This is a genomic window from Halomonas sp. AOP7-E1-9 (assembly GCF_052376035.1).
Lineage (GTDB): Bacteria > Pseudomonadota > Gammaproteobacteria > Pseudomonadales > Halomonadaceae > Vreelandella > Vreelandella citrativorans.
On sequence record NZ_JBQSVC010000031.1, the window covers coordinates 1 to 45,087 of the forward strand.

The 45,087-nt window shown below is 53.4% G+C and carries 39 protein-coding genes and 2 pseudogenes; 21 read left to right on the top strand and 20 right to left on the bottom strand.

All coding sequences use genetic code 11. The annotated features are described in order from the left end of the window. Window positions 1-20 precede the first annotated feature (20 nt). The 4 genes from ACT3R4_RS14775 to ACT3R4_RS14790 form a co-directional block, all read right to left on the bottom strand. Entirely contained in the window at window positions 21-530 is a 510-nt protein-coding gene (locus ACT3R4_RS14775; protein WP_441679485.1) for a CinA family protein, read from the bottom strand. A gap of 258 nt (window positions 531-788) precedes the next feature. Next, window positions 789-1,778, bottom strand: coding sequence for a lipid A deacylase LpxR family protein (locus ACT3R4_RS14780; protein ID WP_441679486.1), 990 nt, complete (start codon window positions 1,776-1,778; stop codon window positions 789-791). Window positions 1,779-2,040: 262 nt separating this feature from the next. Beyond that, window positions 2,041-2,580 carry a YaeQ family protein gene (locus ACT3R4_RS14785; protein WP_441679488.1) on the bottom strand — a complete coding sequence of 180 codons (540 nt, stop codon included), beginning with the start codon at window positions 2,578-2,580 and terminating at the stop codon, window positions 2,041-2,043. Window positions 2,581-2,636: 56 nt separating this feature from the next. Beyond that, window positions 2,637-3,326, bottom strand: coding sequence for a glutathione S-transferase family protein (locus tag ACT3R4_RS14790; RefSeq protein WP_172117290.1), 690 nt, complete (start codon window positions 3,324-3,326; stop codon window positions 2,637-2,639). 211 nt (window positions 3,327-3,537) lie between these two features. On the opposite strand from ACT3R4_RS14790, the gene ACT3R4_RS14795 reads away from it, so the two are divergent. Genes ACT3R4_RS14795 through ACT3R4_RS14805 form a run of 3 tightly spaced genes read left to right on the top strand, consistent with a single transcriptional unit; the run spans window position 3,538 to window position 6,740 of the window. Beyond that, entirely contained in the window at window positions 3,538-4,917 is a 1,380-nt protein-coding gene (locus ACT3R4_RS14795) for a GntP family permease (RefSeq protein ID WP_496203799.1), read from the top strand. Window positions 4,918-4,926: 9 nt separating this feature from the next. After that, window positions 4,927-5,697 carry a glucose 1-dehydrogenase gene (locus ACT3R4_RS14800; protein WP_193054512.1) on the top strand — a complete coding sequence of 257 codons (771 nt, stop codon included), beginning with the start codon at window positions 4,927-4,929 and terminating at the stop codon, window positions 5,695-5,697. Window positions 5,698-5,729: 32 nt separating this feature from the next. Beyond that, window positions 5,730-6,740: an L-idonate 5-dehydrogenase gene (locus ACT3R4_RS14805; RefSeq protein WP_441679490.1), complete on the top strand. Its 1,011-nt coding sequence runs from the start codon at window positions 5,730-5,732 to the stop codon at window positions 6,738-6,740. A gap of 102 nt (window positions 6,741-6,842) precedes the next feature. Here the strand turns inward: ACT3R4_RS14805 and ACT3R4_RS14810 are convergent, their stop codons facing one another. The 4 genes from ACT3R4_RS14810 to ACT3R4_RS14825 form a co-directional block, all read right to left on the bottom strand. Next, a complete protein-coding gene (locus tag ACT3R4_RS14810) occupies window positions 6,843-7,616 on the bottom strand; it encodes an enoyl-CoA hydratase-related protein (RefSeq protein ID WP_441679491.1) in 774 nt (257 codons plus the stop codon). A gap of 144 nt (window positions 7,617-7,760) precedes the next feature. Next, window positions 7,761-9,548 carry an acyl-CoA dehydrogenase gene (locus ACT3R4_RS14815; protein ID WP_441679492.1) on the bottom strand — a complete coding sequence of 596 codons (1,788 nt, stop codon included), beginning with the start codon at window positions 9,546-9,548 and terminating at the stop codon, window positions 7,761-7,763. A 129-nt stretch (window positions 9,549-9,677) separates the two neighbouring features. Continuing rightward, window positions 9,678-11,051, bottom strand: a complete 1,374-nt coding sequence (locus ACT3R4_RS14820; protein ID WP_441679493.1) for an MFS transporter — start codon at window positions 11,049-11,051, stop codon at window positions 9,678-9,680. A 170-nt stretch (window positions 11,052-11,221) separates the two neighbouring features. Then, entirely contained in the window at window positions 11,222-11,857 is a 636-nt protein-coding gene (locus ACT3R4_RS14825; protein WP_441679494.1) for a class I SAM-dependent methyltransferase, read from the bottom strand. Window positions 11,858-11,901: 44 nt separating this feature from the next. On the opposite strand from ACT3R4_RS14825, the gene ACT3R4_RS14830 reads away from it, so the two are divergent. From ACT3R4_RS14830 to ACT3R4_RS14840, 3 genes are all read left to right on the top strand, one after another. Beyond that, window positions 11,902-12,282 carry a VOC family protein gene (locus ACT3R4_RS14830; protein ID WP_087109765.1) on the top strand — a complete coding sequence of 127 codons (381 nt, stop codon included), beginning with the start codon at window positions 11,902-11,904 and terminating at the stop codon, window positions 12,280-12,282. 116 nt (window positions 12,283-12,398) lie between these two features. Next, the gene (locus ACT3R4_RS14835) at window positions 12,399-12,800 is read left to right on the top strand and encodes a DUF4870 family protein (protein WP_172117296.1); all 402 of its coding nucleotides are present in this window, start codon (window positions 12,399-12,401) and stop codon (window positions 12,798-12,800) included. Window positions 12,801-12,803: 3 nt separating this feature from the next. Next, a complete protein-coding gene (locus tag ACT3R4_RS14840; protein WP_193056785.1) occupies window positions 12,804-13,739 on the top strand; it encodes a lysophospholipid acyltransferase family protein in 936 nt (311 codons plus the stop codon). Window positions 13,740-13,771: 32 nt separating this feature from the next. Here the strand turns inward: ACT3R4_RS14840 and ACT3R4_RS14845 are convergent, their stop codons facing one another. Beyond that, window positions 13,772-15,181: a mannose-1-phosphate guanylyltransferase/mannose-6-phosphate isomerase gene (locus ACT3R4_RS14845; RefSeq protein ID WP_441679495.1), complete on the bottom strand. Its 1,410-nt coding sequence runs from the start codon at window positions 15,179-15,181 to the stop codon at window positions 13,772-13,774. 538 nt (window positions 15,182-15,719) lie between these two features. Between ACT3R4_RS14845 and ACT3R4_RS14850 the strand changes: the two genes are divergently transcribed. From ACT3R4_RS14850 to ACT3R4_RS14860, 3 genes are all read left to right on the top strand, one after another. Further along, on the top strand, window positions 15,720-17,261 hold the full coding sequence (locus tag ACT3R4_RS14850) for an OpgD/OpgG family glucan biosynthesis protein (RefSeq protein WP_441679497.1): 1,542 nt from the start codon (window positions 15,720-15,722) through the stop codon (window positions 17,259-17,261). Next, window positions 17,254-19,236: a glucans biosynthesis glucosyltransferase MdoH gene (gene mdoH / locus ACT3R4_RS14855; RefSeq protein ID WP_441679498.1), complete on the top strand. Its 1,983-nt coding sequence runs from the start codon at window positions 17,254-17,256 to the stop codon at window positions 19,234-19,236. Before ACT3R4_RS14850 ends, mdoH begins: the two co-directional genes overlap by 8 nt. A gap of 327 nt (window positions 19,237-19,563) precedes the next feature. After that, on the top strand, window positions 19,564-20,331 hold the full coding sequence (locus ACT3R4_RS14860) for a creatininase family protein (protein WP_441679499.1): 768 nt from the start codon (window positions 19,564-19,566) through the stop codon (window positions 20,329-20,331). Window positions 20,332-20,369: 38 nt separating this feature from the next. Here ACT3R4_RS14860 and ribA read toward each other — a convergent pair whose 3' ends face one another. Further along, window positions 20,370-21,476 carry a GTP cyclohydrolase II RibA gene (gene ribA, locus ACT3R4_RS14865; protein ID WP_441679500.1) on the bottom strand — a complete coding sequence of 369 codons (1,107 nt, stop codon included), beginning with the start codon at window positions 21,474-21,476 and terminating at the stop codon, window positions 20,370-20,372. Window positions 21,477-21,573: 97 nt separating this feature from the next. Between ribA and ACT3R4_RS14870 the strand changes: the two genes are divergently transcribed. Further along, window positions 21,574-22,446, top strand: coding sequence for a RibD family protein (locus ACT3R4_RS14870; protein WP_441679502.1), 873 nt, complete (start codon window positions 21,574-21,576; stop codon window positions 22,444-22,446). Between the two features lie 111 nt (window positions 22,447-22,557). On the opposite strand, the pseudogene ACT3R4_RS14875 reads toward ACT3R4_RS14870, so the two are convergent. From ACT3R4_RS14875 to ACT3R4_RS14890, 4 genes and pseudogenes are all read right to left on the bottom strand, one after another. Continuing rightward, window positions 22,558-23,373: pseudogene (locus ACT3R4_RS14875) on the bottom strand (lysylphosphatidylglycerol synthase transmembrane domain-containing protein); the annotation flags it as partial. A gap of 4 nt (window positions 23,374-23,377) precedes the next feature. Then, window positions 23,378-25,303, bottom strand: coding sequence for a glycosyltransferase (locus tag ACT3R4_RS14880; protein WP_441679504.1), 1,926 nt, complete (start codon window positions 25,301-25,303; stop codon window positions 23,378-23,380). Beyond that, entirely contained in the window at window positions 25,300-25,698 is a 399-nt protein-coding gene (locus ACT3R4_RS14885) for a 6-pyruvoyl trahydropterin synthase family protein (protein ID WP_441679505.1), read from the bottom strand. The genes ACT3R4_RS14880 and ACT3R4_RS14885 overlap by 4 nt, the downstream gene beginning before the upstream one ends. A 28-nt stretch (window positions 25,699-25,726) precedes the next feature. Next, window positions 25,727-26,716: a zinc-dependent alcohol dehydrogenase gene (locus ACT3R4_RS14890; protein ID WP_441679507.1), complete on the bottom strand. Its 990-nt coding sequence runs from the start codon at window positions 26,714-26,716 to the stop codon at window positions 25,727-25,729. Between the two features lie 306 nt (window positions 26,717-27,022). On the opposite strand from ACT3R4_RS14890, the gene ACT3R4_RS14895 reads away from it, so the two are divergent. Further along, window positions 27,023-27,760: a CDP-alcohol phosphatidyltransferase family protein gene (locus ACT3R4_RS14895; protein ID WP_441679508.1), complete on the top strand. Its 738-nt coding sequence runs from the start codon at window positions 27,023-27,025 to the stop codon at window positions 27,758-27,760. A gap of 62 nt (window positions 27,761-27,822) precedes the next feature. On the opposite strand, the gene ACT3R4_RS14900 is transcribed toward ACT3R4_RS14895, so the two are convergent. After that, window positions 27,823-28,233 carry a DUF1090 domain-containing protein gene (locus tag ACT3R4_RS14900; protein WP_441679509.1) on the bottom strand — a complete coding sequence of 137 codons (411 nt, stop codon included), beginning with the start codon at window positions 28,231-28,233 and terminating at the stop codon, window positions 27,823-27,825. A 226-nt stretch (window positions 28,234-28,459) separates the two neighbouring features. On the opposite strand from ACT3R4_RS14900, the gene modA reads away from it, so the two are divergent. The 3 genes from modA to modC are packed head-to-tail and all read left to right on the top strand — an operon-like array spanning window position 28,460 to window position 31,045. Beyond that, window positions 28,460-29,245: a molybdate ABC transporter substrate-binding protein gene (modA, locus tag ACT3R4_RS14905; protein WP_441679510.1), complete on the top strand. Its 786-nt coding sequence runs from the start codon at window positions 28,460-28,462 to the stop codon at window positions 29,243-29,245. Next, complete coding sequence (gene modB / locus ACT3R4_RS14910) at window positions 29,242-29,940, top strand: molybdate ABC transporter permease subunit (protein ID WP_441679512.1); 699 nt, start codon at window positions 29,242-29,244, stop codon at window positions 29,938-29,940. Before modA ends, modB begins: the two co-directional genes overlap by 4 nt. Next, window positions 29,933-31,045 carry a molybdenum ABC transporter ATP-binding protein gene (gene modC, locus ACT3R4_RS14915; protein WP_441679514.1) on the top strand — a complete coding sequence of 371 codons (1,113 nt, stop codon included), beginning with the start codon at window positions 29,933-29,935 and terminating at the stop codon, window positions 31,043-31,045. The genes modB and modC overlap by 8 nt, the downstream gene beginning before the upstream one ends. A 105-nt stretch (window positions 31,046-31,150) precedes the next feature. On the opposite strand, the gene ACT3R4_RS14920 is transcribed toward modC, so the two are convergent. Together ACT3R4_RS14920 and ACT3R4_RS14925 are read right to left on the bottom strand one after the other, a co-directional pair. Beyond that, window positions 31,151-33,052, bottom strand: coding sequence for an FUSC family protein (locus tag ACT3R4_RS14920; RefSeq protein ID WP_441679516.1), 1,902 nt, complete (start codon window positions 33,050-33,052; stop codon window positions 31,151-31,153). A gap of 582 nt (window positions 33,053-33,634) precedes the next feature. Then, the gene (locus tag ACT3R4_RS14925; RefSeq protein ID WP_172118991.1) at window positions 33,635-35,287 is read right to left on the bottom strand and encodes an SLC13 family permease; all 1,653 of its coding nucleotides are present in this window, start codon (window positions 35,285-35,287) and stop codon (window positions 33,635-33,637) included. 868 nt (window positions 35,288-36,155) lie between these two features. Between ACT3R4_RS14925 and ACT3R4_RS14930 the strand changes: the two genes are divergently transcribed. From ACT3R4_RS14930 to ACT3R4_RS14950, 5 genes and pseudogenes are all read left to right on the top strand, one after another. Beyond that, window positions 36,156-36,470 (top strand): hypothetical protein, encoded by a 315-nt coding sequence (locus ACT3R4_RS14930; protein WP_441679518.1) that lies wholly within the window; start codon window positions 36,156-36,158, stop codon window positions 36,468-36,470. A 340-nt stretch (window positions 36,471-36,810) separates the two neighbouring features. After that, a pseudogene (gene sstT / locus ACT3R4_RS14935) lies at window positions 36,811-38,037 on the top strand (serine/threonine transporter SstT). A 230-nt stretch (window positions 38,038-38,267) separates the two neighbouring features. Continuing rightward, window positions 38,268-38,798 (top strand): helix-turn-helix domain-containing protein, encoded by a 531-nt coding sequence (locus ACT3R4_RS14940; protein ID WP_441679520.1) that lies wholly within the window; start codon window positions 38,268-38,270, stop codon window positions 38,796-38,798. Beyond that, complete coding sequence (locus ACT3R4_RS14945) at window positions 38,795-39,505, top strand: AzlC family ABC transporter permease (RefSeq protein WP_441679522.1); 711 nt, start codon at window positions 38,795-38,797, stop codon at window positions 39,503-39,505. The genes ACT3R4_RS14940 and ACT3R4_RS14945 overlap by 4 nt, the downstream gene beginning before the upstream one ends. Beyond that, complete coding sequence (locus ACT3R4_RS14950) at window positions 39,502-39,837, top strand: AzlD domain-containing protein (RefSeq protein ID WP_087109813.1); 336 nt, start codon at window positions 39,502-39,504, stop codon at window positions 39,835-39,837. The genes ACT3R4_RS14945 and ACT3R4_RS14950 overlap by 4 nt, the downstream gene beginning before the upstream one ends. A gap of 67 nt (window positions 39,838-39,904) precedes the next feature. On the opposite strand, the gene ACT3R4_RS14955 is transcribed toward ACT3R4_RS14950, so the two are convergent. Beyond that, window positions 39,905-42,037 carry a TonB-dependent siderophore receptor gene (locus tag ACT3R4_RS14955; protein ID WP_441679524.1) on the bottom strand — a complete coding sequence of 711 codons (2,133 nt, stop codon included), beginning with the start codon at window positions 42,035-42,037 and terminating at the stop codon, window positions 39,905-39,907. An 893-nt stretch (window positions 42,038-42,930) separates the two neighbouring features. On the opposite strand from ACT3R4_RS14955, the gene ACT3R4_RS14960 reads away from it, so the two are divergent. Beyond that, window positions 42,931-43,149: a DUF4124 domain-containing protein gene (locus tag ACT3R4_RS14960; protein WP_441679530.1), complete on the top strand. Its 219-nt coding sequence runs from the start codon at window positions 42,931-42,933 to the stop codon at window positions 43,147-43,149. A gap of 240 nt (window positions 43,150-43,389) precedes the next feature. Here the strand turns inward: ACT3R4_RS14960 and ACT3R4_RS14965 are convergent, their stop codons facing one another. Then, a complete protein-coding gene (locus ACT3R4_RS14965; RefSeq protein ID WP_441679526.1) occupies window positions 43,390-44,301 on the bottom strand; it encodes an FRG domain-containing protein in 912 nt (303 codons plus the stop codon). 42 nt (window positions 44,302-44,343) lie between these two features. Beyond that, the gene (locus ACT3R4_RS14970) at window positions 44,344-44,628 is read right to left on the bottom strand and encodes a hypothetical protein (protein WP_441679528.1); all 285 of its coding nucleotides are present in this window, start codon (window positions 44,626-44,628) and stop codon (window positions 44,344-44,346) included. 129 nt (window positions 44,629-44,757) lie between these two features. Between ACT3R4_RS14970 and ACT3R4_RS14975 the strand changes: the two genes are divergently transcribed. Next, window positions 44,758-44,967, top strand: coding sequence for a MerR family transcriptional regulator (locus ACT3R4_RS14975; RefSeq protein ID WP_026285835.1), 210 nt, complete (start codon window positions 44,758-44,760; stop codon window positions 44,965-44,967). Window positions 44,968-45,087 lie beyond the last annotated feature (120 nt).

The following is a 45,087-nucleotide window of genomic DNA, read 5'->3' on the forward strand; positions in this document are numbered from 1 at the left end:
GAGCAGAAATGTGTTTGGTTCTACTCATCTAATGGCGCGCTACCGTTCAATACATCACGGTGATATTGAGGAATGCACTCCAATGCATAGTGCGCGGCGGCCAGGCGAACGTCGTTACGATCACCGGAAAAGCGGCGTGTCTCGGTAATCATGTAAATCTTTTGCTCATGGCGAAATGCCCAAGCAAAGCATACCGTACCGACGGGAATATCATCGTGCGGCTCAGGGCCTGCAATCCCGGTATTGGCGACGGTTATAGTGGCATCGTTATTATTAAGTGCCCCTAGCGCCATTTCTCGAGAGGTTTCTTCACTGGTAAGCCCATACGTATCAATCGTATCGAAGCTGACTGACAGGTAGCGATTTTTTGCCTCCGGGGAATAAACCGCCAGCCCACAGTCAATGCACTGCCCGCTACCGGGCACACGGGCCAGCTCAGAGACAATCAGCCCTGCGGTGCATGATTCGGCAGTGGCCAATTTGAGTTTTTGCTGCTGTAGATAATCAGTAATTTGCTTAAGCAATTCCATTGCGTATCTCCTGACAAATCACAATCCCTGTCGTTTTATTCTTCCTCTTAAAAGGTAGCTGTTCTCAAAGAGGGCTGAAAAATCAGCCAACAAGTTCATCATTTGTTAAAAAGCCCTTATCCATTGATAAGGGCTTAGCGCTGTTTCTTCCCCCCACCCGCATAGGAGCTGTTCTGTAAGCGGTAGTCATGGCGCACCTCTACAATGACCAGGGCGTTTGCCCTGATCATGTGCTGAACTAGCCGGAAGGCTTTTTAACTAGAAGCTTTTTGAAAGCGTAATCGCGCCGTACTTGTCCTGCTTTTCCTGGCCATCAAATTCACGTGTGCGCTGAACACCGGAAAAAACGGCTTGCCACTCATCCCAGGCAATGGCAAAACCAGCGGCCCCTTCTCCTACCCACTCTTTACGGTCAACCGAGTGACTGCTGGAAAACACGTTGCCATCCAGAGTGAGGTTATGCGCGACGTAGTAGCCTTCGACATTAGCGAACACATACCACTGCCAGCCCGTTGTACTCGTCATGCGGCCACGGTTACTGGGGTTGGGGGTAAGCGTCGGGATACCGCTGGCATCATCACCCCAGCGAACGCCATAACCCGCACTGGCGTAGGTATTGAGATTGCCCAAGGCAACGCTGACACCGGGACCGTGAGCCAAGCGCTTACCGGCCAGAGGCACGTTATGCCACCACTGACGACGCATGGTTAGGTTAAGCAACGGCTCATCCTTTAACTGGTTATGCCAGCCGCTTGGACGTTCGCTATTGGTAATACGGTGCACCTCACGCTGAATGCTGTCAGCAAGCGATGATGGGCCTACCAAGCCGGCCTCTATATGAAGATCAGTGGCTTGCTGCCAGCGTCCTACCGGAACATCTTCATAAAGCGACATACCCGCATAGACCAGGCCTGCATAGGGGCGGTCGTCCTCAATTAGCTCAGAGCGCTCGATATCATCCGGCGTATAAATCTGGTGCACCAATCGGAAAGCAACTGAATCTGCCTGGCCTATCAAACTATCCGGCAGCGCCGTGGCTAAACGCTGGGTCCAGTTTTCCGGGCTGGGCTTAAATGCCCAATTAAGCTCGAAGCCGCTGGTAAAGTGCCCATCGTCACTGCTCATTAGACCGTCATTTTCATGTGTCACAGAAATGACGTTGTTATCTGCATTCGCCAAGGCAGGGAGTAGACTCATTGCTGCTACAAAGGGAAGCAGGCGCCAAGCAGGCAGGCAGACGTTGTACATTGCTCATCCCTTGAGTGGGGGTTAAAACCAAAGTAGCGCCCTCGAAGAGCGCTAGCAAACATTTCTGATTGTATGTAAACATGCAAAAAGATAGCAAGGAAATATTATTCGCCAAACATCAATAACAACCCAATACCCGTGGCGCAAGGCGCTGCCTCTCTTCTGTTCCAAAGGTGGGTAACAGTAAGCATAGCCAGTTCATACGCCCTCGCTGCGCGCACCAAGTTGGCAGTACCTTGCTGTATGTCTTCAAAGAAATAGCCTAACGGTCCCTTAACAGCCACTGCGGAGTAATTTCATGCTGGCCGTTTTCATCAGTGATAAACAGCGAGCCCTCACTCACCATAACCGCCCAGTTAATAGCGCGCGGGAGGTTCTGAGCAATCACTGCCAAGGCTTCTTGAGGCAAGGTCGCTACGTGAAGGTTTTTAAGCGTTGCCACGCCTGGAAGTACTTTGTTTTCCCATATATCGGTGCGCCCGTAGGCAAGCAGCGATACGCGCTCGGCGCGCCGTGAGCACCAGGTTAGGCGTTCGGCATCCGGCAAGCCTACTTCAACCCAATGCAGCACCCGCCCATCCAAGCTCTTTTCCCATAGTGCGGGTTCGTCCACATCGGAAAGCCCGCGCCCAAATGCAATCGCCTCGCTGTACCACAGTATATAAGCAATCAGCCGCGCACTCATCCGCTCTTCTGTTTCAGAGGGGTGGCGTGCCACGGTAAAACGTAGCGTTTCATACACCCCACGATCCAGGTCGGTAAGGTTAATATCAACTTTGTAAGGCGTCGCACTAAGGGCCATCAGAATATCCAGCGATAAATTTTGGCTAGTTTACCTGATGCGCGGCCCGATAGGCGCTAGGCATTCCGATAATCAGCCGTTAGGGTGCTGTGTTTTAACGTATCGGCTTCGTGATGAGGCTCACGCCATTTTTCGTCGAGCGCTGCTTGATACCACGCCTGCATCGCTGGCAGCGTCAACAGGTGCTTTGCATAAGCGTTCGAAGCCTCGCTTAAAGGCAAGCCAAACGTTTGTACACGGAAGACGACAGGTGCGTAGAAGGCATCTACCGCCGTAAATTCGTCACCTGCCAGGTAAGGGCCACCAAAGCGTGAAAGGCCTTCCTGCCAGAGCCTATCCAATCGAGCGAGATCAGCTCTGAGCCCAGCAGAAACATCCTGAAGCGTGACGCGCACGCCGCAGTTCATGGGGCATTCGTTACGTAACGTGGAAAAGCCGCTATGCATTTCGGCGCTGGCCGAACGTGCCCAGGCACGTATTGTCGCCTCTTTTGGCCATACCCGAGCATGCTGCTCGGCAATGTATTCAACAATGGCCAGCGAATCCCAGACGGCCGTCTCGCCATCCACCAGGCAAGGCACAAGCCCAGAAGGCGAAAAGCGAATAAACGTATCTCGACTCGCCCCATTGCCACCCTCAAAGGCCATAACGTGTTCCTTAAAAGGGATATTAAGCGCTTTCATAAGCACCCAAGGCCGCAATGACCATGAAGAGTAATTCTTGTTGGCAATGTAGAGATCAAACATGGTTACCCCTTTTTTACGTCAAATAAGCAAGGATGGCTACGCTAGTCGCATTATGTCGCCTTTCTTTATCCCATAAATTGCCTGTTTCATCGCCTAACAGATTCTTTTTTTACTTTATTTAAACCAAGGTCGTGTATGCAAGAAAATATCAAGCTGTACGATGTTACCGATAACATAGCCAGCAATTAGCACTATCATTGGGAGTACTCGCATGGATGAATGGACGCAAACGTTGTCCACAGGACCGTTGCTAGGCATTGCCGCCGTAGCGGTCTTGTCCCTTTTACTATTGATCATCAGATTCAAGATGCATGCGTTTGTGGCGCTGATGTTGGTGAGCTTACTGACGGCGCTCGCCACACAGATTCCAGTCAATGCGATTGTTCCCACGATGGTGGATAGCTTTGGGGGAACACTGGGCGCTGTTGCTCTACTGGTAGGGTTAGGGGCAATGCTTGGCAAGCTTGTTGAGCATTCAGGCGGTGCCAAAGCGCTTGCCGATAAAATGATTGATCTCTTCGGCGAAAAGCGAGCGCCTTTTGCCCTCGGCATCACGTCGCTGCTAATGGGCTTTCCGATATTTTTTTATGCCGGTTTGATCGTCATGCTACCGATCATTTTTGCCGTTTCGCGTCGTTTGGGTGGCCCTATCCTTCTTTATGCCATGCCTGCTGCCGCTGCGTTTTCGGTTATGCATGTTTTCCTGCCCCCTCACCCAGGCCCGGTTACCGCATCGGAGCTTTATGAGGCAAATTTAGGGTTATTGCTGCTTGCTGGCGTGGTGATTGCGTTCCCCCTTTGGTGGATATCAGGCTATATGTGGGGGAAAATTGTCGCAAAGCGCTACCCCTTCCCTCTCGCAGACTCCCTGTTCGGCGATGTCAGCGATGACCACGTTATCAACCCGCCTTCTGTCAGCGTTGTTATCAGTATGCTGTTGCTGCCGATTGTGCTGATCTTCATGAACACCGGCTTAAACTTTCTGCGCTCAATGGGCGTTGTGGATAGTGACGCGCTATGGTTCCAACTGCTATCAGCCGTCGGCAATACGCCGGTAGCGCTGCTTATTTCAACGTTGGTGGCAATGTTAGTGCTAGGCCGTCGCCAAGGTATCGGAGGCAGTGCATTAGAAAAAATACTGGATTCTTCTCTGGGGCCGATTTGCTCGGTAGTACTGATCACAGGCGCCGGCGGTATGTTCGGTGGCGTACTCAGGGCATCCGGCATTGGCGATGCGCTATCAAGTTCGCTCAGCGATATTGGTTTACCGATCATCCTGGCGGCTTATGTCATTGCGGTGATTATGCGCTTAGCCCAAGGCTCAGCAACTGTCGCCCTGGTAACCGCCGCCGGGCTCATGGCCCCCGCCGTGATTGGCGGTGACTTTACATCCATGCAGGTAGTGGCGATTACCCTAGCAACAGCAGCGGGCTCTGTCTTTGCAGGGCATGTCAACGACTCTGGGTTCTGGCTGGTTGGTCGCCTGTTAGGAATGGACGTCAAGACAACGCTCAAGACCTGGACCGTTCAGCAGGCGCTCGAATCCGTTGTCGGCTTTATATTCGCGGTTATTATTTTCATGCTGTTTTAGGTGAGCACGATGACAAAAGCACTTTTCGATATTAACGGCCGCTTGGCACTGGTAACCGGATCCTCAAGGGGGCTGGGCAATGCGCTTGCCAGGGGGCTTGCTTCCCAAGGAGCTCATGTCATTGTGCATGGGCGGGACCTGGAAAGCGTCAAGGAGGAAGCCCACAACATCGCCCAAGAGACAGGCGCCAACGTTGAAGCCATCAGCTTTGATGTCACTGATGCCAGGGCGACTCAGCAAGCCGTAGAAGCACTTATCGATCAGTTTGGCGTTCCGGATATCCTGGTCAACAATGCAGGGCTTCAACGCCGAGCGCCATTCAATGAGTACTCTACGTCAGATTGGGATGCGCTCATCGCCACCAATCTTTCGAGTCTGTTTTACGTGTCTCGTGCGTTGACTCCAGCCATGAGTGAACGTGGCTCGGGTAAGGTCATCAACATCGGCTCGGTACAGTCCAAACTTGCCAGAGAAACCATCGCCCCCTATTCGGCAACCAAAGGTGGGGTTGTTCTACTCACTCAGGGTATGGCTGCTGACCTTGCTCGCTTCAACATTCAGGTCAACTGCATTTCTCCCGGCTACTTTAAAACTGAAATGAATACCGCGCTATGGCAAGACACAAGCTTTAACCAGTGGGTGGAAAAACGCACTCCGGCACAGCGCTGGGGACATTTCGACGAACTGGTGGGCACGCTGGTCTATCTCTGTTCGGATGCTTCAAGTTTCGTTTCTGGACAAAATATTTTCGTTGATGGCGGAATGACCTCGGTGGTTTAACACCTGGAAATTGCCTTTGGGGATGAAGCACCATGCAAGCATTAGTTATTCACGGTAAGCAGGATCTACGCGAAGAAAATATTGATCTTCCAGCGCTCGCTCCCGGAAAAGTGCGCTTACGTATGTCTTTCGGTGGAATATGTGGCTCGGATCTTCATTATTATCATGAAGGTGCCAATGGTGCTTTTGTTGTTCGTGAGCCATTGATTCCAGGTCACGAAATGTCAGGAGTAGTCGATGAAGACCCAAGCGGGCAATGGCCGCTTGGCACACCGGTAACACTGCACCCCGCCACATTCGGGCAAAGCCAAACCGGTATCGAAGATAAGCCCCACTTGTGGCCCAACGGAGCCTATTTGGGCTCCGCGTCAACCTGGCCACATACGCAAGGGGGCATGAGTCAATTCCTTGATGTCGATGCCAGCATGTTGCGTGCATTACCCGATACTCTGCCACTCAAACGTGCAGCCTTAGCAGAGCCACTTGCTGTGGGTCTGCATGGGATCGAAGTAGCCGGAGGTGTTGACCAAAAGCGCGTATTGGTATGTGGAGCTGGACCTATAGGTCTACTCGCTGCCGCTGCTGCACTTGCCAGGGGCGCAAAAGAGGTATGCATTACCGATATTCTTGAGGGACCGCTGTCACGTGTAAAAATACTCGGGGTTCATCGCACCATTCAGGTGGATAGGGAAGAGCTCCCCGTGGAGGCCTTTGACGTGGTGCTTGAGTGCACCGGCGTTCCCGCCTCTATCAATAATGCTATTCTCGCCGTGCGCCGCGCTGGCGTTATTGCTCAAATAGGCATGATGCCTGCCGCTCCGCAGCCCATTGCGCTTGCATCGCTGATTGCGAAAGAAGTTCAGCTTAGAGGCTGTTTCCGGTTCAATAATGAGATTGATGAAGCTATCGCGCTACTGGCAGCCAATTCAAACTTTGATCACGTTATTACGCATGTATTGCCCGCCGCCGATGCTCAACAAGCCTTTGCTATAGCCAAAGATGCGGAGGTGTCCGGCAAGGTATTGATCGAGTTATGGAAGTAACAGATCAACGATTAAGATAATTGATCCCAAAGGGGGGGGCGTTACCGCCACCCCCTCAATAATTAACGGAAACCAACCGACGTACCTATCACGCCAACCTGACTAAAAGCTGGCCTTACGCTTCTCTATAAATGCGCTCATGCCCTCTTTTTGTTCCTCACCGGCAAAGCAGAGTGCAAATAGGCTAGTCTCCAGGGCCAGTGCACTATCAAGGTCCTGGTCCATCCCGTCATGAACGGCCTGCTTGGCACCGCGTACCGACTGAGGGCCGTTGCCTTTTAACTGTTGGGTAAGCTCTGCTACATAGCTTTCAAGCTCTGCCTGAGGCATTACGCGATTCACCAGACCGATGCGTAGCGCTTCTTTCGCGTCTATCTTGCGCCCTGTCGTCACAAGATCAATCGCCATGGCTGGGCCTACGCGGCGTGGTAAGCGTTGCGTACCACCAAAGCCTGGGATGACACCCAACAAAACTTCAGGCTGGCCGAATACCGCGTTGTCGCTGGCTACTGCCCAGTCGCAGGCCAGTGCCAATTCGCAGCCGCCGCCAAGGCAAAACCCGTTCACAAGGGCGACCACCGGCACCGGAAGTGTTTCAAGTCGTTTAATGGTTCGTAACGCCTGGCTTGCAAAGGCGCGCGCTTCTTCCGGCGTTTTATCACGCATTTCGGTGATATCCGCTCCGGCAACAAACGACTTTTCACCGGCGCCAGTCAGTAATACGGCGCGCAGGTTTGGCTGATTCTCAAGCTCAGTCAGGTGGGTCTCTAGCGCGGAAAGTACATCGCTATTTAACGCATTCAACGCCTTGGGGCGGTTGATGGTCAGGCGGACGATACCCTCGTTATCGACCTTTTCAATAACTGATTCGCTCATATTGGCTCCTTCATTGTTATGGTGGCTTAACTGGCCTGCCTTGCAACCCTAGCGAACGCTTGGTTGGGGGGCAATCACTTCTTTTCTCGCCCGCCAGAAATACAATCGCCGCCTCCAGGGGCGGCGATTGTCACAATAGGGCGATTAGCCAACCTCAAAATCACTCAGGCATTGAATGCCTGCCTCAATTACCGCCCGCTGGGCACGCCCAACAGGGAGCCACTGGGTGATCACAAACTGTGCGCTTAGAAGTTTTGCCTTATAGAAGGGGTCTGTTGTGCCCTGCCCAATGGCCGCCTGCGCACTGAGTGCCGCCTGCCCCATTTGCCAGGCGCATAACACATGGCCTGCCAGGTTTAGCAACGGAGTCGCATAACCTTGTACGGCATCAGGCCCGTTTTCCGGGTCTTTGCCTTGCTCAAGTACCTGCTGCTTGGCAGCACGTAAATCCTCAAGCCCGGCATCCAGCGCCTGCCCCAAATGAGCCAACGCAGGTTCAGCCTTGAGACGTTCAACCGTGTCGGCTACTTCGTTTAGCAGGCTGGAAAATGCTTCGCCATTATCACGCTGTAACTTGCGTCCTGCTAAATCCAGCGCCTGAATGCCGTTAGTGCCTTCATAAATGGGTGCGATACGAGCATCACGCAGCAGCTGTGCCGCGCCGGTTTCTTCGATATATCCCATCCCGCCGTGCACCTGAATACCTAACGAGGCGATCTCTACCGCTTGATCCGTTGAGAAGCTTTTTACCACAGGAATCAGGATATCAACGCGAGCCTGAGCCGCCAGGCGTTCACTCTCGTTTTCAGCATGGCGGGCGGTGTCCAGCTGTGCTGCACAGTACAGTGCTAACGCACGCAGCGCATCGGTGCGTGCGCGCATGGAAAGCAGCATGCGCCGCACGTCGAGATGCTCACTAATGGGGCACTCTTTACCGCCTCGCGCTGCCGACAAACGACCCTGATGGCGCTCTTGTGCGTAGGCAAACGCGTGCTGGCAGGCGCGTTCGGCCACGCCGATCCCTTGGATACCCACTTTATGACGCGCCTCGTTCATCATGGTGAACATGTGATTCAGGCCGCGCCCTTCTTCACCCACCAGATAACCGATTGCCCCACCCTGCTCGCCAAAACTTAACGAACAAGTTGGTGAGCCGTGGATACCCAGCTTGTGCTCAATGGCGGTGCATAAAACGTCATTACGCTCGCCCAGGGTGCCGTCATCATTGACGAGAAATTGAGGCACCAGAAAAAGCGAGATGCCTTTATTACCCTCTGGCGCATCAGGTTTACGCGCCAGCACAAAATGGATGATATTTTCAGCGGCGTCGTGCTCACCCCAGGTAATATAGATTTTCTGGCCACTTATCCGGTAATGATCGCCTTCAGGTACTGCCTTGGTACGCACTTTAGAAAGATCCGACCCTGCCTGGGGCTCGGTCAGGTTCATGGTGCCTGTCCAGGTCCCTTCTACCAAATGGGGTAAATACGTCGCTTTCAGCGGCTCGCTGCTATGATGGGCCAATGCTTCAATGGCGCCAGCAGTTAACATGGGACAAAGCCCTAACGCCATATTGGCACCGTGGAGCATTTCCTGGACGGCACTGGCCACCACTTCAGGCAAGTTCTGCCCACCTAACGCTTCCGACACGCCGATGCCGTTCCAGCCGCCTTCTACATACGCCTGGTAGGCCGCCGCGAATCCATCAGGCGTCGTTACTCGCCCATCCGGATGATGTTTGGCGCCTTGATGATCACCGGTAGCATTTAGCGGCCCCCAAACGTCACCCGCAAGCTTGGCGGCCTCATCCAGCACCGCCTCAACAACGTCGGGTGTTGTCTCTGTAAAATTGGACAGCGTCAGCGAGTGATGCCCGAGCAGTTCTTCGAGCACAAAACGCAAATCGCGTACCGGCGCGACGTAGTGATTCATGGCAAAACCTCGATGTAGAAATAAAACAGTCGTTTGTTATAAACCGTTATATTCGATAGTAGTTTCCTGCCTATCGTTACACCATTAGCCCAACGTCTCACCTCTTTACGATACAGACCCGCTACCAAATTACTTACGCGTGCTTAACTGTTCGACATCGTCATAGTAGGCAATTCGGGTTTCTTCCTCGGCGGGCGGTCCGACTACAGGTTCCGCTACGTCCACGTTTGGCACTGCATCCGACAAATCTTCCAGATGCTCGTGCTCAAGCGCCCCTTGGACAAGCTCCTCGGTAATCACAAGCTCTGCCCCGGCCGCAGTCATGGGCGTCGTCGCGGTAAACGGCGCCACCGGCATCGGGGCGGGGCGCACGCTGCGCCGCCAGGCAAAAAAGAGCAGGAAGAACAGGCTGAGCCCGCCAAATGCCCAGAACAACCCGGCATCGCCCACGGCTGTCATAACGGGTGAAATCATCAGCGGGCTTAAGGTTGCCCCGATAGAGTTAATCAGCAAAAGTCCTTGGCTCATACGTACAAGCGCCCCGGCGGGTGCTCGGTCGGCAGCATGACTGACGGCCACGGGGTAGAACGCAAACACTCCACCGCCCAGCAAAAACAGTAGTACCGCCAGCAGCGGCGTGGAGAGCGGTAGCCAAAGAATTGCTGCCGACACCAGCACACAAAAACCACTGATCCCGATAAGTACCATTTGGCGGTCGTGACGGTCTGACCAGCGCCCAATCGGATACTGCAGCAGCATGGCTCCCAGCACCACCAGCGCCATCATCTGGCCGACCTGATTCACGCTCATTCCAATGCGCTGCAAATAAAGGGGCAGCAAGGTGTACGCCGCCGCGACCACCATGCCCGACCCCAGGCTACCCAGCACGCCCGTTGGGGTTAACATGATTAATCGATAAGGAGGCAGCGGTTCGGCGTGCTCAATCAGAGGGGTAACACGCGGAATCATCGCCATTGGCAACACAGAAAGCGACGCCAGCATGCCGATCACCATAAACGGTGCCGTCCCGCCCATGGCATTGGTGACGCCCAGCAATAGCTGACCAATGACACCGGCGGCGTAAAGCGAAATCATGTAGAGCGCCAACAGGCGGCCACGCACTTTTTGCTCGCCTGCCGTGAGCAGCCAGCTCTCAATGACCAGATAGACACCGACCGTTGCCCAGCCGCCAATCAAGCGCAATGCAAACCAGGCCCAAGGGTCAAAAAAGAGCCCTTGAAGAAGCACCGTCACGGCAACCAGCGAGGCGAAACTGCCATAGGCGCGAATGTGCCCAATACGCAGCAATAACCGGTCGTTAAACAAGGCGCCCAAGGCCAGGCCAATAAAGTACGCTGACGAGACAATCCCGATCACCGTCGCAGACTCGCCTGCCGCATCCAGGCGTACCGTGATCAAGGTAGCCAAAAAGCCGTTGCCAATGCCTAAAATAAACAGGCCCAACAGAGGCGCAAACGCCATAGCCAGTAATTGCCGCGACATGAAAACCTCACCTTGCCAAACACGTTGTCAAAAAACAGGGTCAAAAAAAGCGGGCGTAGCTGTTTAAGAGCCGTTACCACCTTTTACACAACCACAGGCAAGAAACGGGCGCGCAATTATTGCCCTGGATAGCATAAAGTCAACGCTTTTTCATAGCCTGTTCGTATCGATTAGTGTTTTCTCAAAATAACCGTATCTTTTTCAGGAAATTCGACTGTTAGTTGATGCTGCGCGGCCCACCATTCAAAGGTTGCCTCACTGAAAAAACAGATATGGGTGGGGTCATTAATATAGTGCCAGTTGGCAAATGCTGCTTGAGTGGTCACTCGCTTGGTCATGATGCCCAGATAGCCACCAGGGAGTAGCTGAGCAACCAACTGCGCCAGCACCTTTCCGGGCATGGCTAAATGCTCAACGACCTCAGTCGCGGTGATAAAGTCATAGGTTTTCTGCAAAACAGACATGTCGGGCGCATAGAAAATGTCGAAGACCGCCATGGGGTGGCCAACTTCCTCGAACATCACAGACAGCGTGGGGCCAGGCCCTGAACCAAAATCCAACCCGTTGGCACCTGTCGGCAGTTTGGCTAGCAACGGCGTGAACAAGCGCCCTAAAAACCGCCGGTATCCCATATCTTGCGGTGAATTTTGATGCTGGTCATACTCTGCTTTTTCATCCGCTACGCTTAAATGCTGCTCGGACGGCACAAACACCAGCCAACACGTGGCACACTGGTAATATTCACGACGATGATTTTGATGATAGAGCGAGACCTTAATTTCACCGCATAGCGGACAGCATTGCATCGTCGTATTCTCTGTTTTTCGGTTTTGCATTTAAGGAAAGAGGCATGCTCTCAGGCTTGGATCATCTTGTTGTTACTGTCACAGATATGGGTCGCGCGGTTGATTTTTACTCGCGAGTTCTCGGGCTAGACGTACGCTATCGTGATGCCCAACGGGTAGATTTAATGCTGGGCGATACCGCCCTACGACTCCATCAAACCGACACCGACATCGAGCCTATTTCTGCAACCCCTACGCCTGGCAGCCTGGATTTATGCCTACGCTGCCAATTGCCGCTGGATGAATTCAAACAGCATCTAGACGTGCTGGGCATTGAGGTTGAACTTGGCCCGGTGGCTCGCCAAGGCGCCAATGGCGCGATCGAGTCCGTTTATCTGCGCGACCCCGATGGTAACCTTTTGGAGATTTGCCGCCCGGCTCGCTAATGTTACCGCCAGTATCTTGCTGGTCAGTGACTAATGCTTAGCGGCGTCGTGCAAGGTATTATAGGGCGTTAAGAACCTTCGCTTTATTGTCTCATCCGTATTAAAGGTAAAAAGACATGCAAGATAACCGTCATGACTCGCCGATTGAAGGCGAAATTATTTCAGAACACACTACCGCCGAGCCAAGCAAGCAGCACGACACCACAATGGCCATGGTGGTTTATGCGCTTTATCTGGCAAGCTTTGTTGTCGGCTTCACCTCGGTTGTCGGCGTCATCATTGCCTATGTCTATCAAGGCAAAGGCCCGGCCTGGCTGGACGAACACTACCGCTATCAGGTTCGCACCTTCTGGATTGGCTTGCTGTACGCAAGCATTAGCTTCCTGCTCACCTTTGTACTGATCGGCTTCCCGCTTTTATTTGCACTGGCGGTTTGGTTTATCGTTCGCTGCGTTAAAGGGTTTAAGGGCTTACAAGATAAACGTGCTCCGAGTAATGTGGACAGCTGGTTAATCTAACGAATGACGGAACACGCAACGACATCAGACAAGCGACTCTCCCGAGCCACGGCGATTGCGTGGCTTTGGCGCAGGCTTTCGCGCTGGCCCCTGCCGCGCCTGTGGCGTTTTGCCTCCACGCTTGGTCCTCTCGTTTACTGCTTTAGCCGCCGTGAGCGAAACGTCACCGATATTAATCTTAAGGTGGTATACCCCGCGCTTGACCAGCGTAAGCGCAGGGCGCTCGCTAAACAGAGCCTTCGTCACTCCACCGCCACCATGATGGAGCTGGGCTATGCCTGGATGGCGGAGCCTGATCGCGTTGAAGCAAGTATTGTTGAAGTGCATGGCCGCGACAAGCTGGACAGCGCTCGCGCGCAGGGCCGTGGTGTTATTGTTCTGGCGCCGCATTTTGGTAACTGGGAAGTGTTGAATTTCTGGCTTTCCAGCCATTTCCCTTTCACCGCTATGTACGAGCCTCCCAAAATAACCAACCTTGAGCCGATTATTCGCCATGGCCGCGAACGGATGGGCGCACAGTTAGTGCCCACTAACCCGCGGGGCGTTGCAGCACTGCTTAAAGCACTTAAGCGCAGCGAGGCCATCGGCATTCTGCCTGACCAGGAACCCGACTGGGGCAGCGGCGTCTTTGCGCCGTTTTATGCACGCGATGCGTATACCGCCACGCTACTCCCCAAACTGGTGGCGCGCACCCAGGCACGCGTTGTCACAGGCGTTGCCCTGCGCCTGCCTGGGCGCGGCTTTGCTATCCATTTTCTGGACGCCGACGAGCGGGTGTATAGTGCTGACGAAACAGTGTCTGCGAGCGGGGTTAACGCCAGTGTTGAAGCGTCAATTGCGTTGGAACCCGCCCAGTACCAGTGGGAATACAAGCGTTACCGCAAAGTCATCGAAGAGCAGCAGCAAAACCCCAACGCCAACGACTTCCGGCTTTACTAGGGTTTCTCTGAGTAGGTACTGATTTATCAGACCTACTCATCGTCATGACGTGCATAGACATCATCGAGCCTTTCGATATCGTCTTCCCCCAGATAGGCACCCGACTGAACCTCAATCAGCTCTAACGGGATTTTACCGGGGTTCTCTAAGCGGTGAAGTGTGCCAATCGGGATATAGGTCGATTGATTTTCACTGACTAAGAAGCTGCGCTCTCCCACTGTTACCTGTGCCGTTCCGCTTACCACGACCCAATGCTCGGCGCGATGATGGTGGCGTTGAAGGGAGAGTCGGCCGCCGGGTTTCACCGTAATATGCTTAACTTGGTAGCGCTCACCACTATCAATTGCTTGAAAGTCACCCCAGGGGCGATGTACCTGGGGCGTTGACTGAAGCTCGTGGCGCCCTTTACTGGCTAACACCGCGACTAATTGTTTTATGTGCTGGGCCTGGTCCCGATGCGCCACCAGCACGCTGTCAGAGGTTTCAATCACAAGCAAGTCGTTAACGCCCAGCGTGGTCACCAAGCGGTGTTCGGCCATCACGAGTGAATTCGTGGTCGAGTGCAAAAGCGCATCACCTTGCACCACATTGCCCGCTTCATCCGCCGCGGCCATCTCCCAAAGCGCATCAAAACTGCCTACATCGCTCCACTGAGCATCAAGGGGGATGACGGCCGCAAAACGGCAGTGCTCCATGACGGCATAATCAATCGAATTGGCGGGGCAGCGCTGAAACGGCGCTTCAGCGAGCCTTAGAAAATCCAGATCGCTGTGAGCGCCATCAACAGCGGCCCGGCAGGCAGACAGCATCTCGGGTTGAAGGTCCGCTAGCTGCTCAAGATATGTCGAAGCGCGTAACAAAAACATGCCGCTGTTCCAAAGCGTATCGCCTTGTTCAAGCAGTTGAGCGGCGCGCTCGGCATCCGGTTTTTCAATAAACGAGGCGAGCCGATAGCCCTTTTCCAATGCATCACCACAGGCGATATAGCCATATCCCGTTTCAGGATGCGTAGGCACAACGCCAAAGGTGACTAAATAGCCCTGCTCTGCCAAGGGCACGGCCCACTCGACACTTTGTTGAAAAGCGCTCACATCGCCAATGACATGATCCGCCGGCAAGACCAACAGCAGCGGATCGTCTCCTACGGCCCTGGCTAACAACGCCGCACAGGCAATCGCAGGCGCTGTGTTACGCCCTTCCGGCTCTAGCACAATACGCCCCGCCTGGTTCGCTTCACGCAGTTGCTCAGCCATAAGGAACCGGTGCGCCTGATGGCCCATAATAAACGGCGGTGTCGTACTTATCCCTTCCAGGCGATCCAGCGTTTGCTGAAGCAGGCTCTTCGACGAGGTTAAGCGCAAAAACTGTTTGGGCATTTGCTCGCGTGAAAGCGGCCACAGCCGTGTGCCGCTTCCCCCGCATAGAATCACCGGCTGAATCATAGTCTCGTCCTTGTAGGCAAAGTGTTACCGGCTGCCAAATGCTTCCCGTAACCAGTGGCGAAGCTGGCTCATTCGTGCGGCCTTTTCAGGATTATCCAATGACGGCAGCGTGCCCTCCACAAATCCATACGTGCGAAAAGGCGCCAATAACGCTGGGTCACCTCTACAGCGTAGTCGACAAACCAAGCGTAATGATCACGTATCCGCTCACTATCCTGCCAGACCACCTCCGGTGGGTCACTCGCGTGCTCCCAAGGCGCAAAAATAGCCCAGCGGCGCCTGCAAGCATCGCGCAAAATGCCCATATTTGGCCTACATTACCTACTAGCAAGTGAAAGATTGAGCGCAACAACGGCAGGTCTACATATACGTTAAGCGGGCGTCCAAATGCCGTGTAAGTGGCGGCATTACCCAGGTTGGCGACCATACGTTAGATGAACAGTGTGCATAAAGGATTTAGTGTACAAAATTTGTTCAAACATGCTGGTAGTGATGTTAGCTCACCCTGTTTTAGTCAGCCGTCGAAAGGAACTCGCCTATGCGCTGTACGACGTTGAAGAGCCCGGAGATCGGAAAGTGGATATTACTGCTTGGCTGCTTTACGGCATTGCCAGCCAGTGCCCACACAGATGACCATTTCAATGCGGTCATTGAGCAGGCTAAACAGCTTGCTGAACAGGCGTATCAAGCGCCTGAAGAATCACTACCCTCGGCCCTAAAAGAGATTGATTACGACACCTATCGACAAATCCGCTTTTCGCCCGACCAGGCCTACTGGCGTGATGAAAGCCCCTTCAATTTACAGTTATTTCATAGCGGATTTATTTTTCAAACGCCTATCACGCTGAATATCATTGAGGGCGATGACGTTACTCCGCTGCCCTTCTCCAGCGATGATTTTCAGTACGATGACAATGCTGAGGCGCTTCTTGAGCAGGATTTAACCGGCAGTGGCCATGCCGGATTTCGGCTGCACTATCCCCTCAACAATGACGATTACGCGGATGAGTTCGCGGTCTTTTTAGGCGCCAGCTATTTCCGTTTGGTGGGCCAGGACCAAACCTACGGATTATCAACGCGAGGATTAGCGATCGACACAGCGTCATCTGAAAAGGAAGAGTTTCCAGCCTTTCGGGAGTTTTGGCTATATAAGCCAGGCGAAGATGCCGATGAAATCACGCTGCTCGCTCTGCTCGACAGTCCATCGTTAAGCGGTGCTTACCGAATAACACTGCGTCCTGGTGAGCAAACCAATGCCGAGGTAGAAGCCGAGCTATTTGCCCGTCACGATGTCGCCAAGCTAGGTATAGCCCCGCTTACCAGCATGTACACGTTTGGCGAGTCTAGCCATGAAAGGTTTGATGATTTTCGGCCGCAGGTACACGACTCTGACGGATTATTAATACATACAGGCGCTGATGAATGGATTTGGCGCCCGCTCAGTAACCCTCAAGAGACACATATTTCAAGCTTTGTGGATAACGCCCCCCACGGTTTTGGGCTGATGCAGCGTGAGCGCGACTTTAGCCGCTATTTGGATATGGAAGCGCATTACCATCAACGGCCCAGCCAATGGGTAGCGCCTATTGATGCATGGGGCGCAGGTCATGTTGAACTAGTAGAAATACCCACTCCGGATGAAACCCACGACAATATTGTTGCCTATTGGGTCGACGATGAGCCGCTTAACGCTGGGGACTCACGCCACCTTCATTATCATACCCACACACTCAATGATGCCCAGGACCACGACGTAGGCCGAGTCATTCGCACCCGTCATGGCAAGGCCACCATTGAGGGGAGCGCCAGTGAAGGCGCTACATTAGAGCGCCAGTTTGTTGTCGATTTTCAAGGCGGTGCGCTTGACGACATTGCCCCAGACCAACCCGTCAAGCTCGACATTAGCACCCAAACCGGCAACGTCACGCAGCCCCATGTTATGTCGCTCCCCGATAACATGTGGCGCGCCAGCTTTCGAGTTCCGCCGACAACTGAACCAAGTGATATCCGCCTGCGTTTAATGCTCAACAACCAGCCCATTAGCGAAACCTGGAACTATGTGTGGTATCCCGATGCGTAAATCTATTGAACTTACCCCGTTGATTCCGTGGTTGGCCTTTCGTCGCGCATTGCTGACCGTGCTCGTCATCAGTTCCAGCATTGCTGGCTGTGTGGTGATGTTCAAGGTTATTTCCTTTTTGGAAATAGGCTGGCAAATCACCATGTTGGTACTGTTTGCACTAACGTTTAGCTGGATCGCCTTGGCGTTTTGGGGCGCTGTGTTCGGTTTTATTGTGTGCGCCCTGCGGCTAGATCCCTTAAGCCTGCGTCGGCAAGTGCCGCTTTCGCCTAACGGCAATTTACTGGTGAGTAAAACAGCGCTGGTCATGCCGATTTATGCAGAACCTCCCATCCCCACTATTGCAGGCCTCGAAGCGACCTGTCGCTCGCTAATTGAGCAGGCACACACCTCCTCGAACCGTCCTGAGACGCTCTTAAGCGAACACTTCGACGTCTTTATTCTGAGTGATACGCAGGACCTCAACAAAGCCCAGGAAGAGGCCGCCCACGTGGCAGCACTTCAGCAGCGCCTTGCCGGCCAATTGGCGGTTCACTACCGTCGCCGAGAGAACAACCATGAGCGTAAGGCAGGTAATATTGCCGATTTTTGCTGCCGCTGGGGACGCCGCTACGACTATATGGTGGTTCTGGATGCGGATAGCCTGATGAGTGGCGAGACGCTGTTAACGCTTGTTCACCGTATGCAGCGCGAGCCCGGTGTCGGCTTGATTCAAACCGTTCCGATTCCAGTTGGCCAACGCACGCTGTTTGGCCTTTTCACGCAGTTTGCCTCTGCACTTTACAGCCCGATGCTGGCCGCAGGCCAAAGCTTCTGGCAAGGCGATGCTGCCAACTACTGGGGGCATAACGCCATTGTGCGCACGCGCGCCTTTATGGCCAGCGCAGGCTTGCCTACCATTCCCGGCAAACCGCCGCTTGGCGGGGAAATTCTTAGCCACGATTTCGTTGAAGCCGCACTGTTAAAAAGAAGTGGCTGGCAGGTACTTCTTGATACCACGGCCACCACCGCCGTTTCACGTCACGACCCGTATGCCAGCGCCTCTCATAACAGCTTTGAGGCCATGCCCAGCAATATGCTCGACTTTGCCAAGCGTGATCGTCGTTGGCTGCAAGGAAATTTACAGCATCTACGTTTGCTAACGGGCGCGGGCTTTCACCCAATCAGTCGGCTACATTTTTTCTTCGGCGCCTTTGCCTATTTATCATCGCTTGTGTGGCTCGCTTTGCTGGTGTGTACGAGCCTTCTGGTCGGCTACCAGGCGATTGATGAGCCGACAGAGCAAATGCTGCCCAAATCGTTATCCGTAGGGCTACTGACCATTACCTTGGGGATGCTGCTGGCACCCAAGTTTTTGGGGTTTTTACTGGCACTCGGACAGTGTCCGCATGCCTTCGGTGGCAGGCTTAAGCTATTCACCAGCATGGTATTGGAAATACTCTTTGCCGCGTTGATCGCTCCCTTGATGATGGCATGGCACAGCCTATTTATTATCACTGTGCTGCTAGGGCGCTCTATTGAGTGGCAAACCCAACCCCGAGGCGAGCGCTCTTTACCATGGGGAGAAGTGTGGCAGCATGCTGGTTGGATGACACTATGTGGCCTTGCCTGGGCGGGAGCTGTCATGCTGTTTTCCGCCTCAGCCTTTGGATGGCTATCGCCGGTATGGCTAGGCCTGCTGTTAGCCGTGCCGATCATCAAGTACTCCAGTAGCAGCACGTGGGGCGGCGTTATCAATCAGCGCTTAGGGCTGCTACAAACGCCTAGCACGAGTTTGAGCCCATCTTTGCTGGATGAATTTAACACCCTTATGGCGCGCGACAGTTCAACCTTGCCTGCCATGGCCGATGGTTCTCCGTATGTTCTTAATGCGCTGCCTTCTGAATTGTCTGGTGAGATGCCGCCTCAGTCGCTAAACCAGTTTAGCGTCCACGCGCCGTCGTCCCCGGCTGCCCAGACGAAGGAGCCTCATTAATGCTTGGCCAGCTAGCACATCGGCTAAGCAGTTCGATGCTGGTTTAACGTAGCCTGAGGTTAGCCACAGGTGCAGATGGCCTACCTCGGGCGACCTGCATGCCTGCCGAGTGGATCACCCCCTACTGGTGCGTGCCCATAGCGGGTGATGGTATGTGACAGCTTTTCAAACGTTAATTTTCGACCTAACCTGCCAACAGCGCTGTGGTTTCAAGCACAGGCGCTATGGTTACAAAAACGTGTTTACTAAAACGTTTATCAGAACCAAGTATCACACCCTCCATACCAAGCTCCGTTACAAGGAGCTTATGCCAGGAATTCAGGATTTATGATTTACGATTGGCAAGCGCTTAGTGTTCCCGAGTTAGCGGCGGTCGCCGAGCGCGATCCTGTCGCCGTTTTAGTGCTGGGCGCGATTGAGCAGCACGGCACACACCTACCGTTAGGCACGGACCTTATTATTGGCGAAGGGCTGCAGGCTGCTATGCTGAGCGTTCTTGACCCCGCTCTAGAGGTCGTTTGCTTACCCTCTATTGCGGTGGGCGCAAGCGACGAGCACGCTAACTTCTCTGGCACGCTTAGCCTTCCTGCATCGCTCGCGATTGCCACGCTTGAGGCGTATGGGAAATGCGTCGCGCAGGCGGGCATTAACCGGCTGGTACTCATCAACAGCCATGGCGGTAATAAAGCCATTATGGAGTTGGCCGCGCTCACCCTACGCCAGCAGTTTAATATGCGCGTCGTTAAAGCGACGTATACACGGCTCCCACCGCTTGAAGGTGCGGTTGATGCCCAAGAGCTGCGTTATGGATTACACGGCGGGCTGCTTGAAACCGCCATGATGCAATACTTGGCGCCAACCACCGTCAATCTGGACAACTATAAGGCTGCCCCGCTCGGCACGTTAGAAAATTGCCGTCTGGTAGGCCCGGAAGGAGCCGCCGCATTTGCCTGGCTTGCCGAGGATTTAAGCCAGCACGGCGTGGCCGGTGACGCCCGTCAAGCCACATCGGCATTGGGTGAGCATCTGGTGCAACATTACGCTGAGCAACTGGCAACCGTGATCACGGAAACAGCTCGGCTGCCTGCGTTTTAAGCGTGTTAATTACTTACTACCCGCAATGGCCTGGTGCGTTAGCGCCCATGTCGACCTAATACGTCGCCGAAAAGATGGCCGGCTCGATTGGCTTTTGCACTCAGGTAGCGATGATTCTGGTCGGTGACGCTCCCATAAAGTGCTTGACGCGATACCACCTCAATTCCGCCTTCACGCAGGGCAGCGATCTTCAATGGGTTATTCGTCAGTAGCTGCACTTGAGAGATCTTCAGCGCATTAAGCATGTCCACCGCCACGGCGTACTGGCGCTCGTCGTCACCAAACCCTAGTACCTGGTCAGCATCCATAGTATCCAGGCCACCATCTTGCAGAGTATACGCGCGCAGCTTATTGGCAAGCCCAATGCCACGCCCCTCCTGGGCGAGGTAAAGTAGTACACCTCCCCCCATGGCCTGAATGTCCGCCACGGCATTACGCAACTGCTCGCCGCAATCGCAGCGCAGGCTGCCAAATAAATCGCCGGTCAGGCATGCAGAATGCAGGCGTAAAGGAACCGCCCCTTCCTGTGTTTCAGGCTGTCCGATTACGACCGCCACATGCTCGCGTAGCCCATCCGGCTCGCGGAACAGCACAAAGCGACTTTCAGCAGCGTCTTCCAGCGGAATCCTGGCTTCGCTCACCCGTTTCAGCATACCCGGCGCACCGGCCAGGCACTTTGCAGCGTCTTTCGTATCAACTTCCAACAGCTTGCCCTGAGCAATTTCCTGCGCCACCGATTCAGCCGCCGGGTCACTCACATCGGCACATAGCGCGGCTGGAATTAGCAAAGCACGGCGCATGAGTGCGACCGCGCCACGCTCACCTGGTCCTGCGGGTTTAAGGCCACTTAATAAGGAATGCGCGGGTCGACTCGCCGTTTGAACCACCGCGAGCGCCTGCAAATCATCTTCGCTCACATGCTCAACCAATGGCAAACAGGCTGCTTCCGCCGTTAGTGACATGCCCATCGCCTCCAGGCGATGGCGCGTTAATACCAGAGAGGGTCGCGTCCCTGCGAGTTTGGCCAGCATATCGACCGACTCAATGCCCTCTAATGCCTGTACCAGCAGACGCTTTTCGCCCGTATTAAGCACAACCGGCAGCCCACGGCGAATGTCGAAAATAGCGCGTTCAATGTGATACATAGTGGCCTCCTGATTGCCTGGTGCAGCGGGTAGCGTACGCTTGCGTTGAACTATACGGCCCCGCAAGATAAGACTGTTTTCTCAGCGTGGAGGCGTTATGTCCGACACCCGTCACCATAGTGGCTGCATTGGTCCTAAAACATTGTTGGAGAAGAAGACGTCGCTGGATATAGACACGGCGTGGGCGTGGCTGTTGGCAATACGTGAAGGCCGAACAACCGAGGCGCCATTGCGGCTCGACGCTGAGGGCAACTGGCACCGTCAGAACGCTATAACACCGGCGGCCACTGACCTGTTGGACTGCCTGGTGCCGCTGGCAAGCCGCCCCCACTGGGTGATTGCCCAGTTGGGGCAAAGCCTGGACGGGCGTATTGCGACGCAGAGCGGCCACTCGCACTACATCAACGGCCATGAGAGCCTGGTTCACCTGCATCGGCTGCGGGCGCTGGTGGATGCCGTTATCGTCGGCGCCGGTACGGCCAGTGCTGACGACCCCCAATTGACAGTGCGTCATGTCACCGGCACGCATCCCACGCGGGTAGTGCTTGATCCACGCGGCCGTGTTCCCGCAGGCATTAAGCTGTTCCACACCGACTCGGCGCCCACGCTGCACATCGTGGGGCCAGATGCACCGCCGCCGCCCAACTCGCGGGTTCAGCGCCATGTACTGCCGCTTAATGCGCAGGGGCAGTTCGCCCCAAATGATGTAATCGCGCTGCTTGATCAGTGTGGTTTGAAGCGCATTCTGGTGGAAGGGGGCGGCATAACGGTTTCTCGGTTTATTGAAGCAAACGTCATTGATCGCCTGCATCTTCTGGTCGCCCCACTGCTGATCGGCTCGGGCAAGCCGGGGCTTCAGATGACGCCTATCGAGACGCTTGGAAGTGCTCTGCGCCCGACGATGAGAACGTTTCGCTGTGGAGACGACACGCTGTTTGACGTGGTGCTGAGAGCCACCACCTTTGCCTGACGGCTGGGCACGGTGACGTTTATCCATCGCCACCCAAATGCCCGGCAGGCTTGAAAGCAGTACTAACACACCATAAGCAAGGGATACCGCAACCCCTTGAGCAGTGGGCAGGCCCACCAGCGCCCAAGTGGCCACAGCGGCCCCTTCACGCAGCCCCCACCCGGCAACGGACAGCGGAATTAACATGGCTAACAGAAGCACCGGCGCCAATGCCAAAATTTTCGACGCCGCAAGCTCGACACCAATGGCACGCGCCGCACAGACCATGACTATCCCATAGCTCATGACAATAACGAGCGAAGATGCCAGCTGTAGGTGCCACACTCCGGGGCTAAAAAGGCCTCGCTTGATATCCACCCCCATCGAATGACACCACGCCGGTAGCCGCGATGAAGGCAAGCGCACTACTCCTTGCCACACAGCCACGCCTGCAAGGCACAGCCCACCAATAATAGTGAGGCTAACCGGCCAGCCAAGCACGGCGTGCCATAGCGGAGAAAGTAACAGGGCCGCGATGGTTAAACCCACCACAGCCACCTGCCCAGAGGTGCGCTCGATAATTACCGCCCGCCATGCGCTACCCCGTGAGCCTGCTTGTTGAGCGTGCCGATGAGCGCGGCCAGCATCGCCTAAAATGCCACCAGGCAATATCTGATTCACTAACAAGGCAAGATAGTACTCCCGCAATGCATAACTAAACCGCAGCGGAGCCCCCACTCGGTTGGCCGTCAACTGCCATCGCCACGCACTGAGCATAATTTGAACCACGCTAATCAGCAGCGCCACAACGACCCAGCCCAACGATAAGCGCTGTACCTGGCCCATGATGTCACGGGGCTCTACAAATAATGCGATCGCCCCCAGCAAGCCAGCACTCATTAGCCCGCGTCGAACCCAAGGAGAGCGCCATATCCGCTGCATGTTCATCGGGCTACGCCCTTTTTTCTGGCGTTGCTAGCAGGTCACAATGCCCCACCCAAATGCCCACCTCACCGGAAGCCACCGAGTGTGTACGTCGCTCACGCCACTCACCAATGCGAGTAGCGGCCTCTGGTGCCTGCTCTGTCGCCGCTTCCGCCCAGCCGTTAATGAGCGCCGTCATTAAAGGCCGATGTAAACGGTTAGCCGAACTCAACAGCCAAGGGGTAGCAACCTGTTCAACCTGATAATTCGCTTGTTCAAGCGCATTAACCAGCGTCTCGTGAGCCTGCCCGCCCAAGGCATCACCTAATCCTTTGTCGCGATGCTGATGCGCCATAAACAGCGCCAGTAGCCAGTGGTCATCATCATCGGATAACGGCTCATCATCGGCATCGGTAAAGCCCCACTCTCCGGTCACGCTAAGGGCCATTAAAAGCGCCTGGTCACGTGCCTGACAGTGCGTGACGAGCGTTTCGATCCAACCTTGCGATACAAGATCCAGCAGTGCCGATGCGGTTATCAGATCCGCATCTTGCAGAGGCACATGAACAAGCGAATCAAGCGACGTACAGAGCGTTTCTACCCGAATGCCCGCCTGGGCATTTTCCAACTTGCCGATGCTGTCGCGGGCGTCGTTGAGTAGTTCAGCGTCATGGTCAATGAGCGTCCAGTGCTGCGGGGTCGGTAGAAAAGGCGCCAGGAAGCGCATATTGCTTCCTCTGCCTGACCCTAAATCGACCAGCCTCGGCGTCTGAGTGCGTTCGTTTAGCCATATAGCGGCCTTTTGAGGAAGCTGCTGGCTTCTAAACGTAACGTCCGCCTCTTCACGTAGCGTGAGCCAATCGGCACCAAACTGGCTGCCGGTATGAAAAGAGGGGGGCGGGTTCAGCGCTTTAGCAAACGCAGCACCGGCATGCTGCCAATCGCTAAGCGTTTCACGCACCGCTTCTGCACCGGCTTTAAGCGACGCACGCAGCTCGGGTTCATCGCAAAAACGGCTCAGTGCATGTGTCAGTGCTTTTACATCCCCAGGTGTTACTTTAAGGCCTGCGCCTTCCGGCAAGGTTTCATCAAGAGCGCCCCCGGTCGTGGTAATGACAGGCAGGCCTCGCGCCAGCGCCTCGGTGACCACCATGCCATAGCCTTCGTACCAGGAAGGCAGTACCAGGGCATGCGCGTTTTCGTACGTCCTGGTTAAGGTCGTCGCGTCGCACTCGCCGTGCAGTTGCACACAAGACGCAAGCCCATGCGCTTCAATCAACTGCTCTACCCGGTCGGCAAACGCCGTATCACGTGCGCCGCCATAACAGTCACACTGCCAGTTTCTCTGGTTTAATCCCGCCAACGCCTGGACCAACACATCCTGCCCCTTACGCGGAACAAGCGTTGCCACACACACAAACCGCAGCGGCTCGCCAAGCGCTGGGGCTGCGTTAATGGGGACAACATCCACCCCAGGCTCGACAACACTAACCGTGGCCGCTATAGGCATGGCGTAGTGGTTTGCCAACGCCTTCAACCGGCGCTCAGTAAACCGGCTGGTCACGATTATTTGTGAGACGGCGGCAAGCGCCGTAAGCTCAGACTGATGAAATTGCTGCTGCTCGGCTTCGCTTAGCCCTTGCTCATCACCCAACGGATGATGCACCAGTGCCGTTATCATCAACCGATTGGCCTGCTCAATAATGATGTCCGGTAACATCCCCATGGCAAGACCATCGATCACCACGTCCGCGGCCTCGGGCAAATCGTTTAGTGCCGTAGCCAATTGCTCGGCAGCCTCTTGGTCGGCATTAGGGAAGCGGCCTGACAAGCTGATGATATCGACGGTGCGCCCTTCCTGACGCAGCGCTTCGATAATGCGCGCATCGTAGATATAGCCGCCGGTGCGCTGATCAAGCGCCCCCGCGATAATAAACGTCAGTGGTTCACTCATAGATCGCCTTCATAGCTTGCCCAGGCAATATGCGACTCATGCAGTTTGACTTCCATACGCGTAATGCCTTGCGCGGTTTTCCCCATTCGACCCTCACCGATGGCATCGGCTAAACGGCTGAAGATAACGCTGGCCATAAACTCGGTGGAGGTGTTTTTACCCTTAAAGGCCTCTTCGTCATCCAGATTGCGATAGTTCAGGTGTGACAACACTTCCTTGAGCGTTTCGCTGGCGAGGCCGATATCAATCACTAATCCGTCCTCATCAAGCTCCGGGCGCTGAAAGACCACATCAACGACATATGTTGCCCCATGCGTGCGCTGGGCAGGACCAAAAATGTCACCTTTGAAGCTATGCGCAATCATAAAGTGATCACGAACACATAGACGGTACATAAACGCTCCTGATAGTAAGCTGTAGTGATTAAACGTGAGCGGGGTAACGAAGGCGGTGACATAGCACGTCGCTGTCCGCAGAAAAGAGTTTGGGTGCAAGCTGGGGAAAGGCGTCAAAGTCGCTCTCGCCACTAATCAGTGCGTCTAATCGGCTATCGTTTAACAGGCTCAAGGCCAACATTAAACGGCGCTGGAAGTCCCAGCGCGGACGCAATTTAGCGGGTAGCTGGCCCACCTGGCTGGCGCGCAGGCTAAGGCGCTGTGAATGAAACGCGCCGCCCAAGGGGATACTCACCTCCCCTTCGCCAAACCAGCTCATTTCGATAATTCGGCCTTCGTTGCCGACCTGGTTTAGCGCTTGGCGTAAGCCTTCGGGATGGCCGCTGGCGTGAATGACGCAGTCTTGATCGTTGGGCGCTTGTTCGGGGGTACAAAAGACAAGGCCTAAACGCTCAGCGAGCGCCTGGCGCTTCGGGTTAATATCAATCAGCGTGACGCTCACGCCGGGGATCTGTGAACACAGGTAAGCCACCAGGGCGCCTACAACACCGGCCCCGATAACACTGACGCGTTCCCCAAGCATTGGTTCGGCGTCCCAAACGCCGTTAATGGCCGTCTCCATATTGGCGGCCAGCACGGCGCGCGGCACCGGTATATTGTCAGGGATAGGCAACACGGCGGAAGCAGGAACGACATAGCGATCCTGATGGGGATAGAGACAAAATACTGTTTTGTTAAGCAGGTGCGCAGGCCCTTGCTCAACAACGCCGACACTACAGTAGCCATACTTGACCGGCGCGGGAAAACTACCTGCCTGAAAAGGGGCCTGCATACGCTCCACTTCGCTTTCGGGTACGCGGGCATTGAATACCAGCGACTCAGTGCCACGGCTAACGCCACTGAACAGGGCACGTACGCGTACGTCTTCCTCCCCTACGCTGGTGAGCGTCTCTTTTTTAAGCTCGCCGACCCTTGGACGCGTTACCCAGAAGGCAGTGGCCGTATCGTTCGCCGACATGTCATTTCCCTATTATTCGCGTTTTCATCCAATCAGCTAGGCACCTCTGCCGTTAATCTGGCATGGCCAACGTATGAAATTTTTGTGGCGTACCGTAAAGCTTAGCCCAGAAAAGACACAGGTCGATGAATGCGGGCGCCAATTTCGTTTAAGAACGGTTAAAAATGTACGCAGGTACTTTTCAGGGACATCAATACGCTATGATTAATGGGGTAGACAACCGCAGAGCCACGTATAAGAAGCGTATATATAAACAGGCTCACCCATCAATTGACTGCGGGCGGGATATCCGCTTTGCGAGACACAATGGTTCGAATTACCACGCTCGCTTCTAGCCATCTTTTATCGAGCCGCCTCTACAGCGCCAGCGAACTAGCGGTGGGCAGTTTGCTACTGCTGGGGCTGGGCAGCCTGCTACCCACATTGACGGTAACGGCTTTGAACTGGGGGCTAGCGTTTGGCACCTATGCGTTTATTAGCCTTTTCGTATTGATTTTCTGGTCGGGTGGCGCACTTGGCTGGGCCAACAGAATAACGTTACTGCGCGCCGTATTAGTCGCGTTGGCGGCGGGGGCGCTGGCCGACAATGTATTCACTCATGCCATTTGGCTATGGCTTGTTACCGCGACTATCGCGCTGATGCTGGATGGCGTGGACGGCTGGGTAGCCAGAAAAACGCAGAGCTATAGCACGTTTGGCGCCCGTTTTGATATGGAGCTGGATGCGCTGCTTATCCTGTTGCTTTGTGTGGGGTTAATTCAACTTGAATCGTTAGGGCTGTGGGTGCTTTTGATTGGCGTTACGCGCTATTTATTTGTGGTGGCTAGCTGGCACTTTACGTGGCTTTCAGCCCCTTTATTTGCCAGCAGGCGCCGTAAAGTGGTGTGCGTTTGGCAAGTATCCGCCCTGCTATTGGCGCTCACCCCGCTGACGCCCACGCTCGTTGCGAGCCTATTGGCGTTTAGCGCACTACTCTCACTTGCCTACTCCTTTGGCATCGACACCTGGTGGCTTTATCAACAGCGCCGACGCCAAGCACTTTAATGACCTGCACGTTACTTACCCTGCTACTGATGGGCGCTATGCCTGGCATAGCGCCCAATGATTTACTCGCTAATTTGCTGCTGTAACGCATTCAATTCTTCAGTATGGCGTTCCAGCTCAAGCGTTGCCTCTTCCAGCTTAACGCGCCGTTTTTCAATGTCATCGTCATCGCCTTCATTGAGCGCCTCTTCAAATTCCGACTGGCGCTCTTGAACCTCTGCAAGGCTCTCTTTTACTTCATCCGTTGCATCATTTAGTACACTTTCATTCGTGCAGTTATCGTCAATCGCATCTAACGCACGCTGCAGGCCTTCCTCTCGATGCTGATTACCCTGAGCCTGGGCATGCGCTAACTGCTCACGAACATCGGCTGCCTTGCTTTCACATAAATCATCGGCGGCAGCGGCGACCGGTGGTAACAACATACCCGCCAATAAGGCAACAACACCTGCCTGAATCATATTTTTTTTCATGTTTTTCCCTATAACAGCTCATTTGATAAATACTGGCTCATCGAAGGTTAGATACACAAAATGCCTGGCAGTTCGCGGTCGTCACTCTGTTTAAACGTTGCTGACGCAATGACCAAGGACTCATCACCCGTGCGTATGGCCAATGTTGGCTACCGCCTCCTGGATTAGATCATGATAAAAGCGTTACATTAACCCTCAAGAAGATGCGCACAAGGACCGTAACCGTATGATCAATCTCGCCATTTATCGCCCCTTGATAGCCCCCCTGCTCATGATGGTGATGCCTACCGCAAGTTATGCAGCGGCAAATATTCAAGTGGCGGCGGCAGCTTCGCTTACCGATGCACTTAACGAAGCTATCGCGACCTATGAAGCGCAGCATGATGTATCTGTAACGCCGATCTATGCATCCTCATCCACCCTTGCCCGCCAAATTGCCAACGGCAGCCCGGCGGCGCTGTTTATTTCAGCAAACGTTGAGTGGATGGACTGGCTGGAAGCCCAAGGCATTAATGTTCAAAAGCGCAGTGATTTACTGTACAACCGCTTGGCGCTGGTTTCAGCAAGCCCAGACGCTCCCGAGCATTTCACACCAGGCGAAGACGCCCGCATCGCCACGCTGCTGGGTGAGCGGGACCGACTCTCGGTCGGCGACCCGGACCATGTGCCGGCAGGCATCTACACCCAACAGGCGCTTGAAGCGCTAGGAGAGTGGGAGGAGCTACTCCCAAGGCTTGCGCGTGGCAACGACGTACGCGCAGCCCTTACACTGGTGGAGCGCCAGGAAACGCCTGCGGGTGTTGTGTATCAAACCGACGCATTAGCCAGCCAACAAGTAAGAGTATTGGGGCTTTTCCCGCCTGAAACGCATGCGCCTATCACCTACCCAATTGCCTTAATCGACGCCGAGCAGAACGATGCTGCGGTTGCTTTACGCCAATGGCTTGAGAGCGAAGAAGCACTGAGCATCTTTGCACAGTACGGATTTGATACCGATATGGATGCCCGGTGAGCCTTTCGCCTGCTGAGTGGGAGGTCATCCGCCTAAGCTTGTTAATCGGGCTGGCCGCCATCGCCTGGATTTTACCGCCGGGAATTGCCGTGGCCTGGTGGCTGGCGCGCTTTGAGTTTCGCGGTAAAGCGGTGGTGGACGGCTTGATTCACCTGCCACTGGTGTTGCCGCCTGTAGTAGTCGGCTATTTATTGCTGGTGACGCTGGGTAGACAAGGCGTTATTGGCCAATGGCTGTATAGCACACTGGGAGTATCGTTGCCGTTTACCTGGCAAGGCGCTGCGGTCGCCAGCGGCGTAATGGCATTTCCACTGCTGGTGCGCGCCTTACGGCTCTCCCTTGAAGCGGTTGACCCGAAGCTTGAAGCCGCCGCCAGCACATTGGGCGCTAGCCGATGGCGGGTGTTTACCACGATTACGCTGCCGCTGGCCGTGCCCGGCCTGCTAACCGGCACGGTGCTCGCTTTTGCCCGGGCGCTTTCCGAGTTTGGCGCAACGATTACCTTTGCTTCCAACATCCCTGGAGAAACCCGCACCCTGCCACTGGCGCTTTACACCCTGATTCAATCACCCGGCCAGGAGGCCGCCGCCGCGCGGCTGTGCCTAATCGCCATTGCCATTGCGCTGGTATCGTTAATTGCCTCGGAATGGCTAGCCCGGCGCACCCGACAACGCCTACAGGAACGCGATGGCTAACGTGACGACGTCTTATCAGCCCAGCGACCCGCGGCTCGCGCTACAAGTTGAACAACAGCTAGGTTTTTTTCACCTGTCTGCTGCGCTCAACCTGCCCGCGACAGGCGTAAGCGGTTTTTTTGGCCCCTCCGGTAGCGGCAAAACCAGCCTGCTTAGGCTGATAGCCGGGCTTGAACGGCCACAGCAAGGTGCCATAACACTCGGCGAGCAGACCTTGCTGGATACCCGGCAAGGTATCTTCGTACCGCCGCACCGTCGGCGTATGGGGGTTGTGTTTCAAGAAGCACGCCTGTTTCCGCACTACCGGGTGCGCGGTAATTTAACCTACGGTATGCGCCGCCCGGCGTCGCAGCGCTTTGCCGAAATAGTGGAGCTACTGGGTATTGAGGCCTTGCTGGAGCGCATGCCCGGCACACTTTCAGGGGGTGAAGCCCGCCGTGTGGCCATTGGCCGAGCACTACTCAGTGACCCACAACTGCTTCTCATGGATGAACCGCTAACCGGGCTTGATGGCGCGCGCAAAGAGGAGCTGCTGCGCTACATCACCCGGCTCACCCAGCAGGTAGATATTCCGGTTATCTACGTTAGCCATGATGCCGAAGAGATCACGGCGATTGCCGATCATTTGGTGGTAATGAAAGCCGGACAGGTTCGCGCCAGCGACACACTGGGCGCCCTGCTCCAGCGCTTTGATCTAACCCATGAACTGGGGGGATTTGATGCGGCCTCGCTACTGCAAGGCGAAGTAGTCGCCCATGAAACTGCGTATGGCCTGACTCATTTAGCGCTTGATGACGAACATCAGTTGGTACTGCCTGGCACCTCAGCGCCGATTGGCAGCCGCTTGCGAGTACGCATTTTGGCCCGCGATATTGCCTTGGCGCTTACTCCACCCGCCAACACCAGTTATCGCAACCAGCTCAGCGCCACTATCACTGATTTCATTATCCTTCCCGAAGCACCTTATACAGTGGAGCTGCGTTTAGGCATCGGTCGATTTTTCTTACGCGCTCGGTTAACGCGTAAATCATGGGATGAGATGGGGTTGGCAAAAGGCATGCAGGTCACGGCACTCATTCGCAGCGTGTCGTTTACGGCATGTTAAGTGTGTCTGGCGCTGAATTAGACAGGCCGAGGCTTCGCCATGCGACTGGCATTTCAGAACCGGCTTTGGCGTACACAACGCTTTTGAACGGATACGTTGCCTCTGCTATCGCTCACTTTTGCGTTGATCCAGCGTCTGATTTATCAGAGTGATCGCATAAGCGGCTGTGTCATCCGCCAAATCGTTGGCCGCTAAGTCATTATCCGCTGACGTCGACAGGTTATTTTGAACAGGGCTCTCTAAAGCGGGCGCCTCAAGATGATTCTCGGCCGGGTGGGCAAGCCGAGCGCGAATACCAGTGATTGCCTGCTGCTCTTTCTCATTTGGCGAAGCCTGGCTAAACCGACGCTCCAGCAGATGCGCGGCGTACGCCAGAGTCGAGGCATACTTCAAGTTCTGATAAGCCCACCGGTGCGTCGCCCCGAACGAGATGAAGCTTTGCATGGGGCTTGCAGCATCAACGAAGCTCGCCCGTGCTGTATCAAGCGCGGTGACAGATGCTATCAGGCGTGAATGGCGTTTCGCGTCGCCCTCTTCGGCGATAATATCCCCCAGTAGCTTTTCAAACGCGGATAGAAAGCGATCAAATGCCTGACGGGCCTGCTCGCGAGTACTCTGCGGTAAGACGGCAAGCGAGACGATGATTCCCGCGAAGGCCCCCACCAACGTTTCTTCCAGCCGCAGGACAAGCAACCCCGGCGTAAACTCTCCCAGAATGCCGTAGATGAGCGAAAGAGCGATGGTGATTAGAAACGTCATCATCGCGTAAGAGAGCATCATCAGATAAAACGCTGCAAAGATCGAGATCGCCACCAGCGGTATGGTCCAGTAGAGATTGCCATGCACCAGGGTAGCAAGCCCAATACCCACGCAAATGCCCACAGCAGTACCCAGCGCCCGGTTAAGCCCACGAACGGCGACAGCACCCCGCGACTGAGTATTGGAGAAAATCAGGAAGGCCGTCATCACCGCCCAGAACCACCTTTCTGGAGACAACGCGAGACCCACAATCATGGCAATGCCGGATGCCAGTGTTACCTGAACAGCTTGCCTGAAGAATGGATTGGCGAGAAGGCTTCCGCGCGGCGACGAGGCCGCGGCAGGCACCGAAGGCGGGCGCTTGGGAGATGAAGCCGAAGAGGAAGTACCGATAGAAGCGACATCGGCTCGCACTTTTACTTCAACATCCCGCAGCTCAGTGAGCTGCTTTTCAAGCACGGCAAGCTCGGGGCCGGATGTTTTATGATCAACTTTTAGCGCGTCATCAAGCACCCTTTCGATAGCAAGTCTCAGGTCAAACAGGCGCATCGCCAGTAGGTCGGCTAATTTGATATCCATTGCTTCTGACATGGCGGGTAGATAGCTTTCGCATAAGAAAGTCGCCTCCTGCGCCCGGCGTGCCAGTCGGGTCGTTTCACGCAAGTCGATCGCCATTCCAGCCTGCAGCGAACGTGCGACCCCGGCCTGCAAGCGGTCTGCAGAGAGCAGGGAGGCACGTATCGCCCGTTCAAAATCCTGAACGGGTCGTTCCGGCAGCACAAAATTGCGGACGAAATGCGCGATAAAGCCTGATAACGCTAATGAAATAGCGATATCCATTAGGTCCGTATCAGGCGCCTTCAAAAAGGCAGCGATGACACCGCACATAAAGGTGAACGCGCCGACGCCCTGCCAGCGAGCGCCAAACTGGCGTATAAACACTGCCCAAAAAATGACCCCAAGCAGCACGGCACTAATGTGAAGAATCGAGTGTTCAACTAGCGAAATCGCCGCAATAACGGCGAAGCCGCAGAGTGCGGCAAAAACGCGGGAAACAGCGCGTTTGCCAGCCGTTGCATCCTTTATGGCCACCGCTCCTTGAAGCGCAGTAAGCATCGCAACGGCATAGGCTGGCGCAGGCATGGGAAACCAGCGATGAAGAAGGAGAAGCGCCAGGCAGACAAGCCCCATCGTGAGCATTGTGCGCACAGCCAAGCGAAGCCGAACCCAGCCAGGGTCAGACGTCAAAATACTCAGTCTGAAACGGCCAAGAGCACAGGTTGCGAAATCGTAAGGTCTAATCACCATTATTGACAGGGCTCGGTAGTAAGCAATCGGGTAGAAGCGGCCAACAAACGTCTCTTATTCACTCCAGCCACTTTTATGAAGCCGAGACGTCTGAGACACATCGTTATGGGACGTAATAGTTTCAGGCGGCCTCTTTCCCTTACATTCCCAACATGCACTTATCATTTATGAATCGATTCTTCATCCTGACAGGTTTAGTGTCAACCCAATAACCGTCGCGCTCTTTTTCTAAAGTATTAAGCTGTCTTTTCCAACAATAGCTTTCAACAATAATAGCGTCATCACTTTCTCCTCTGATCGCCCAGAGTGGGTACGAAAAGTCGCTTAACTTAAGCGTAAAAGTTCAATTTACGCGGGCTGCCCTTTCTGAATCTTTTAACCACTTTTTAAAGGGAAATTTGTATCATAAAGAAACTGATACGAACGATGTGCGTAAAAACTATGTACATAAAAAACCATGTGCATAAAAAAAGCCCTTATCGATGGATAAGGGCTTTGATCAAAAACGCTTAAAAGAGCGCTTTAGTGACGGAAAGCTTCGGGATAGACCGTCAGATCAACCCCCCATAGCATCGGTAAAAGGAAGTATACAGACGCCGTAATCAGGAGCATGGAGATAATATTCAGGCCGAAACCGTTACGTACCATTTCGGTGATCTTGATTTTGCCGGTTGCGAAGATAATCGCGTTGGGCGGCGTCCCTACCGGCAACATAAAGGCACAGTTGGCCGCCATGGCAGCAGGTACCATCAAAGCAAACGGGTGAATATTTAGCGCCAGCGCCAGCGATGCCAGTACCGGTAAAATCATGGTTGCCGTTGCTGTATTGGAGGTAATTTCCGTAAGAAACAGCACTATACCGGTCGCCAGTAGAATGACCAGAATGAAATTCATTCCTTGGAGCACGCTCATCTGGTTGCCAATCCAGCCCGCCAGACCTGAGGAGCCGAATCCTGCCGCAATGGCCAAACCGCCTCCAAATAGCAGTAAAATACCCCACGGTACGTCCCGCGCGATATCCCAGTTGAGCAGACAGCCGCCTTTGTTTTTAGAGGGAAGCAGGAACAGTAATATCGCAGCACTGATCGCTATCATGGCATCACTGATGCCTGGAATATTAATAATCTGGCCTTGCCACAAGAAAGAGCGAGTAATCCAGAAAAACGCTGCAAAAATGAACACCCCCAGAACGGCTTTCTCTTCAAATGAGATCTTGCCTAGCGCTTCCTTTTCTTTCTGGATGAGTTCCTTACCGCCGGGAAGGTTACGAAAACTAATCGGATAAATCAGGTAGGTAAGCATCAGCCAACCCAGCACCAGCAGCACGAGAACCACCGGGAAAGCAAACATTAACCAGTTGGCAAAGGAAATTTCCACACCAAAAAGTTGATTCACGACCGCCGCTAAAATGATGTTCGGCGGTGTACCAATCAACGTGCCTAACCCACCAATAGTGCCGCCGTAACCGACACCGAAAATTAGTGCTTTACTGAACTTGTCAATTTCCTTGCTATCAACCTCGCCCCCGTTTTTACCCAGCTCCTGGCTCACCTGGTAGACGATCGCGGTGCCGATCGGCAGCATCATCATGACCGCGGCGGTATTCGACACCCACATGGAAAGAAACCCAGTGGCCGCCATAAAGCCAAACACGATGCTGTTAATACTGGTGCCCAACACGGAAATAATCGTCAGTGCGATACGCTTGTGCAGGTCCCACTTTTCCATGGCCAGTGCGATCATAAACCCGCCCAGGAAAAGGAAAATAATAGGATTTCCGTAAGCGGCCGTGACCGTACTTCCATCCAATGCGCCCGTAATAGGCAGCAATATAATGGGCAATAACGACGTTGCCGGGATAGGGATAGCCTCAGTAATCCACCAAACAGCGACCCACAACGTAGTAGCCAAGACCATGCGGCCTTCAAAACTTAAATCAGCAGGATGAAAGAACAGCGCAACCAAAGCAAACAGCAGCGGCCCAAGTACAAGCCCTACTGTTTGGGGCTTATTGTAAGCAGGTGGGCGTGGAGATGGCCCACTGCCCTGAGACTCTCCACCACCGGATGCGGCGGAAGGACGTGAGGTGCTGGGAGCATGCGTTGAGGGTAACGCACACATCAGCAGTTTCTTGGCTTGATCGTGGGAATACCATAGCTGGTCCCACACGGTCATCATGGCAACTCTGCGCATTATAAAAACACCGCTGTCAGGTGAACAAAAAGTAGATTGATAGTGAGCAACTTACCCAGGCTGAGAAGGGCTCAACGATTTCGTGGCGCCCTTTATTAACTGCAATAGGACATTAGTCCAGTAAAACGCCCACAATTACAACCAAAGTCTAACAACGTTAGTCGTATAACCTGAGCCAGCAGGCACCCTGGTTATTGCCAAAAATGTCTATCGCTGCGTGCTGCCAGTCGCGAATCTGGAAAAACCATCTGGTTTTCAAGCGTCACCCATCAACACAGGCTTTTCCTTGGTGACATATTGATGGCAAAAAAATTAACGTTTTGTATAGCTTTTATTAAGTCGCTTTTTACCTATCGTGGTCTATGCTGAAACCTGAAGCGGTCTTTCAGAAACGATTCTTTAAAAAACGTTGTGAAATGGCCCAAGGGTACGGGCTTTGGATTAGTGGGGATCAGGGGTGACTAATCGCAACGCGATGGGAGCCAGGATGAAACGTCAACATCTTTTCAATGGAGCAAAACCAGACAGCCGTAACTACCTTAAAAAACATATTATATAACAGCTATATAGGAATCAAAAAGCCAAGAAGAAGAAATGATAAAACGTGCTTTACTGGCTTTTTTATCAGGCTGCGTAGTCACATTGATCGCTACGCTACCTTTGTAATAGCGGTAAGGGAAGCAGCGAGCCCCCTCTACTCATCAGAGCGGGATTTTTATTGGGCGAAAGCGTAAGAGCGAGAAGAGGCAAATAACACCTTTAAGGGGTTTGCTTCTGAAGAAAACCTATATTAGTCTTGAAGAGTACAATTTACGTACAAATAAATTCAGCATTCACAAGGAGTAGTGGCATGCAACATATCCATCTAGCAGAGATTTCCCAAGCTGGTCTTCAACTTGCGATTCAAGAAATCAAGGATGAAATGTTCGACACCCCGGAATGTGATTACACCATCGCCAAGCTGCTCTGCCACTGTAGCCAGTTTGAAACAGCAGAGCGTCAGCTAGACGAAATGCTTCTAAAATGGGGCTCTTCCCCCGACGTGATTGAGCTAACTGACAAAGGCTATTCCATGCTAGCCAGCATGAAAGCCAGTGCCGTTGCCGAGATGACGCCAACTGCGGTTTCTAGCAAGACATCTCGCCAGGCAATAGTCGCTGCCTAATTATTTACTTATCAAGGTACTGCTTTTCAGCCCTACCCTTGCCACTTTTATTCGGCGGCAAGGGTAGTATTCGTTTAATCGGTCAGTCTTCCCCGCTGCGTATCCCCGTTCATTAAAACATCGTTTCTCAGCGCACCTTTCTCCCAGCTTTTTGCACTTACTGGGCTGACATACAAAGCAATACCAGTGCTGCCAAGCGCAGTGATTACTCTCCTTCATACCCTCTCGAAGAAACTTGCTCGCGAAAATCCCGCAGGATAGCGCCAAGTGATAGAATGCTGCCCCTTTCCGGAGGCGTCTACGTATGCCCATCCCTATTCGACTACCAGAGTGACGCGCGATGATTGCAACCACCACTGGCTTATTCCGCCCGCTTTTACAGCTGGGCCTTATCCCGCAGATTTTAATTGGCATCGTGGCAGGTACGCTGCTCGCAATCTTTGCCCCCGCGATTGCCGGTGATGTAGCGCTACTGGGGCAGCTATTCATTTCCGCTCTTCAAGCCGTTGCGCCTATTTTAGTTTTTGTTCTGGTGGCAGCCGCCATTTCCGCGCATAGGCAGGGGCAGCCTACACATATTCGTTCGGTGCTAGTGCTGTATATTGTCGGTACGCTGATTGCGGCACTGATTGCGGTAGCCGCGAGCTTTTTGTTTCCTACGGAGCTGTCGCTTAACGCAGAACAGGTAAGTGGTAACCCGCCCGGAGATATTTTTCAGATACTGCAAAACCTACTGCTGAATGCGGTCGCTAACCCTGTTACTGCGCTGATGGAAGGTAATTTTATTGCTATTCTTGCCTGAGCCGTCGGTTTGGGTTTAATGCTGCGCCAAGCCAGCGAAACCACGCGCCTTGCTCTTAGCGATCTTTCTGACGCCGTTTCACGAATTGTGGCGCTGGTTATTCGCATTGCGCCACTGGGTATCTTTGGCCTGGTGGCCGGCACGCTGGCCGAGTCAGGCATCGAGGCGCTGCTTAATTATGCCCAGCTACTAACCGTTATTGTGGGCTGCATGCTGTTTGTCGCGCTGGTAAGCAATCCGCTGCTGGTGTACATCGCCACCCGTCAAAACCCTTACCCGCTGGTCTTTGCCTGCCTGCGTGGCAGCGCGATCACCGCCTTCTTCACGCGTAGTTCTGCTGCCAACATCCCGATTAACCTTGAGCTTTGCCGCCGCCTGAAGCTGGACCCCGACACCTACTCCATCTCTATTCCGCTAGGCGCCACCATCAACATGTGTGGCGCGGCCATCACTATCACTGTCATTACCCTGGCCACGACACATACTTTAGGCATCAACGTCGATTTCCCCACCGCGCTACTACTGTGCATCGTATCCGCCCTGGCGGCTTGCGGCGTTTCAGGCGTGGCGGGCGGCTCGCTAATGCTGATCCCGATGGCCGCCAACCTGTTTGGCATTCCTACCGAAGTGGCCATGCAGGCGGTTGCGATTGGCTTTGTGATCAGCGTAGTGCAGGATTCCACAGAGACGGCGCTTAACTCCTCAACCGATGTACTGTTTACTGCGGCTGCTTGCCGAGCTAAAGAGGCAAAGACCAGCGCCTAAGCTTCAAGCGTTCAGCCTTCTCTTAACAGCTACATTCCCGCTGTTAAGAGAAGGCCAATAAATACCAACGGCTCGTTTTGGATCATGACTTCAAAACGGGCCGTTTTGGTATTTGGCTTCTTACGATTAGCATCGCTCAGAAGCGACGAAGCGCTTTTGTAGCGCTCAGGTTGACAAACAAGCGTTCCTTATATAGAACGTTCTCTATAAGGAACAACGAGACACCCTGTATGGATAAGCTTTCACTTAATACACTGGGCCAGCATTTGCAGTCGCTGCGCCAGCAACAAGGCCTTTCGCTTTCTCAGTTAGCGAACGCCGCCGGTATGGCTAAATCCAATTTATGTCGACTTGAGCAAGGCAACGGCAACCCAACGCTGGACACCATTTGGCGGCTGGCCGTTCAACTCAACACTCCCTTTGGCACCCTAGTCGCGCCGATTACCGTTCCGCTGGGCGAAGACGGCGTGCAGGTACGCCTCATTGACCAAGGCAAAGACGCCCCCCACGTGGACGCCTACTGGATGCGCTGCGCACCCAACACGCGGCGCCGGGCTGAAGCGCATACACCGGGCACGCAGGAATCACTGACCCTTATTAGCGGCTGGCTGGAAGCTGGACCGGAAGGTAACACCACGCAGCTTACCCCCGGTGAAACCTTGACCTTCCCTGCCGATAAACCACACATTTATCGCACCCAAGCGGCAGAAGCCACCATGATCCTGACCATCACCTATGGTGAAAAAGGTGATACACCATGAGCCATGCATTAACTCACTCAGCGCTAAAAGGCGCACGAGAAGCCATCCCATTGCTGGGCGGCTATATACCGGTCTCGCTCTCATTCGGCCTAGTGGCGACACAAGCGGGCTTCACCACATGGGAGGCCGCCGCTATTTCACTGCTGATCTACGCCGGAGCCTCGCAGTTTCTCTTTGTTGGTATGATCGCGGCGGGTTCGCCGCTTTGGCTGGTTGTCGCCATGACGCTATTGATCAACGTACGCCATGTGGTTTATGGCCCTAACTTGGCCGCATTATTGCCTCAGAGCCGTCACTGGCCCTGGCTGATGCACGGCCTTACTGACCAGGTGTTTGCTTTAGCCTTAACGCGGCTTCCTCACCTGGATAAACCGGAGCGCTTCGGCTGGTTTTTGGGAGCATCGCTCCTCGCCTGGGGCGCCTGGATCATAGGGACTATCGTAGGGGCGACGGCGGGAGAGGCATTCACCGCTCGCTGGCCTCTGCTGGGTGAGATTATGCCTTTCGCCCTGCCCGCGCTGTTTTTAACCATGGTAGCACCGCGATTTACCGACAAACGCTGGTCGCTCGCACTCAGCGGGGCCATAGTATCCGCCCTCTTGTTTACGCTATATGGCTGGGCCAACGTCGCCATCCCGCTTGCTGCCGCCTGCGGCGCGCTCTGCTTCTATATGGTTAAGCTTGAATCCAGTAAAGGTGCGTTATGAGTACCGGACTTTGGTTAGCGGTTATTGCCTCGGCATTAGGTACGCTACTAATACGCGTCGTCCCTTTTCTGTGGATGCAGCGCCGCTTAGGCAGTGATAGCGGCATCAACAACATGCCTCAGTGGCTGGGTATTTTAGGGCCGCTAATGATTGCAGCGGTGCTGGGCGTTTCTATTGTACCGGTTAACCCAAGTACGATTTCCTGGACCGCAACCGCCATTGGCCTGCTGGTTACCCTACTGGTATGGCTGCGCGTGCGTTCACTGGGTTGGCCGGTGGCGGCAGGCGTCGGCATGTTTGGGCTGGTGCAAGTAGGCGCTTCCGTGCTTTAACACATGTACCAACACGTCAGTTGCTGAATGAATCAGCAACTGACGTTAACCACTCACCAGCAGCAATCTACCAGCTATATTTCAGGCTACCCACCACGCTGCGTGAGGCACCGTAATAGCAGTAAAAGTCGCAGCCACTGACATACTCTTCATCGGTAAGGTTGTTGACGTTGACCTGGGCAGTCCAGCTGTCGTTAATGCGGTAGCTCGCCATGGCATCATAGAGCGTTGTAGAAGGGACATTTTGCTCAATAGCGCTATTCGCGCTGGGTACCGTTTCCCCCATATAACGCACACCCGCCCCTACCGAAAGCCCAGCCAACGTGCGGCTCATATCATAATCCAACCACGCTGACGCCATGTGCCTGGGCACCAAGGGAACACGCTCATCCCGCAGTACATCATTCGCATCATAGCGGGCATCGGTATAGGTATAGGCGGCAATCAGTTTTAGCTCATCTGTTAAATAGCCCACGCCTTCGATCTCTACCCCCTGCGAGCGGCGCTTACCTACCTGCTCCTGAACAGGTGCGCTGGTCGAGATCAGGGTGTTATTCTCTTCAACATCAAAGGCGGCAATGGTGAGATAACCATCTACGTCCAGTGGGGCAATTTTAACCCCAGCCTCAAACTGGCGGCCCTCTAATGGCTCATAACTAGCGCCATCTGGACCAATACCCGCCACCGGGGTGAACGACTCGCTATAGCTCACGTAGGGGGAAACTCCGTTATCGCCCAGGTACATCGCACCGGCCGTAACAGAGAGGTGTTCGTCATCGTACCCTTCGCTGGAGCTGCCCGTGGTATCGCTAAAATCGTCGCTGCTATCGACATTATCGTAGCGCGCCCCGGCAAGCAGAACCCATTGGTCTGCTATGCGCAGTTGATTTTGAACATAGAGCCCCACTTGGCGGCGATCGACATTATGCTCGGTGGGGTCGCCGGTATCCGGCGCCGTAAACGCCGAGTAATCGGGGTTATAGAGATCCACCGTATCGATATTTGTAAAGAAGCTAGAGCCATCCCCCAGGGTGCGGAAACTGTCGCGGTTGGTGTAGTTTAAATTCAGTTCTTGATAGCCCGCGCCAACCAATAACGTATTCTCTGTGTTCTCGGTATAAGTACGCGCGATGAGTCGGTTATCAATATTAAACGCATCGTACTGGCCATCCCGGTCAATAATCCCACGGGAAATACTACGTGGCGGCGTTATATACGAATTGGGGTAAACGTTGCGCAGTTCCAAATCCAAATGGGTATAGCGGGCATTCTGCTGAAACTCCCAGGTATCGTTTATCTGGTGTTCCAGCTCATAGCCAATCGCAACCTGGCGCTGATCTAACCGATCATAATCCGGTTGACCAAAATTGGTCGCCGGATCAATTTTCCCAAACGGAGAATCTCCGAGGGTACCCAGTGCTGGAAAGAACCCATTGGTAGGCACGCCTTGGTCTTTCTGGACGCTAGCAAGGAAGGTGACGGTGGTATCATCGCTAACATCGACCGCCAGGCTAGGCGCAAAGTAATAGCGCTCTTTTTCACTCCCGTTGAGCTCGCCCTCGCGATAGAGGCCCACTAGGCGATAGCGCACGTCATCGCGCTGCCCCACCGGGCCAGACACATCCACCCCTACCTGGCGATGATCATGGTTACCGGCTTCAACCTGTAGCGTTCCTTGCGGTTCACGGGTGGGCCGTTTACTAATCCCGTTGATCATGCCGCCAGGGGGCGCCTCGCCATAGAGAATTGACGCAGGCCCTTTCAAAAGATCAACACGTTCAAAGCCAAAGGGCTCACTCATCCACCAGAAATAGCCTCCTGTACGGAAGAGCCGTAAACCATCCTGATAGGTAGCACCTTCCGCACTAAACCCACGCAGAAAAAACCAGTCGGCATTGTTGTCATTACCGTAAGGCTGAGACACAACACCGGAGCGGTACTGGAAGGTTTCGTCATATTTATTGACGCCGCGATCCTCAAGCTCCTCCGCACTCACGGTTGAAATAGCGCGAGGCGTTTCTACATCCGGGGTATCCACCTTCAGCGCGGTCGCCGTCACCACAGTGGTCCCCATGTTCACGGCCTCTTCCTGCGCCAATACAGCAAAAGGCACAACACACAGCGTACCCCCTAACGACACAGCCAACGCACGGCGAATAGCGGCAGACAACGGTGTAACGGAAAAAGGCGAACGACGCATGTTAAACAGACCTCACTGACAGGCAGAACGGGGGAGAGGAGCACGTGTTTTTATAGTAGGCATGCCGGGAAAAACGAATGATACGGATTATTATTCACAACTACAACAATCACACGATGTCAAGTTTTCTTAGCCACAACGCCATTTGCAGACTCGCCGCCGTCTTTCCTAAGGAGACTTGTGCTCTTTCGCACTTCTTTTCAAAATTGACTAGCAGTGAAATAAATTGGCGAGGCTTACTTATTCGCCTGCTAGCAAGAAAACGCTTTGGGAAGGTGCCAGATTAGCTATCTGGAACCTTGCTTTAGGTCTAGCAGGCTACCTGAGTCGTGCTCACACATGTTTCAGCTATTGTTGATCGACAACGCAAAACAGCCGGCTACTTTCGAGCTAACAGCGAAGCACATCGCAAAGATGGGTAACTTTCAAAGGACGCGGAGAGACATATGGGAAGGAAGATTGATTTTGAGCCATGGGACTTAAAATCTCTTGCCAGAAGCAAGCAAAAATTAGAAATGGTGGGCCCAGTAGGACTTGAACCTACGACCAAGGGATTATGATAGCGTCCCAAACCCTCATACACTGGCCCGCCACGTCATAAAGCACTGATTTTATTTAGCATTAAAGCTTAACACAGCAAGTTACTACATATTTTGGTTGACCCTATGTTGACGCTACAGGCTTACTGATTACAAGAACCTTCTTTAACGTCTCAAACACGTATGAAAAATTTAGAATCAGATAGTTACAGCTACTAGGCACATCATAACGACTCATTACATCACCTTAGTGTGGACACCTTTCACGCTGTTCATAAATTTTTGACAACACCCCAACCCCTACTTTTAATTAGAAATATGGATTATGAAAAAACTGTTTTGCCTATTCTTCTGATGCTACCTACGTTCACGGCCAATGCCGATATTTACAAGTGCGTAGTTGATGGCCATACCACTTACCAGGATACACCATGCTTTCAAGGTGCCGTTCCTATGTCTGACAACGGTACGTTTTCGATTATAACGCTCCCTACATCGGCTACCCGCTTATTAGTTCTGCGTATTTATCAACCTGCAAAGCAGTTCTTATGCATTAGCGCTAAGAGCTATTAATCAATCACCAAACTCGAGAATGCAAAGGCCATTGCGACTGCAAGAGGGGATAGTTCTTCCTAGTATGAGCGAAAGAATATTCTTGGCAAACCTTCGAGCACGTACACACGTACCTATGGGGCAATCTGTGCCGTTTTCTCTACTGGGATGGTTCCAATCGCTTACGGAGCGGTCGGCATTCGATAAAGATTTGGAATGAAAAAGTTTTCTAATTATTTTGGCAGGAGTATTTTTAATAGGCTACATCTTAAATCTTTTTTTCAAATACCTTAACATGAAATATTCTTCGGCTTCTTTTGCTGCACCATCTAATCCAGGAAAAAGAAAAGCCCCTGTGCATCCATTTTTTTTACAAATCTCATACATGCTTATGGACTCTTTAATATCTAGAGTGCTCTTTGACAAAAGTTCACTAATAAGTTCTTGGTTATTTAAAATATAGCTTTCTTTCCTATCAGAATTTCCGTAATAAGTAGTAAAGAAACCTTCTTGTGGAGTTATGTTTACGCTTAAAGACGTTGGTGGCTTCATTAATGCATAACCACTTATCTCACTTTTTAAATTCAAACTCAAACCATTTAAAATCCATATAGATATTTCTTTACCGCTTACATCCTCATCTTTCAAACGCATCAATCTCTTCATTCCCCCAACCGATGCAAAATACATGGCAGTATAAAAAGAGCCAGTCCAATCTAAAAGCCTTGTAGGTAGTCCATGATGTTGAGCCATGATCATTATGGAATAACTATTATAATCAGGCCATTCACTTGGTACACTCAGGTCGTTTTCCTCATTATGATAACTCACGCCAAAAGGAACTTTTACTTTATTATCAATTAAATTAAAAGATGCTCTTAAATCATGGCCATCATTAGGAATTAATATTCCTGATTTATCACATCCTTTTATAAAAAACCTAAGTAAATCGTATTCATATCTTCGAAAATCAATCCCTCCTCCTAACAAGCTACCCTCCATATAAAAACTGTATAGATAATCATTGTTACGAACTATTCCTGGCTCAAGTTCGTAACTTGAACACCCTTGTCCCCTAAAAACAAAGCGTGGGTAGTTTCTAAAATCTTTGCTTATTAACTCATAGAGTTGTTCTGCACTTTCATATTTACGTTCATGTACAAGATTACCCACAATACCTTCCCCCTGACTACCAACTATCCACAACCTTTTGTGCTAGTCGGTACCCGTCCCTGTTTGCTTCAACCCGCGGCGTGCCCTCTCTATATCGGGGCTTACTTGTCCGCACACTTCATCTACTTGATCCGTCATTAACCAAAGTGTGTATTTGGGCCACTGCTTACAAATAGCTTGCAGCATTTCCCCTTTTGGCGCTCTTCCAGCCTGCTCTATGCTTTCAACAGTTTTTTTATTGAAACCAATAAGTTGCGCAAATTCAGCGCGGCCAGACGTTTCGACCTCGCGTATTTCTCGCATTTTTTGGGCTAGATCACTGGGCATATACCAACTTCTTCGTATACTAAGTTCGTAGGATACCAATTAACTGGTACACCCGCTCAGCAATATTAAAGCATTAATTAAATTGCTGATTTGAAGATACCACAACATGCCACAGCGAGCAGGTACAGCATGGAAACGAGCAACACGCCCCACGTCCCCGCACCTCAGGTGCCCGTTATGACAATAGAGCGTTTCTCTGAACTCACTGGCCTCACCCCCGACACCATCCGGGGCCAGCTTAACCAGGGAAACCTCCCCATTATAAAAGTGGGCCGTCGTCGTCTCGTTAATGTCGCGCTCTTCACTGCTGAGTGCCTGCAATCGGAGGACTGGACCTAATGGCCGCCCTAGCCCCCGTTGCCACCCTTGAAGCGCCCTGCACGCTGCTGGGCATCGAAGGCCTGACCATCTGCACTCAGCGCCTTATGCTCGACGATAAAGCGACGCCAGACAGTGTTA

Bases quoted from the DNA above. Each gene is read 5' to 3' on its own strand.
- ACT3R4_RS14930 (WP_441679518.1), top strand. From the start codon at position 36,156: ATGCAACATATCCATCTAGCAGAGATTTCCCAAGCTGGTCTTCAACTT.
- ACT3R4_RS14970 (WP_441679528.1), bottom strand. From the start codon at position 44,628: ATGCCCAGTGATCTAGCCCAAAAAATGCGAGAAATACGCGAGGTCGAA.
- ACT3R4_RS14890 (WP_441679507.1), bottom strand. From the start codon at position 26,716: ATGTCGGCGAACGATACGGCCACTGCCTTCTGGGTAACGCGTCCAAGG.
- modC (WP_441679514.1), top strand. From the start codon at position 29,933: ATGGCTAACGTGACGACGTCTTATCAGCCCAGCGACCCGCGGCTCGCG.
- ACT3R4_RS14960 (WP_441679530.1), top strand. From the start codon at position 42,931: ATGCTACCTACGTTCACGGCCAATGCCGATATTTACAAGTGCGTAGTT.
- ACT3R4_RS14800 (WP_193054512.1), top strand. From the start codon at position 4,927: ATGACAAAAGCACTTTTCGATATTAACGGCCGCTTGGCACTGGTAACC.
- ACT3R4_RS14775 (WP_441679485.1), bottom strand. From the start codon at position 530: ATGGAATTGCTTAAGCAAATTACTGATTATCTACAGCAGCAAAAACTC.
- ACT3R4_RS14810 (WP_441679491.1), bottom strand. From the start codon at position 7,616: ATGAGCGAATCAGTTATTGAAAAGGTCGATAACGAGGGTATCGTCCGC.
- ACT3R4_RS14940 (WP_441679520.1), top strand. From the start codon at position 38,268: ATGGATAAGCTTTCACTTAATACACTGGGCCAGCATTTGCAGTCGCTG.
- ACT3R4_RS14850 (WP_441679497.1), top strand. From the start codon at position 15,720: ATGCGCTGTACGACGTTGAAGAGCCCGGAGATCGGAAAGTGGATATTA.
- ACT3R4_RS14840 (WP_193056785.1), top strand. From the start codon at position 12,804: ATGACGGAACACGCAACGACATCAGACAAGCGACTCTCCCGAGCCACG.
- ACT3R4_RS14785 (WP_441679488.1), bottom strand. From the start codon at position 2,580: ATGGCCCTTAGTGCGACGCCTTACAAAGTTGATATTAACCTTACCGAC.
- ACT3R4_RS14845 (WP_441679495.1), bottom strand. From the start codon at position 15,181: ATGATTCAGCCGGTGATTCTATGCGGGGGAAGCGGCACACGGCTGTGG.
- ACT3R4_RS14870 (WP_441679502.1), top strand. From the start codon at position 21,574: ATGTCCGACACCCGTCACCATAGTGGCTGCATTGGTCCTAAAACATTG.
- ACT3R4_RS14815 (WP_441679492.1), bottom strand. From the start codon at position 9,548: ATGAATCACTACGTCGCGCCGGTACGCGATTTGCGTTTTGTGCTCGAA.
- mdoH (WP_441679498.1), top strand. From the start codon at position 17,254: ATGCGTAAATCTATTGAACTTACCCCGTTGATTCCGTGGTTGGCCTTT.
- ACT3R4_RS14820 (WP_441679493.1), bottom strand. From the start codon at position 11,051: ATGTCGCGGCAATTACTGGCTATGGCGTTTGCGCCTCTGTTGGGCCTG.
- ACT3R4_RS14895 (WP_441679508.1), top strand. From the start codon at position 27,023: ATGGTTCGAATTACCACGCTCGCTTCTAGCCATCTTTTATCGAGCCGC.
- ACT3R4_RS14945 (WP_441679522.1), top strand. From the start codon at position 38,795: ATGAGCCATGCATTAACTCACTCAGCGCTAAAAGGCGCACGAGAAGCC.
- ACT3R4_RS14830 (WP_087109765.1), top strand. From the start codon at position 11,902: ATGCTCTCAGGCTTGGATCATCTTGTTGTTACTGTCACAGATATGGGT.
- ACT3R4_RS14835 (WP_172117296.1), top strand. From the start codon at position 12,399: ATGCAAGATAACCGTCATGACTCGCCGATTGAAGGCGAAATTATTTCA.
- ACT3R4_RS14900 (WP_441679509.1), bottom strand. From the start codon at position 28,233: ATGAAAAAAAATATGATTCAGGCAGGTGTTGTTGCCTTATTGGCGGGT.
- ACT3R4_RS14805 (WP_441679490.1), top strand. From the start codon at position 5,730: ATGCAAGCATTAGTTATTCACGGTAAGCAGGATCTACGCGAAGAAAAT.
- ACT3R4_RS14825 (WP_441679494.1), bottom strand. From the start codon at position 11,857: ATGCAATGCTGTCCGCTATGCGGTGAAATTAAGGTCTCGCTCTATCAT.
- ACT3R4_RS14950 (WP_087109813.1), top strand. From the start codon at position 39,502: ATGAGTACCGGACTTTGGTTAGCGGTTATTGCCTCGGCATTAGGTACG.
- ACT3R4_RS14795 (WP_496203799.1), top strand. From the start codon at position 3,538: ATGGATGAATGGACGCAAACGTTGTCCACAGGACCGTTGCTAGGCATT.
- ACT3R4_RS14925 (WP_172118991.1), bottom strand. From the start codon at position 35,287: ATGACCGTGTGGGACCAGCTATGGTATTCCCACGATCAAGCCAAGAAA.
- ACT3R4_RS14880 (WP_441679504.1), bottom strand. From the start codon at position 25,303: ATGAGTGAACCACTGACGTTTATTATCGCGGGGGCGCTTGATCAGCGC.
- ACT3R4_RS14860 (WP_441679499.1), top strand. From the start codon at position 19,564: ATGATTTACGATTGGCAAGCGCTTAGTGTTCCCGAGTTAGCGGCGGTC.
- ACT3R4_RS14885 (WP_441679505.1), bottom strand. From the start codon at position 25,698: ATGTACCGTCTATGTGTTCGTGATCACTTTATGATTGCGCATAGCTTC.
- ACT3R4_RS14790 (WP_172117290.1), bottom strand. From the start codon at position 3,326: ATGTTTGATCTCTACATTGCCAACAAGAATTACTCTTCATGGTCATTG.
- ACT3R4_RS14975 (WP_026285835.1), top strand. From the start codon at position 44,758: ATGGAAACGAGCAACACGCCCCACGTCCCCGCACCTCAGGTGCCCGTT.
- ACT3R4_RS14955 (WP_441679524.1), bottom strand. From the start codon at position 42,037: ATGCGTCGTTCGCCTTTTTCCGTTACACCGTTGTCTGCCGCTATTCGC.
- ribA (WP_441679500.1), bottom strand. From the start codon at position 21,476: ATGTATCACATTGAACGCGCTATTTTCGACATTCGCCGTGGGCTGCCG.
- modA (WP_441679510.1), top strand. From the start codon at position 28,460: ATGATCAATCTCGCCATTTATCGCCCCTTGATAGCCCCCCTGCTCATG.
- ACT3R4_RS14780 (WP_441679486.1), bottom strand. From the start codon at position 1,778: ATGTACAACGTCTGCCTGCCTGCTTGGCGCCTGCTTCCCTTTGTAGCA.